Raw genomic sequence first — 57,671 nt, 5'->3', positions numbered from 1 at the left:
TGTCTATCGGGCCTTTTCAAGAGTTCTATATCGCAACCTTGTTTAATTGGGACGGTGGTTATGCCAAAGAGAGTGACTTCCCGCCAGTTAATAACTCATTCTGGGGGATCGGGTCTGATGTTCAGGTGCCATGGTTTGGCAAGGTCGGTCTCAATCTTTATGGCTTATATGATATTAACAACAAAGACTGGAATGGACTGCAGATCTCAACTAACTGGTTCAAACCCTTCTACACCTTCAGTAATGGCACCTTCATGGCTTATCAAGGCTATGTTGACTATCAATTTGCGGCCGACAGCACCTTTAAAGGCAACGAGCAAGCCAACCACGGCGGTGTCATGTTCAACGGCTTTTATTGGCACTCTGATCGCTATTCACTCGGCTATGGTTTTAAACTCTATAACGATGTTTATTTGATCGAAGATACTAATGACTTTGAATCAACAGGGATCAGTCACTACTTCTCTGCCATCTATAAATTTTAACGTTTACCCTTAGCCACAACTCTCTCACTGCTGTTCAAGGATGAACAGTAAGCAGGCTTCCTGACACCTAGGGCTTCGCTGCACCTAATGCTATGATAGATTGATTCAAGGTTCTGACACGGAAGAATAATCATGAGGATCACCATTGTCGGTGCAGGTGCGGTTGGCCGCCTATGGGGTAGCAAACTTTCTCAATCCCATCACGTTCACTTTTGGACTCGCCAGCAAGAATCAACGCTTTCCTTTGAGTTTGTGCCTCTTGAAGGCCAGCCGCAACCTCTTACCTTCGCGGCAAATGACCCACTCAGTCTCATCGGCAGCGAGTGCATTTTCGTCACCGTGAAAGCTTTTCACGTTGAGCAGGCACTGATAGCAGCCAAGCCGCACATTGCACCTTCAACACCCGTGATTATCATGCACAATGGCATGGGGACCCATCAACAGGTCCAAGCACTATTACCCGATAACCCCATACTCTATGCGACGACCGCGCAAGCTGCCTACCGACCAAATGACAACACCCTCGTGCATACAGGCCGCGGAGCAACATGGTTTGGTAGCATGACTCAGTCTGCTCAACACTTTGAATCACTCGCAGATCTTTGCGATCACGTTTTAGCACCGAGCCAGTGGCATAACGATATATTCCAACCACTATGGATTAAGTTGGCGATTAACTGCGCCATTAACCCTTTAACAGCTATCTACCAGTGCCGTAACGGCCAGTTAGCCGAAGCGCGTTTTCAACAACAACTAGAGGCAATATGTGATGAGGTTGCTTCGGTAATGAGTGCTGAAGGTTACCTCAGCAGCGGGCAACGGCTCAAACAGCAGGTTGATCAGGTGATATTAGCAACAGCCAATAACTTTTCCTCGATGAATCAAGATGTTTGCCAACAAAGGATCACCGAGATCGACTATATTACTGGCTACTTAATTACACGAGCGGATGCCCACGGTATCGCTGTACCTGAAAATCGTCAGCTCTGGCAAAGAGTCAAACAATTGGAGCAACACTACCATGACTAATGACACACCGACCCCAATTAAGGTGGCCGTATGTATCGCCCCTGGCACCGAAGAAATGGAAGCTATCAATACCATTGATATTTTGATCCGTGCAGGATTTGATGTCACCACAGCTAGCGCAGCCTCTGATGGTGCGCTTATTGTAGACGGGTCGCGTGGCATAAAATTGGTAGCTGATACTGCGTTAGTCAACATTGCTGATGACCCTTTTGATTGTGTGGTACTACCTGGCGGCTTAGCTGGTGCTGAATGCTTCCGTGACAGCCCCCTATTGATAGAGTTTGTTAATCAGCATAAATATGACGGTAAACTGATCGCCGCAATCTGCGCTGCACCTGCCGTGGTACTTGAGCATCACAAGATGTTTCCGCAGGCCATCATGACGTCACATCCAGCCTTTTGGGAGCAAATCCCAGAAGAACGTCTTCGTACCAAACGTGTTGTCTATGATACTAACGGCAACTTGCTAACTAGCCAAGGGCCTGGTACCTCACAAGAGTTTGCGCTAGAAATCGTTGTAAAACTGGCAGGCAAAGAGCTTGCCGCGGCTGTCGCAGAGCCAATGGTGGTATGGCCAAATATGCACTACGACGTTTTACCACGAAAGTAGCGCGCATTTTTCTAAGCATACAAAAAAGCGAGTACCCACAGGCACTCGCTTTTTTTGTTTTGTCACCACTCAGTTTTTAACTGAGGGAGGTTACGAACTTAATTGTCATTAAGGACGATATACCTTCACGTTATCAAAACCATTTTCTTTCAAGTACAGTGCCTGAAGACGACTCATAACACCGCGATCACAGTACAACAAGTACGTTTTGTCTTGCGGTAAATCGCCAAACTGTGTCGCCAGCTTGTAGAAAGGCAGGTGTTTCACTTCGACATCATTAATCTCAAGCGGGCTTTCATCTTCTTCGTCTGGGCTACGAATATCCAAGACAATCGCGTTGCTATCAATTTGGTCAACGAGCTCAATTTCCGGTGCTTGTTCCTGACTTTCTTTTTCAATGTCACGAATATCCATCACACGGGCCTCAGTCACCACTCGCTCAAGTACGGTGAAATCAAACTTGGCTTCTTCTATCTCAAGTTTGTTTTGCACGGCCTTAACGGTTGGATTCTTCGAAATCACGCCACAGAACTCAGGCATGGTTTTAGCGAATTCTTCCGTACCGATGTCACGAGCAACACTAATGATATCTTCTTTATCCCAGTTAATCAGTGGGCGAAGGATCAAAGTATCTGTTACGTTATCGATCATACGAAGGTTAGTCAGGGTCTGGCTTGATACCTGTCCCAGCGCTTCACCTGTTACCAACGCCTGAATACCAAAGCGTTCAGCAACTTGTCCTGCGGCACGCATAAACATGCGCTTCAGTACAACACCCATTTGACCGTTTTCGACTTTCTCGAGAATTTCAGCTACAACAGGTTCGAAATCAACCGAAATAAATTTCACTTTTGCTGAAGAACCATACTTATTCCACAGGAAATGTGAGACTTGTTTCACACCAATCTCGTGAGCAGGACCACCAAGATTAAAGAAACAGTAATGCACTTTACTACCGCGCTTAATGTGCAGGTAACTAGATACACCGGAATCAAAGCCGCCAGAAATCAAGCTCAATACGTCTTCCTGAGTACCTAGAGGGAATCCGCCTAATCCTTTATGGCGCGCTAAAACTTGATTCAAAATACCGTTTTCAATTTCGATGTTAACCGTTACATCGGGCTTTTTCAGTTTTACTTTAGCTGATTCAACAGCTTGGTTTAAACCGCCACCAACATAACGTTCAAGTTCAATCGAGGTAAAGTCATGCTTACCAACACGTTTGGCACGGACACAGAAGGTTTTACCTTCAATATCTTCACGAACGAGGTCTAGCGTTTTCTCATAGATATCATGCATATCCGTGAAGTCTGTTTGATTAACTTCAAGTACATGGTGAATACCTGATGTTTGCGTTAAAACAGCCAGTACCTGCTCACGAATAGTCTCGTCTCCCACCGTTACTTCGATATAAGTACGACGGTTAACGATTGACGCAGAATCAGTCAAACGCTGAAGAATAATGCGAATATTGCTGTCTAGAATTTTTGTAAAGCGTTTACGAATAGATTCACTCTTTACAAAAATCTCTGGATGGGGTTTTACAATAAATTTCATAAACACGCTTCGCTACACAGGGCCAAACAAAACCAAAAGGATCAGAGGCGCGGATTATACAGCAAGCAGGCTGTTGCTGAAACAAGGATATAGAAGGTTAACAGACGAATAACCCACTGCAATTAACTATAGTGTAGGCATAAAAAAGCAGCAGCCACAAAATGACCACTGCCTAAAGTCAGTTTCCCTCAACAATTATGCTGATGGATTACTCGATAACTCTTCTGAAAAGTGAGGTTCACCCTGCATAATAGAGATCTCAACCCGCCGATTCGCTTTACGCTCATCAGGTGTACGGTTTTTATTCAACGGTGCCGTATCAGCTAAACCGACAACACGTAATCGCTGGTGGTTAAACCCTTCAACCTGCTCCATTTCTTGTGCAACCGACACCGCTCGCTGCGCGGATAGATCCCAATTTGAACGGTACAGTTCAGAATCTAATTTTTTGTTGTCGGTATGACCTGTTACTCGAACAACACCCGGTACATCTTTTACCAAATCAGCGATCTGGCGAACAAGGGGACGGAATTTTGGTTGTAGAAAGGCAGAACCTTCAGGGAATGCACCTTTCTCTTTAATACGGATCACCACCTGTTGACCTAAGTTTTCGACCTCAATCGCACCTTCTTCAATCTCGCGATCCAAAGCCTTCTTAAGTACTTCCAATAATTGTTGTTGCTCCTCAGACATTTCCTGATCATTATTCTGATTTTGCTGAGTTGCATTATCGGCACTTTGTCCACCAGTTAGTTTACCGACTTCCCGCTTGGTACCACCAGCACGTGCCGAGTCACCCTCATGAAAATCCAACGTACGCTGTGTCATATCAATCGTTTGTTGCATGATCACATCAATCGGTGTTGGCTCAGGTCGTCCCGGACGAAACTCTTGCGCAATGACGCTGGTACCTTTCGGAATATCTTTTACTTCCAGCATATTTTGCACACCGAAAGCAAATTTCATCGAACCTGCAATCTGTTTAAATTTGAGTACGTCCATCTCAGAAAAAGACAACAGTAAAACAAAAAAGCACATCAGCAAGGTAGATAGATCGGCAAATGTTCCCATCCATTGTGGCAACCCCGGGGGGGGACACTTATGCTCTTCATCCATGTCTGAGTTCATTATTCATCACCGTTGAAGGAACGCTTTTTCTCATTGAGGTAGTTTTTCAAATAGCCATCAATCACTCTTGGGTTTTGACCATCTTGAATCGCCAATACCCCATCGAGGATCAAACGGCGGTTTAACTTTTCTTCATCTTTACGTAAACCCAATTTCGCCGCGATAGGTAACATCACCATGTTCGCCAAAATGGCGCCATACAAGGTGGTTAATAGTGCTACCGCCATGGCCGGACCAATCGATTTAGGATCATCCATGTTCGAAAGCATCGCAACCAAACCAATCAGAGTACCGATCATCCCCATTGCTGGTGCTACACCGCCCAACGCACTGAAAATACTTATGCCGAGTTCGTGACGTTCATTGGTTAATGCAATATCTTTTTGTAATGTTGAACGGACAACGTCGGCATCATGACCATCAACCAGTAAGTCGACACCTTTGCGAAGAAAGGAGTTTTCAACTTCCATTTCTTCCAGCGCCAAAAAACCACCTTTACGTGCGGCATCTGCCATTTCAACGATTTTGGCGATTAAGTCTTCAGGGTTATCGGTCTTAAACATAAAGGCTTTGGCCGCAATTTTAGTTGCGCCAAAGAACTGACCGATACTGTATTGCATTAATGCGACAAATAAAGAGCCACAGCATACAATCAGGATCGACTGAGTATCGATAAACATGCTGATGCTGCCACCTAGCACCATGGCCATGATAACAAAGACAAAAGCCCCGATTAATCCTATGAGGGTTGCCAAATCCACTTGATAGTCTCCAATTTGCTACAGATTGCGAATGATTTTTCCAGCTGTTCATTCTATCTAATTGCTTCTATATCGGCACCAATGAATTTTGATTTAGCTTTCTTGATTCAAAAGATGAAAATTACTGTCTGTGACACAGATTACTGTGCGATAATTTGACCCTGATTACGCTCTGCGTTATTTTTCCTGCACTTAAAAAGGAGCGGTATAGTTATGGCAGCCAAAAAACCAGAAAATATGGCCTTTGAAGCGGCACTAGAAGAACTCGATAGCATTGTTAACGAGCTGGAATCTGGTGATATTGCATTAGAAGATGCGCTGAAAAAATTTGAACGAGGCATCGCTCTTGCCCGCAGCAGTCAACAAAAGCTAACCCAAGCCGAGCAGCGAGTAGAAATATTACTTCAAGCAGACGACCAAGCTCCCCTGACCGAATTTGATGCAAGCAATGAATAACACACCTTCACTGTCACAATCACTGTGTTATTACCAGCAGCGTAATAATGAACAGCTAAGCTTATGGATTGACCAGCAACCATTTGCCGGTCAACCTCTGATCGAAGCCATGAAACACGGTACATTACTTGGTGGTAAGCGTGCTAGACCGTTTTTAACTTATATCACTGGTAAAATGCTCGGCGTGACTATCGAGAACCTCGATGCGCCAGCAGCAGCCGTTGAATGTATTCACGCCTACTCGTTGATCCACGATGATCTACCGGCGATGGATAACGACGACTTACGTCGAGGCCAGCCAACGTGCCATATTGCGTTTGATGAAGCGACAGCGATTCTAGCTGGGGATGCCTTACAAACACTCGCATTTGATATTCTAGCCTCTGGTTCTCTTAGCGAAGATGGAGAATCACACCGAGTTGCCATGATAAAAGAGCTGGCGCAGGCATCTGGCGCAAACGGCATGTGTGTAGGCCAATCTCTTGATATTGCAGCAGAAGGCAAGCAAGTCTGCTTAGAGCAATTGGAAACTATTCACAAGCACAAAACAGGTGCCCTAATCCGCTGTGCAATTCGCCTTGGGGCACTTGCTGCTGGTCACAAAGGCATCGCTGTTTTACCGCAATTAAATCAATATGCAGATGCAATTGGATTGGCCTTTCAAGTTCAAGACGATATCCTTGATGTTATAAGTGATACAGAGACGCTTGGAAAACCACAGGGCTCTGATATCAAGCTAGAAAAAAGTACCTATCCAGCACTACTCGGGTTGGATGGCGCGAAGGCAAAAGCACAAAATTTATATCAAGAAGCGCTACACGCGCTAGAAGCAATACCCTACAATACAGACCAATTAGAAGTTTTTGCCCGATACGTCATCGAGCGCAATAACTAAAAACAGTAAAAGCGCCGTGAATGTTATGACATTGGATATATCAAAATACCCTCATCTGGCTCTAGCCAACACGCCAGATGAACTACGATTACTACCTGTAGATAGCCTATCCGCTGTCTGCGATGAGCTACGTACCTACTTACTGAATTCAGTCAGTCAAAGTAGTGGGCACTTTGCTTCAGGTCTTGGTGCTGTTGAGCTAACAGTTGCCCTACACCATGTATACAATACCCCGTTTGATCACTTGATCTGGGATGTTGGCCATCAAGCATACCCACATAAAATTTTAACGGGTCGACGTGATCAAATGTCGACCATTCGCCAAAAAGGTGGTGTACACCCCTTCCCGTGGCGAGAAGAAAGTGAATACGACGTTCTTTCTGTTGGCCACTCCTCAACCTCAATCAGTGCTGGTTTAGGTATGGCTATTGCCGCAGAAAAAGAAGGACTAGGCCGTAAAGTGGTCAGTGTTATTGGCGATGGTGCGATCACCGCTGGTATGGCTTTTGAAGCAATGAACCATGCTGGTGACGTTCACTCCGACATGCTGGTTATTCTAAACGACAATGAAATGTCAATTTCAGAAAACGTTGGCGCATTGAATAATCACCTTGCACGTCTACTTTCTGGCAATCTTTATACGACGATCCGTGAGGGTGGCAAGAAAGTACTCGCTGGTGCTCCACCAATCAAAGAATTGGTCAAGCGCGCTGAAGAGCATATTAAAGGTATGGTTGTACCTGGTACGATGTTCGAAGAGCTTGGTTTTAACTACATTGGCCCTGTTGATGGCCATGACGTTGAAGAGCTCGTAAAAACATTGAAGAACATGCGTAACCTGAAAGGGCCGCAGTTCCTGCATATTATGACCAAAAAAGGTAAGGGTTATGCCCCTGCCGAAGCAGATCCAATTAACTACCATGCGGTACCGAAGTTCGATCTGACTCAAAACCCAATCCCTAAAGCCAAGAGCCAGCCAACCTTTTCACATGTGTTTGGTGACTGGTTGTGTGATATGGCAGAGCAAGATAACAAGCTAATGGCGATTACCCCAGCTATGCGTGAAGGCTCTGGTATGGTGAAGTTTTCTAAAGCTCATCCTGATAAGTACTTTGATGTGGCTATTGCAGAACAGCATGCCGTCACGCTAGCAACAGGAATGGCGATTGGCGGCTACCACCCTGTAGTTGCTATCTACTCGACGTTCTTACAGCGTGGTTACGATCAACTTATTCATGATATCGCAATCATGGACTTACCAGTGATGTTTGCGATTGACCGTGGTGGCTTGGTGGGTGCAGATGGCCAAACCCATCAAGGAGCTTTTGATCTCAGCTTCATGCGCTGTATCCCTAATATGGTGATCATGGCACCAAGCGATGAAAATGAATGTCGCCAAATGCTCTACACTGGCCACCAGCATCAGGGTCCAAGTGCGGTTCGCTACCCAAGGGGCAGTGGTACTGGTATTACACCTGAATATGAAATGACAGCATTACCACTAGGAAAAGGCATTGTTCGCCGTGAAGGTGAAAACGTTGCTATCCTCAACTTTGGTACGACATTGAGTTACGCCCTAGAAGCGGCTGAAGGCCTGAATGCAACCGTGGCAGATATGCGTTTCGTAAAACCACTGGATGAGGCGTTAATCCTAGAGTTGGCTGCAAGCCATGATGTGCTAGTTACGGTTGAAGAAAATGCCATCGCTGGTGGTGCTGGTAGCGGCGTAAATGAATTCTTGATGAAAAGCAAAACACTCAAGCCAGTACTTAACATTGGTTTGCCAGATCGCTTCATTGAGCAAGGCACACAAGCTGAGCTTCATGCTGCACTTGAGATTGACGGTGCGGGAATTGAAAAACAAATTCGTGCCTACCTTGCCGACTAATTCATTGTTCATTACCTAATAAAAAAACCGCGCTAAGGCGCGGTTTTTTTGTCTTGCTCAAGGCAGGGTTAGAACAAATTACCAACCGAACCAGTAGCCAACACCCCAAAGGGCGATCATTGCCATAAAGCCCGCTAATATGTCATCGATCATAATACCGAAACCACCGTGTACATGCTTATCAAGCCAGCTGATCGGCCACGGTTTTACCATATCGAAAAAACGAAATAGCACGAAGCCTGCAAGTACCCACTCCCAGCTCACAACAGGGGCAATCGCCATGGTGATCCAAAAACCGACAAATTCATCCCACACAATACTGCCGTGATCATGCACGCCCATATCGTCTGAGGTTTTTTGACAAATAGTCACGCCTATCACTGCCGCCACCAATGTGATCGCCAGATACACCGCAAACGGTAGCTGTACCATTAATAGGTATAATGGGATAGCCGCAACCGTACCCATAGTGCCAGGAATGATGGGTGACAAACCACTGCCAAATCCTGTCGCCAAAAAGTGCCATGGGTTTTTAAGGTTTATATAGTCTTTAGGGTTTCCCACTACTTACTCCGAAAAATGATCATAACCATGAAGCTGCCAATGAAGTGGCTTTGCATCTCGAATTAACGTGATCCCACTGCCTGGACGTAACTGACCGACACAGGTTGCTGTTACACCACTGTGTGCTAAAGCCGTTTCTACTGCGCCTCTATTCTGCTCGGGCACAGTAAAGCATAATTCGTACTCTTCGCCACTCGTTAACGCGAGTTGCAGTGCTTTATCACGTTGAGGTTCAAATTGTTCAAGCTCTGGCGATAGAGGTAATTTATCAACTTCAATCACCGCTGCAAGCCCAGAACGTTTCAAAATGTGTCCAAGATCAGAAACCAAGCCGTCAGAGATATCCAACGCTGCCGAGGCAAGCCTTCGCAATGCCTGACCTGCAAGGATCCGAGGCTGAGCCATAAAATGACGTTCAACCAAGGTATCAGCCAATACTTGATCTGCCAATGAAACTTGGCCAAGCAATACCGCCAAGCCAGCAGCACTATCGCCCAGGTTGCCAGTAACAAATACCCAGTCACCCGAACTTGCACCACTACGTGTTAACGCTTCGCCTTTAGGCACAAAACCATGAACGGTTAGTGTAATGCTCAGCGGGCCTTTCGTGGTATCGCCACCAACTAACTGCACATTATAATATTCCGCTAATGCAAAAAAACCTTGGCAAAACTGTGCTAGCCACTGCTCATCAGGTTCTGGCATGGTTAATGCCATCGATACCCATGCTGGTGTCGCTCCCATTGCAGCCAAATCACTCAAATTTGAAGCTAATGCTTTATGGGCAACCCTTGCAGGATCAGCGTCATGCAAAAAATGCGTTCCAGCCACTAATGAATCAGTACTGACGGCTAACTGGCTACCCATTGGTAGCTCTAGCAGCGCACAATCGTCACCAATCGCTAATGGCACATCTTTGCGATTCACAACCTGTCGTTCAAAGTATTGAGCAATTATATCAAATTCATTACGAGCCATAATCGTTGCTTATTTTATCCAGACAGAAAAAAGGCCAGCGATGCTGGCCTTTTAAAATCATATTTGATTACTTCTTACGAAGTGATGGTGCTGCTTTATCCAACACACCATTGATAAACTTGTGACTATCTTCAGCACCAAAGGCTTTCGCCAATTCGATAGCTTCGTTGATCACAACTTTGTATGGTACATCGTCACGCTTAATCATCTCGTACATCGCAAGACGAAGAAGTGCAAGTTCCATCTGATCAAGGTCTTGTAGAGGACGCGACAGGTATGGACGCATTTTGCTGTCCAATTCCTGATGGTTCAATACAACACCTGTTAGAAGATCGCGGAAGTAAGCAACGTCTGTATGCGGTGCTGCAAGCGTCGGCGCATCGGCCTGATGCTCTTCTTCTTCAAATTTATCGTCAGAAAGAAAATGTAGCTCGATATTAGCAACATTGTCTTTCGTGATTTGCCAAGAATAAATTGCTTGTACAGCAAACTGACGTGCATTACGACGTGCGGCTGGTTTCACATTAACCCCCATTAGGATTCAATTTGGGACAGGACATTAACCATTTCAAGCGCGCTTAGTGCAGCCTCTGCCCCTTTATTACCAGCCTTGGTACCGGCACGCTCGATGGCTTGTTCGATAGAATCTACAGTCAGAACACCAAATGCTACTGGAGTATTGAACTCAAGAGCAATTTGCGCCAGACCTTTATTACACTCACCGGCAACATAATCAAAATGCGGCGTACCGCCACGGATCACAGAGCCAAGCGCAACGATAGCGTCATAACGATCGCTTTTAGCAACTTGTTGAGCAACCAGCGGAAGCTCGTATGCACCTGGGCAACGAACAACAGTGATGTTGTCTTCGCTTACTTGACCCTGACGTTTCAGAGCGTCTAGCGCGCCTGAAAGCAGGCTTTCGTTGATAAAGCTGTTGAAGCGTGCAATTACGATAGCTACTTTTGCGTTTGGTGCCGCGATGGCGCCTTCAATTACCTTCATGGGCCTTCCTGTGACTATGTCTTTTCCGGTATGAGAAACCGCGGGAGTCTACCACACTTTATAGGTTATACCAATTGGCATATGTGATAGACCTTCGCTGTCGCAATATCTCATAAATTAATAATGAGTAAATGATAAATAGGCGGCATCCCGCCTACATAATTATTCGCAGATGTACTCTACGGCCTCTAAGCCAAAACCAGACAACGAATGGTAACGTTGCGTGCTTGACGAGAGTAAACGCATTTTTGAAATGCCTAAATCAGATAAAATTTGCGAGCCAACACCTACCTGACGAGACTGATCTTTCGGGTTCAGTTTCACCTTCGGTAGCCCCTCTGATTGTGCAGCCATCTGTTTCACTTTGGTGATCATTGATGCTGGGCATTCTTGCTTACTCAAGACAACCAGTACGCCATCCTCATCAGCAATGCGCTTCATTGCTGCGGGCAGGGTCCACTGAGATGCGCCTGAGTGAAGAATATCTTTAAATGTATCTTGCAGGTGTACACGCACCAGAGTCGGCTTACCCGCAACCACCTCACCTTTCTGTAAGGCATAATGAACTTGGTTATCGATAGTGTCACGATAAGTGATCATCTCAAAGTCACCAAACTCTGTCGGCAGTGTGCATTGAGCTACACGCTCAATGGTGGTTTCGTTGTTATTTCGGTACTCAATAAGATCTGCAATCGTACCTAATTTTAACCCATGCTGCTCCGCAAAGACTTCAAGGTCTGGACGGCGTGCCATCGTGCCATCTTCATTAAGAATTTCAACAATGACACTTGAAGGTTCATGGCCTGCTAAACGAGCAATATCACAACCCGCTTCAGTATGACCCGCACGCGCAAGTACGCCACCTTCTTGTGCCATCAACGGAAAAATATGGCCGGGCATGACAATATCAGAAGCCGAAGCATTCGCTGCAACAGCCGCTTGAACAGTACGCGAGCGATCAGCCGCAGATATTCCGGTTGTAACACCTTCTGCCGCTTCAATTGAAACTGTAAAGTTGGTGCTGAACTGCTCGGTGTTATCCTGAACCATTAAAGGTAGGTTCAACTGCTTACAGCGAGCTTGGGTCAATGTTAAACAAATAAGGCCACGACCAAACTTCGCCATAAAGTTAATGGCATCAGGGGTGATCTTGTCGGCTGCGATAATTAAATCGCCTTCATTCTCACGATCTTCATCGTCCATAAGGATCACCATCTTACCCAGACGGATATCTTCAATGATGTCCTTTGCACTGCTTAATGCCATAACAATACCTTTATTTAACCTTGTATCCAGCTCTAGTAACCAAGGAAGCCGCTTTTCGCCAGCAGATCCATAGTGACTTCTGATTTTTGTTCTGCCGCTTTATCACCGAGCATTAAACGCTCAAGGTAACGAGCAATCACATCCACTTCAAAATTGACCTTATGGCCAACCTTGAATGATTCCATGGTCGTTTCTGCCGCGGTATGCGGTACGATAGTTAACTTAAATTCATCGCCACGAATAGCGTTCACCGTCAGGCTAATGCCATCAATGGATACAGAGCCTTTTTCAGACACGTATTTAGCCAAGTGAGCCGGTGCTTTGACCCAAAACTCAATCGCACGGCCGGTATGATTACGCTCGATAATTTCTGCAACATCATCAATGTGGCCTGATACCATGTGGCCACCAAAGCGTGTGGTCGGCAACATCGCTTTCTCTAAATTGGCTTTCTGCCCAGCGCGATAACTTGCAAACGCAGTGCGCTTCAATGTTTCCAGAGATAGATCGGCCACATAACCCGAGCCTGTCAGCTCGACAACAGTCAAACACACGCCATTGGTTGCAATGCTATCGCCCAATTTTACATCGGATAAATCCAACGTGGCTGAATCAACCGTTACAGAAATATCTTCCCCTTTTGGGGTAAGGGCTGTAATCGTTCCTACAGCTTCGATAATGCCAGTAAACATGGAAACCTTTCTTTCTTATATGTCATTGAGTCGGGCTGTGATCCGAATATCGGGTCCAACCATACGCACATCAGTAATTGTCAGTTCAGGAACATCAGACATTGCTAACAATCCCTTGAGATCGACTAAACCTCGGCTATCACTCCCCATCAACTTAGGGGCTTGATATAAAATTAATTCATCAACCAAGCCAGCCGCTAATAGGCCACCAGCCAATTGGGCACCCGCTTCCACCCAGATATGATTAATGTCATTAGCAGCTAGTTCAACCATGAGTGCGTCAAGATCAATACCACCCTGAGCATTAACTGGGGCGCTCATCACAAATTGTTCAACATTTGTAGGCCAAAGTACATTGTCAGCCTGATGACGAACCAGCATGATCTCACCCGGTAAGCCGATTAAATGATGATTCGGTGTTACTCGGTTCTGGCTATCAATAACGACACGTTTAGGCTGGCGCAGATTCTCCTCGGGATAATGCCGATGGGTCTCATCACCCAGCTCTTTCCAGCGAATGTTCAACGATGGGTCGTCGGCCAATACCGTCGCGCTGGTTGATAGTATTGCCCCCGCTTTAGCACGGTAGCGCTGAACATCAGCCCGCGCGGCTGGGCCGGTTATCCACTTACTTTCGCCATTGGCCAAGGCCGTCCTACCATCAAGGCTAGCGGCTAATTTCAGCTGCACAAACGGTTTTCCGGTTTTCATTCGCTTGATAAACCCCGGATTCAGCGCTTTTGCATCTAGCTCTAACAGACCGGTTTGTACTTCAATGCCTGCGACCTGTAACATTTCAATGCCACGGCCAGCGACTTTCGGATTCGGATCAACCATGGCACATACCACGCGGCCAACACCAGCTTCAACCAAAGCTTTGGCGCACGGTGGCGTTCGGCCAAAGTGAGAACAAGGTTCAAGGGTGACATAGGCGGTAGCACCCCGAGCTTTCGCTCCCGCAGCTCTTAATGCAAAAACTTCAGCATGTGGTTGTCCGGCTTGATAATGATAGCCTTCACCCACGATTTCTTCTTCGTGAGCAATTACACAGCCAACATTCGGGTTCGGTGCCGTCGTAAATAGACCGCGTTTTGCCAATTCAATGGCTCGGCGCATCATAGCGTGGTCAATAGGTGAGAACATCTGACTTCGATATATCTAAGGCTAGCCGGAGCCGTAACTCCGGTAGCAATTTATTTTTCTAATTTGGCAATTTCTTCGCCAAACTCACGAATATCTTCAAAACTGCGATAAACAGAAGCAAAGCGGATATAAGCTACTTTATCCAGCTCTTTCAACGCCTCCATCACTAAGTTACCAATCATATCAGATGGTACTTCACGTTCACCTGTTGCTCGCAGGCGTGACTTAATAGTATTGATGGCACGTTCTATATCATCGGCGCTCACTGGTCGTTTTTCCAGTGCACGTTGAATACCGCCACGCAGTTTTTCTTCATTAAACGGGTCACGGTTGCCATTGGTTTTAATCACTCTTGGCATAACCAGTTCGGCTGTTTCAAACGTAGTATAACGTTCGCTACACGCCAAGCATTGACGTCGGCGACGAACTTGATGGCCATCAGCCACCAAGCGGGAATCAATTACCTTGGTGTCATTTGCACCACAAAAAGGACAATGCATCTTGCCTCCTAATTTTCGTCATCCCAGTGTAACTCATTTCATTACGTTATAGAGAGCTTTAGGCGGTTTTTCTATGGGTTTAATAAAATTTAGAAGTGAAATGGATATGGTTCTATAGATATTAAAAAGGCCCGCATGAATGCGGGCCCAAGAGATTTCAAGTTTTCATTACTGTTTAAGCAATAATCACCTTGTGATTAAGCGTAAACTGGCAGGCGCTTACAGATCTCAAGTACCTTCGCTTTTGTTGCTTCAAGAACTTCTGGCTTGTCCGTGTTGTCTAACACGTCACACATCCAGCCAGCAAGCTGCTTAGCATCTTCTGCAGTAAAACCACGGCGAGTAATTGCAGGTGTACCAACTCGGATGCCCGATGTTACAAACGGGCTACGCGGGTCATTCGGTACACTGTTTTTGTTTACCGTAATGTTCGCAGCACCCAGTGCAGCATCCGCTTCTTTACCAGTGATACCTTTATCGATAAGGTCAACAAGGAACAAGTGGTTTTCAGTGCTGCCAGATACAATCTTGTAACCGCGCTCAAGGAATTCGCCCACCATCACTTTGGCATTTTCAACAACGCGAGCCTGATACTCTTTGAACTCAGGCTCCATCGCTTCTTTGAAAGCAACCGCTTTAGCAGCAATCACGTGCATTAGTGGGCCACCTTGGCCACCAGGGAAAACAGCAGAGTTCAGTTTCTTATAAAGATCTTCACCTTCACAAGACAGAATTAGGCCGCCACGCGGACCTGCTAGGGTTTTATGCGTTGTGGTGGTCACAACGTGTGCGTGTGGGACAGGGTTCGGGTATACACCTGCTGCGATAAGGCCAGCAACGTGTGCCATATCAACGAAGAAGTACGCACCTACTTTATCGGCGATTTCACGCATACGCGCCCAATCACACACTTGTGAGTATGCAGAAAAGCCACCGATGATCATCTTCGGTTTGTGCTCAAGCGCCAATGCTTCCATCTCTTCGTAGTCAATTTGACCAGCTTCATCGATACCGTAAGGAATGATGTTGTAAAGTTTACCCGAGAAGTTCACAGGTGAACCGTGAGTCAAGTGGCCACCATGTGCTAGGCTCATACCCAAAACAGTATCACCAGCATTAAGCAGTGCCATGTAAACGGCATTATTTGCCTGAGAACCTGAGTGCGGCTGTACGTTCGCGTATTCTGCACCAAATAGCTCACATGCACGATCGATCGCCAGCTGTTCTGCTTTATCGACAAACTCACAGCCACCGTAGTAGCGCTTGCCTGGATAACCTTCAGCATATTTGTTCGTTAGCTGAGAGCCTTGTGCTTCCATTACACGTGGGCTGGTGTAGTTTTCAGAAGCAATCAGTTCAATGTGCTCTTCCTGACGCGCAGTTTCTTCCTGAATAGCTGCAAATAGTTCAGCGTCATAATTAGCAATGTTCATATCGCGCTTTAGCATCTGTATCTCCTGACTCAGATTATATCCGTACCTATTTGCTCAAAAGTGTCACTTTTTTGCATTTGATACAAATTGGTTGTAAACATACCATTTCGGGCAATTAACGAAAATTAGCAAAGCTAGGCGCCACGTGGACGCAAACGTTTTCGTTACCCCTTTGTATAAGGCTATATTTTACAGAATTTGATCTAAATCAGGTAGCCCTAAAGTAATTTTTTATTGGTATTTATTTCGATGATGGCATGAATTGTTTTCATCTTGGTGAATCAACCACCACACACCGACATAATTACGTTTCATTTTTTACAAGAAAACAGCAAATTTATTTTTTTACATTAGCGTATTTAATTATGTACACCACCAGCAACATTCTTTTCTTACTGACTCTCTGCTTTTTCCTGATAGGGCTTTATTATGGCCGCCTTCAAATATAAGGAGTATTGTTTTGAGCGGTTACCATCATTCATTAAAAGAAAACATCATTGCTATTCTTACAGGTACTTTCGTTGTTTCTCAGGGTGTTTTCTTTTTACAGCAAGCAGATTTGTTAACCGGTGGAACAACAGGTCTAGCCTTACTTGCAAGCCAGTTTGTTGACCTATCGTTTGGCCAGCTGTACTTTTTGATGAACTGCCCGTTCTATTTAATAGCATGGTTCCGTATGGGACGTAGTTTTGCTATTACCAGCATTATTTCCGGTGGTATGGTGTCAGTAATCACTGACAATTTGCATCATGTGCTTGAAATTAGCCGCCTTGAGCCCCTTTACTGTGCAATTATCGGTGGCTTATTAATGGGGCTAGGTATGCTGATCCTATTTCGCCACAAAACCAGTCTTGGCGGCTTCAATGTCTTAGTGCTGTTTTTACAGGAAAAATTTGGCTGGTCGGCAGGCAAGCTTCAGATGTGCATCGATATCAGCATTCTCGTGGCCTCGTTCTTCTTAGTTAGTCCAATGGTACTTTTATTCTCTATCATCGGTGCCTTCATGTTGAATTTAGTCCTGGCGATGAACCATAAGCCTGGCCGCTACAGCGGTGAACTCAAACCGCAAGCAAGTAGCTAAACTAATTTTGCGACAGACAAAACGAAAAAGGCTTGCCAACTTGGCAAGCCTTTTTTCATGTATTGCGTACGCCCAATCATTTCTGATCTCAGGCAAGCAGAAGAAGGTAATTTGTATGAGTGTGAAGGAATTTCGCTCAAGAACGCAGAGGAAGCACTTAGTTCACACCTAGCAAGTCAACTCTGGCTAAACTGTTTCATTCTCTGGCAAAGAGGAAGCGCGGAGTTTATAGGCATAAATGAGCACTTCCGATACCGCCAGAGGATGAAACAGCGACGACAGAGAGGACTTTAGATCGCGTCCTCGTCTTCCTCACCCGTCCTGATCCGCACCACACGCTCGACATCAAACATGAAAATTTTACCATCACCAATTTTGCCTGTTTGCGCGGTTTCGATGATCGTGTCGATACATTGCTCTGCAACTTCATCAGACACCACAATTTCAAGTTTTACTTTTGGCAAAAAATCGACCATGTACTCAGCCCCACGGTACAATTCCGTATGCCCTTTTTGACGACCAAAGCCTTTAACCTCAGAAACGGTCATACCTGTGATCCCGACATCGGCGAGGGCTTCGCGAACATCATCAAGCTTAAATGGCTTAATAATGGCTTCAATTTTTTTCATCTTCATCATCCTTTGCTGAGCAGAGGTCACTGGCGTGCATTTCGATAAGAGACGACATCATCGACGCCAACTGCCTGATTAATATTGATTACAGTATACCAAATGGAACGTTTGAGGTTCAGTGTTTTTCAATTGGTAATACAACATCGGTGTCCATCATTTTTAGCAGGACCACGACAGCAAAAATAAGCACAGAGCTATTTAAAATGACGACCGAAAACGGCCGAAGATCTGAGCTTACAAGCGAAGGCAGATAGGGGATCATGCTGTAACCGAAAAACATCGTTACGGCAGGAATAAAGAAATATAACGGGATAAATCCCCAGCGACGTCCTCGGGCGAGGCCGACGGAAGCAAGAATACCAGATAACAATACCAAAATAGCAATAATGCTTGGCACAATACCGACTTGCTTAAAGCTCATGACTGTTGCGAACGTATCCGCATACCGAAGTAAACAAATCATCACGAGCACTGCCAACCCTTTACCTGCGTTGGCTAAACCATTCCGTTGGTTGTCCATTTTAGTCTCTTCCATGAAAGCAGATAGGATAAATCTAAAAAATATAAGCACATCTCCTATGTGGCTATATTCAGTAGTACAATACAATATGACTCAAAATTTATGTTTTACATCACCCTCCTCACTAATTATTTAGACACGTATTTTAGTTATAGTTCCGATCATTACTTTGATCTATACATGCAATACATTGAATGGCTATAAATAGTTAGTACTGTGTTTTCACAAGATCAACAAAACCGCCTAACGTTCTGACGACCCGTGTCGTCACCTTCGTTTCGTACCGGTGGCGATTCAACCATACCGCTTTTAAGCCAACCTGCTTTGCTGCTTCTGCATCGTTCATCGGATGATTGCCAATAAACCAACACTCATGGGCATTTTCCTTCGCCAACCTGACAGCCTGTTGGAATATGTGAGGGTCAGGTTTTGCCACACCAGCCTGCTCGGAAGTTACAACAAAGCGGAAAAAGTCTTTGATATTGGTGTCTTGAAGCTTCGCTTCCTGCTGAAAGGTGAAACCATTGGTGATCACGGCCAGTGGCGAAATCGTTTGAAGTTGCGTTAAGGCCGGTAATACATCAGGAAATAGTCGCCAGTGTTGACGATAAATTTGGTAATACTCACCAATTAAATTATCTGCCTGCTCATTACTTAAGGGCTTTTTGAATAGCTCACTGATCCGGGCTCGGCGCAAACCTTCAAAATTTAATTCACCAGCTCGCCAGCGAACACGCTGCCGATCGGTTATGTCACGCCAAACCGTTTCAGGTGATTGCAAACAGCCTTCAATAAGATCATGGGGGTATCGTGCAATAAAAGTGCGAATTGCATCTTGCTCAGCACCATCGTGATCAAGCAACGTATTATCAAGATCGAAAAAAATCATGTCGCCTCTCCCCTATCTAACTGATATTCAGCTTAATCATACTCTTTCAATTTAGGCGAGGAATTTATTGAAAATTTGCTACTAAAAACAAAAAGCCGCTCATATGAGCGGCTTTTTTAATCAGTTAGCTTTCGCTTAGCCAATATTGACACGAGCATTACGGAACATGCGCATCCATGGGCTGTTCTCGTTCCAGTCATCTGGATGCCATGAATTAGCAACAGTACGGAATACACGCTCAGGGTGCGGCATCATAATAGTTACGCGACCGTCTTGCGTAGTTAAACCGGTAATACCATTTGGTGAACCATTCGGGTTTGCCGGGTAGTTCTGCGTTACATTACCGTAGTTATCAAGGTAACGTAGGGCTACCGTGCCAGATTGCTCAATCGCATTCAGGTGCTCGCCATTACGCACTTCAACTCGGCCTTCACCGTGAGAAACCGCGATAGGCATACGAGAGCCAGCCATACCATTGAAGAACAATGAATCACTTTGCTGAACCTCAACTAAGCTGAAGCGTGCTTCAAAGCGCTCTGATTCATTGCGCACAAAGCGTGGCCACAAATCGGCACCTGGAATTAATTCACGCAGGTTCGACATCATCTGACAACCGTTACAAACACCTAATGCAAAGGTATCGTTGCGATGGAAGAAGCGTTCAAACTGATCACGTGCCATGTTGTTGAACAGCACTGATTTCGCCCACCCTTCACCGGCACCAAGTACATCACCGTATGAGAAGCCACCACATGCAACCAAGCCATTAAAGCCTTCTAGCTGAACGTTGCCCGAAAGAATGTCACTCATGTGAACGTCTTTCGCTTCAAAGCCAGCACGGTCAAATGCCGCAGCCATCTCAACGTGTGAGTTAACACCCTGCTCACGCAAGATAGCCATTTGTGGCTTCGCGCCCAAGTTGATTGCAGGCGCAATAAACGGCGCAGCAACATCTTCATTGATGTCGAACGTTAGTTTGGTGTTCAAACCAGGATCTTGCGTGTCTTTTTTCGCTTCAAATTCTTGCAGTGCGCCGGCTGGGTTATCACGCATTGCCTGCATTTGATAAGTCGTCTCAGCCCAAACAGTACGTAACTCGGTACGGCTCTGCTCTAGGACGCGATCGTTGCCATTCCAAATACGAACGACATCTTCATCAATCACAGTACCAAGCACATGGCTACAAGCTTCTAGACCATTAGCAGCCAGTACCGCCTGTACGGACTCTAAGTCTTCAGTACGAACTTGAACAACCGCACCTAGCTCTTCATTAAATAGCATCGCTAGAACATCGTCACACTGATCGCCAGCAGTGATGTTCAAATCAACTTCAACACCCGTGTGACCGGCAAAGGCCATTTCAGCTAAGGTTACATACAAACCACCATCACCGCGGTCATGGTAAGCCAGTAGCTTCTCGTCGCGTACTAGTGCCTGAACAGCATTGAAGAAGCCTTTCAGTAATTCTGGGCTATCAACATCTGCCGGCTTATCACCAAGTTGCTTGTAAACCTGCGCCAATGCTGTTGCACCAAGGCGGTTCTGGCCACAACCTAAATCGATAAGTAATAAACTTGAGTCGCCTTTGTCTGTACGTAGCTGTGGTGTCACAGTCTTACGAACATCTTCAACGCGACCAAATGCAGTAATAACCAGTGACAGTGGTGAAGTCACTTCTTTTTCTTCACCGTTTTCTTCCCACTTGGTTTTCATTGACATGGAGTCTTTACCAACTGGGATAGTCAAGCCAAGTGCTGGACACAGTTCTTCACCAATTGCTTTAACTGCTTCATATAGACCCGCATCTTCACCAGGGTGACCCGCTGGCGACATCCAGTTAGCCGACAGGTTAATGCGTTTCATATCACCAATGTCTGCACTTGCAATATTGGTAATTGCTTCACCAACTGCAAGGCGAGCTGATGCGCCAAAATCAAGCAGAGCAACAGGCGTACGCTCACCCATCGACATCGCTTCGCCGTGGTAAGTATCGTAGCTCGCAGCCGTTACTGCACAGTTAGCCACTGGTACCTGCCAAGGGCCTACCATTTGGTCACGAGCAACAAGGCCAGTTACCGTACGGTCACCAATGGTGATCAGGAAGGTTTTTTCAGCGACTGCTGGTAGGCGAAGTACACGCTGAGTCGCCTCTTCTAGCTCGATACCAGAGCGGTCAATTGCCTGACCTTCAACTTTCAGTGTTTTCGCGTCACGGTGCATCTTCGGCGCTTTACCCAATAGAATATCCATTGGCATATCGATTGGTGTATCGTCGAAGTGGCTATCTTCAAGTGTTAGATGACGCTCTTCAGTCGCTTCACCCACTACCGCATACGGTGCACGTTCACGCTGACAAATTGCGTCGAATGCCGCCATGTTTTCTGGCGCAATGGCCATTACATAGCGTTCTTGTGATTCGTTACACCAGATCTCTAGCGGGCTCATGCCTGGTTCATCGTTTGGTACATCACGTAGCTGGAATTTACCGCCACGCTCACCATCATCAACAAGCTCAGGTAATGCATTTGAGATACCGCCCGCGCCCACATCGTGGATAAAGGCGATTGGGTTATCGTCACCCATCTGCCAACAACGGTCGATAACTTCCTGACAACGACGTTCCATTTCTGGGTTTTCACGCTGTACTGAAGCAAAATCAAGATCTTCAGCCGATTGACCAGAAGCCATTGATGATGCTGCACCTCCACCAAGGCCGATGTTCATCGCAGGACCACCCAGTACGATCAGTTTCGCACCAACAGGGATCTCTTTCTTCTGAACGTGATCTGCACGGATATTACCCATACCACCAGCAATCATGATTGGCTTGTGGTAACCACGTACTTCTTCGCCATTGTGTGACGTGACTTTCTCTTCGTAAGTACGGAAGTAACCAAGTAGGTTTGGACGACCAAATTCGTTATTAAATGCTGCGCCACCCAGAGGGCCTTCAAGCATAATGTCTAATGCATTAACGATACGGCCTGGCTTACCAAAATCCGTTTCCCAAGGCTGTTCAAAACCAGGAACACGCAGGTTAGAAACCGTAAAGCCAACCAGACCCGCTTTTGGCTTACCACCAATACCCGTTGCGCCTTCATCACGGATTTCACCGCCTGAACCTGTTGATGCGCCCGGCCATGGTGAAATTGCCGTTGGGTGGTTATGCGTTTCTACTTTCATCAAGATATGTGCAGCTTCTTGATGGTAGTTATATTGACGAGATTCTGGGTTCGGGAAGAAACGACCCACTTCAGAGCCTTCCATTACTGCGGCATTATCTTTGTATGCCGACAGAACGTGCTCGTTATTCTTCTCGTAGGTGTTTTTGATCATCTTGAACAGTGACTTTTCTTGATCAACACCGTCGATCGTCCAGTCAGCATTAAAGATTTTATGACGACAGTGCTCTGAGTTAGCTTGAGCAAACATCATCAGTTCGATGTCATTCGGATTGCGACCAAGTTTAGTGAAGTTTTCCACTAAGTAGTCAATTTCGTCTTCTGCTAACGCCAAACCCAGTGTTACGTTTGCTTCTTCTAGGGCTTTGCGGCCACCAGCAAGAATATCAACCGATTTCACAGGTGCAGGTTCAGCTTGAACGAATAAGGCTTGTGCTGCTTCAAACTCACCGAAAACCACTTCCATCATACGGTCGTGGATCAGGCCTTTCAGCACTTCAATGTGTTCATTCGTTAGTGTTGCCGTAGTTTCTACGTAATACGCTGTGCCGCGCTCTAAGCGTTTAACATTGCTTAAACCACAGTTGCGGGCGATATCAGTTGATTTAGAAGACCATGGCGAGATAGTTCCCGGACGAGGCGTAACCAGTAACAGCAAGCCAGTCGGCTCGTGCTCTGCAATCGTTGGACCGTAGGTAAGCAGGCTTGCAAGCTTACTTTGCTCGTCAGCATTCAGCGGTGCAGATACATCAGCAAAGTGCATAAACTCAGCATAAATGCCTGACACAGGCAGATCTAATTCGCGGCAACGCTCTAGTAGCTTATTAACGCGAAACTCAGACAGTGCGGGTGAACCACGCAAAATTTCCATGTGCGAACGTCTCTCGATTAGCAGTTGAATGAAGGTGATATTGGCCTAACCCCCAGCATTATTCTGGGATAATTACGTCAATTTCACCTCGCTTTACAAAATATTCAAAGGCGATGTGCTCATGATGTGGCGTAGTATAAGGGAAAAAAATTTGTGACGTAACACCTGACGCAACCGTTTGCGTGTTTTTTTTTCAATTGTTCGAAAAAAACTGATAATTTGCCGATAACTTTGCGGATCCGCTGAGCTTTGGTATAAAGAACATCCTACTATTACGTGAGCATAGTTTGTTGAGCATTAACCGACCGATTATTCAGCTACAGCGTTTTACCGCTGTACTCTTTAGCCTGCTGTTATTGAGTGGCTGTCTCTGGCAAGAAGAACCTCGCACCGATCTTGAGCGTATTCGAGAAGATGGTGTGCTTCGTGTCGGAACACTCAATAATCAACTCTCTTATTATATTGGCAGTGAAGGTCCAACCGGCCTTGACTACGAAATTGCTCGCCTTTTTGCCGAGAAGCTCGGCGTAAAGCTTGAAATGAAGCCAATGTTCACCTTATCTCGGCTTTTTCCTGCCCTTGAGCGTAATGAGGTCGATCTGCTTGCCGCTGGCTTAACCATGACCGATGAGCGCTTAGCAAACTTTCGAGCTGCACCGGCTTATTATTATGCCAGTCAAAAAGTCGTTTATAAAAAAGGCCAGTGGCGCCCTAGAAGCCTGAGTGATCTTGCGCAGAATAAAGGCAGCTTTACCATTGTCAAAGGCTCAAGTTACGAACTCACACTGCAAGCACTTAAACAGCAATACCCAACATTAGAATGGAATGCTGTTGAAGAAACCGATAATGATGAATTACTACGTCAAGTTGCAGCGGGCGAATTAGACTATACGATGGCTGATTCTGTTGAAGTCGCACTCAACCAACGAATTAATCCCGATGTTACGACAGCCCTTGAACTCACCGAAGATGAACCCATTGCTTGGTTTATCAATCAAACCAGCGATGACAGCTTATATGGCTTACTCATTGAATTTTTTGGTGATATCCAGCAAAGCGGTGAACTCGCTAAGCTTGAAGAGAAATATTTAGGCCATGTCGACACGTTTGATTACGTTGATACCCGTGCTTTCTTACGCGCACTTGAGAGTACGCTTCCCAAGTGGCAAGGGCTCTTTAAACAATATGCTAACGAATTTGACTGGCGCTTAATCGCGGCGCTGTCGTATCAAGAATCACACTGGAACCCTCGAGCTGTTTCGCCAACAGGAGTGCGCGGCATGATGATGTTGACCCTACCGACAGCGAAATCAGTAGGAGTACAAAATCGTCTTGACCCAGAGCAAAGTATTCGTGGCGGTGCGCTATACCTACGCAAGATGATCAACCGTATTCCTGACAGCGTAGAAGAGCATGAAAAAGTCTGGTTTGCCCTTGCTTCATACAACGTTGGCTTTGGCCACCTGATGGATGCTAGACGCTTAACCAAAACACAAGGCGGCAACCCTGACGCATGGAGTGATGTTAAGCAACGTTTACCATTACTACGACAGCGCCAATATTACCAGCACACTCGCTATGGCTATGCACGCGGTGATGAGGCACTCAATTATGTTGAGAATATCCGTCGCTATTACCAAAGCATTGTGGGCTATGAACAAACACATAGCCAAAGCCCTCAGCAAGACGAAATTGCGCTCATAGATGGCCTGCACACCATTACGCCGCCCGCAACATCAACGGCACAAAGTACGCTCGCAGAAGGTGATAGCACCATAGAGCAGAATAGCGCACCAGTAAAAACCGCCAGCCAGTAATACGCGGGGATATACCGAAAAAATGATATACAGAAACAAATGATATCCAGATACAGAAAAAGGGCCTAAGGCCCTTTTTTTGTATCTACTTTTATATACAACGGGTATATAGCCCACTTTAACGTCGCTACCCTTTCTCCGCCGCTTGTCGTGCTTTTTTCTCGGCTTTCTTTTCCGCTCGTCGACGCTTAAAAAACGCTTGAAGCTGTGCTCGGCACTCATCAGCCAATAGACCAGATTCAATGGCGACATGGTGGTTCACTTGCTCATAGTCGAGTAAGTTCATGATGCTGCCTGCCGCCCCTGTTTTCAAATCAGGCGCACCAAAGATCACTTTACCAATTCGACTATGTACCATAGCACCTGCACACATTGGGCATGGCTCTAGCGTGACATACAGTACTGCATCTAACAGACGGTAATTCTGTAGTACTTGCCCAGCCTGGCGTAAAGCCATGATCTCGGCATGAGCCGTCGCATCGTGTTGGGTTATCGAACGGTTCCAACCTTCACCAATCACTTGACCATTGTGTACAATGACAGCACCAACAGGCACCTCGCCTTCAGCCTCGGCTTTTGCAGCCAAAACCATTGCGCGACGCATGAAATCTTCATCGCTGTACTCATGTTGATGATGTTGGTTTAACTCTGTCATCTGTATGCTCTAAACGGATCATTGTTTCGTTGGGGCGACGATTATACCCAAACCACTATAAGAAGCGAGGCTATCACCATTGACTTACCCTCGACTCGATAATGAACTCGCCAGAAAATCAACCAACAGCCGGACTTTCGGCGATAGGTGGCGGTTATGTGGGTACAGCGCCCAGATCCCCTCATCAGCCTCTTGAAAATTATCCAATACCGGAACTAACTCTCCTGACGCCAAATCGTCAGCAATATAATAATCAGGTAGCTGAACTAAGCCGATGCCTTTTAAGGCTGCATCTCGTAGTGCAAAGCCACTATTACAACGTAAATTACCAGAAACCCTCACACTGCGCTCTTTATCTGCTTCTTGAAAACGCCAGTGATCATGGTTACCCACCAAGCAATTATGGTGGCGCAACTCTGATAACGAATGAGGAATGCCGTACTTTTCGAGATACGCCGGTGCTGCGCACGTATATTGAGTTCGAGCAGTCAGCTTCTTCGCCATCATTGAGGAACTGCTTAATTTACCAAGCCGGATCGCCAAATCAAAACCACCCTCGACTAAATCAATCTGACGATTTGTTAGATCCATCATGACTTCGATTTCGGGATACTGCAGCATAAAATCGGCGACCAATGGCATCACATATTGCTCACCATACGTTACTGGTGCAGTTAACTTCACACTGCCTTGAGGTGCACCTCGTCGATCGCTGATCGCCCGCTCGGCTTCTTCTAAACCATCTTGCAGCTGGCGGCAATGACGATAATAAATCCCCCCTTCTTCAGTTAGAGAGACTTTGCGTGTTGTTCGGTAAAACAGTTTGGTATTAAGCCGATTCTCTAACGCACTAACCTGACGGCTAACCTGAGCAGTAGAAATACCTAACTGCTTAGATGCCATAGTAAAACTCTCAGATTCAGCGACAGCAACAAACTCTGATACCCCTTCCCATAAAAACATAGCAGCCAATTATTACCATTTAGTAAAAGTCATTTGCATTATAGTGTTATTATCATTCAGTTAGAAATAAATATAATACTCAACATAAAATAATAACCCAGTAACGCATTTACCAATTCGTGGTTATACAAAATCTCACCTACTTTTTACTTTTATAGCTAGGCTAACTGTAGGAATTAAGCTGGGTATCGATCGAATGTACGAAGGCAAGAGTATCCGCTCTGTCATCCACTACGACAAATAATTAATCAAATACAGTAGGGTGCAGAATGTACCCTTCGCAGTTTCGAGAACAGATATGACCATAGAAAACATTAGTTGTAATAAACAGTTTGGCGGTTGGCATAAGCAATATACCCACCGATCTGAGGTGCTAGGCTGTGACATGCGCTTCGCAATTTACTTGCCACCACAAATTGCATTGGGTGAAAAAGTGCCCGTTTTATATTGGCTATCAGGCCTAACCTGTACCGATGAAAACTTCATGCAAAAAGCGGGCGCTCAACGTTTAGCGGCTGAACTAGGTATCGCGATTGTTGCTCCTGATACCAGTCCTCGCGGTGAAGGCGTTGCTGATGATCCTGAAGGTGCATATGACTTCGGTTTGGGTGCTGGTTTTTATGTGAATGCAACCGAAGCACCATGGAGCCGTCATTACCATATGTATGATTATGTGGTAAATGAATTGCCATCATTGGTTGAAGCACATTTCCCTGTTAGCCAACAACGTGCCATTAGCGGCCATTCAATGGGTGGACACGGTGCTCTAATGATTGCTCTACGTAATCCATCGCGCTATAGCTCTGTATCGGCCTTTAGCCCAATCAGCAATCCAATCAATTGCCCATGGGGTCAAAAAGCATTGGCTGGCTATTTAGGTAAAGATACCGCTAACTGGAAACAATACGACAGTACAGAGTTACTCAAACAAAGTAAAAAGGTGATCCCTGCATTAGTTGACCAAGGCGATCAAGATGGCTTTTTAGAAGAGCAACTAAAACCTGAAACGCTAGTCGCTGCTGCCGAATCGGTTGATTACCCATTAGAGCTGAGAATGCAAGAAGGCTATGATCATAGCTACTACTTTATCTCCAGCTTTATTGATGATCACCTGCGCTTCCACGCACAGTACCTGAAATAACAGGTTACTTAGATATAGCAAAAAGCCCGCAGCACTCACTAGCGATAAACTAGGGGCTGCGGGCTTTTTTATTTCATTTCGCTAAAGCATCAATTAGAAGCCTAGCGGGATATTAAATGCGAAGAAAGCAACCAACAGTGACGTCCACACCGTGAGGAACGCAATGGAGTAAGGCACCATCATCGCAATAACATCACCAAATGATAACTCTGGCTTGTACTTACGCATGAAGGCCAGAATAACACCTGCATAGCTCATCATTGGTGTGATGATGTTGGTTGATGAATCAGCAACACGGTACGCCGCTGTCACCAGATCAGGTGTCATATTTGGATTTACTTGATACAGCATCGGTACAAAGATAGGACCAAGTAGCATCCACTTCGACGTTAGCCCTCCGACAAACAAGTTAATAACCGCTGTCGTAAGAATAAAACCGATGATCAGCAGAATTGGAAATTCCTGCAGACCTAATGCACCTAAGAATGATGCACCAAGGTACGTTACATAGGTACCGAGGCCAGAGAAGCCCAATAGTGCCAGAAAGTTATAACAGAAGAATGTTAGCACCAAGATATAACCCATGGTATTCATCTGACTAACCATGGCCTTCACGACATCTTGCAGTGACTTAAATTTACCCGTCGCCCCACCAAAGAAAACACCCACAACAGCAAAAACCATCGCGATAAGCAGAATAACATTATCAAGGTATGGCGTTACTTCACGGCCAGCCTCATTAGTGTAAGTCGCCAATGGCCCCATCGCTAAACCCACGACAGCAGCTAACGCAAGAACAAGACCTAGACCCGCCGCTTTCAACCCTTTGTTTTCAGCATCTGTTACTTGAAAGTCATCCAAGTTCAGATCTTCTGGTAGTTGGTAAGACATCTTCTCAAGACGTGGGGCAACAAAGCGGGTCGTTACCCAAGCACCAAGGCCAGCAAGTAAGAAAGTCGACGTAAATATGAAGAAATAATGCATCGTCGCAGGGTTGAGTGCTTCGCCTGCTGCATTTTCAAATGGGATCCCTTGAGACTCAGCAAAAATACGTGCATTGGCCCCCAAGATAACATCAACAGGTGTTGCTGGAATTAAGTTAGCGCTAAAGCCCGCAGACACACCAGCAAAGCCAGCTGCCATACCTATCAAAGGGTTTTTCCCCAATCCGGCATATAGCAAACCAGCCAGTGGGATCAAGATCAGGTAACCAGCATCTGTTGCAATAGAGCTCATGATACCTAGGAAAACAACCAACAACGGCAGGTAGCGGTCATTAATTCGCAGGCCAACCTTCTTGATCACCGCCGATAGCAAGCCTGAATTTTCCGCAATACCCACACCCAGCATCACGATCAAGATAACGCCAAGCACACCGCCACCAAATGAAAGCCAGTTGGTCAGTAGTGCATTATCAAACATCCAACGGACATTCTCAGTTGCCATCATATTTTTGACGCTGTGGGTCACCGCACCGCCATCAGCACCTGTAATGTCAAACTGCAAGCCTCCAATAACAGCAGTCAGCACCAAACAGAATACAAATAGCGACATGAAAATAATGACAGGATCAGGGATTTTTTTACCAGCACGTTCAATGAACGCGATGATGCCTTTCTGCGAAGGCGGGTTTGAAATGGTCTCACTCATAATCGTACTTCCTTAATACACCGATTGAGTTTTAATATCGTGTTTTAATAAAAAAGTAACAAATCATTTCACCTGAGTAAAACCACTAAACCAGCGAGTATTCAAATAAATAAACCAGTATTTAATAAAAAACTAGAATATAAACTTATTCAGGTTCAGTTAAGCAACAAATCACCCCACACTAACTAACTAGTACAGCATTAAAATTTTGCAAAATTAAATTTCAAAGATTGAAGTAAAATCAGAATTAACAATCAAACAACACAAAATCATTAACACTGACAATATCAGACTACTTTTCACCAACATAACACTCAGCAAAAATAGTTAGGTAACGCTTACTGGCATAAAAAAAGCCCCGCATTGCGGGGCTTTTCATTCAGCAAATAAATTACATGCCGTATGTATATGGTGCTTGGATACCTAGTGGAATACCGATTGCCCAGTAAATCAGTAGGAAGATAGTCCAACCAATTAGCATTGCAATTGAGTAAGGCATCATCATTGATGCTAGTGACCCAATACCTGAACTCTTCACGTAGCGCTGCATGTACACAACAACTAGTGGGAAGAACACCATCATAGGAGAAATGATATTAGATACAGAATCACCAACACGGTAAGCGGCCTGAGTCAGCTCAGGAGAAATACCAACAGCCATCAGCATTGGAACCATGATAGGACCAATCAATGCCCACTTAGCAGATGCCGAACCAACCAGTAAGTTAACAAACGCTGTTAGTAGAATCATACCAACGATAGTTACCTGACCAGGTAAGTTCATCGCTTGTAGAAGCTGAGCACCTGATAGCGCAAGTAGCGTACCAAGGTTAGATTGAGTAAATGCAACAAGGAACTGAGCAATAAAGAATGCCATTACCATGAAGCTACCCATGCTGCTCATGGTTGCTGACATTGATTTAATGATATCGTCGCTTGCTTTAAACGTACCAGCCACCTTACCGTAAACCACACCTGGAATAACAAACAGGATAAAGATAAGCGGTACGATAGATTGCATTACTGGCGCATTAAAGGCTGTAATTTCACCAGCAGGTGAACGTAGCGGTGATGTTTCAGGGATCAACGATACAACCAGCACCGCAATACCTGCCATCATCGCCCAACCAGCACGAGAGAAAGCTTTACTTTCTAGCTCAGAGAAAGAACCCATATCTGGTGCTTCTTCTGCATCATCATCGATAGCCGTCTGAGACAGGCGTGGTTCGATAACGCGATCAGTAATATACCAACCGATGCTAACAATCAGAATAGAAGATAAACCAGTAAAGAACAGGTTAGATAGCGGGTTTACGATATATTCAGGATCAAGAATTTGTGCAGCTTCTTGTGTGAAGCCAGCCAATAGTGGGTCGATACCAGAAGGGATAAAGTTAGCGGCAAAACCACCAGATACACCAGCAAACGCTGCCGCAATACCTGCTAGAGGGTGACGGCCTGCTGCATGGAAGATAATACCACCAAGCGGGATAACCAATACATAACCTGCATCAGCCGCTGTGTGCGAAACAATCGCAACCAAAATCAGCACAGGTGTGATGAATTTTGCTGGTGTAACGTTAAGCATTTTTTTCAGGCCAGTATTAATGAAGCCTGAAGCTTCAGCAACACCAACACCTAGCATTGCAACTAGTACGATACCTAGTGGTGCGAAGCCAGTGAAGTTCGTCACCATTGTCGCTAAGAAATTAGCGAAAGACTCACCGGTCAGCAAGTTGTTAACTTCAACTGCTTGGCCTGAGACTGGGTGGATTAAACCAAATTCAAACTGTGAAAATACGGCGGATAAAACCCAAACAAGGATCAACCCCCAAAAGAAGAGCAAGGCCGGATCTGGGATCTTGTTACCTGTACGCTCAATGAAGTTAAGAAACTTATTCATCGCGCTTTGCGAATCATTCGGTGTCTTGTTTACTGCTTGATTGCTCATGGGAACTCCATGGTCATTAGTGATGTTGTAAATTTGCGGCGCTGCATGTTGTCATTTTATCGCCGTCTATGTGACTTTTCTAAAGAAGAAAAGTGTTGAGGCGGATTGTAATGAAAAGTTCACTTAAAAACGCACGATCCACCAACCTTTCACAAATAATCACGACCACATTTTGTAATGAAATATTAATGCAACACATTACACTAACAAGCACGCTACAACCCCGAGAACAAAGCGCAACAACGCTTTCATTTTTGTAAAGAGTATCCCTGTAATACCCAAAAAAACGATTACGAAGGTACTTACTGCTCAAACATGCAAGTAATTATTCGTCACTACAGTTTAGCCAAAAACAAAAGAAGCACCCTAAGGTGCTTCTCAAAAAATACGTGCTACAGTCACGCTGACCTAATCATTAATAATTAAGCCGTATTATTCCCATTCGATAGTTGCTGGTGGCTTACCAGAAATATCGTAAACAACACGGGAGATACCATCAACCTCGTTAATGATACGGTTAGAAACCTTACCCAAGAAATCGTATGGAAGGTGTGCCCAGTGCGCCGTCATGAAATCAATAGTTTCAACAGCACGCAGTGATACAACCCAATCGTATTTACGGCCATCGCCCATCACGCCAACTGAGCGTACAGGTAGGAATACCGTAAATGCTTGAGAGACTTTGTTGTAAAGATCTGCACTGTGTAGCTCTTCAATGAAAATAGCATCTGCACGACGTAGTAGGTCACAGTATTCTTTCTTCACTTCACCTAGTACACGCACACCTAGACCAGGTCCAGGGAACGGGTGGCGATAAAGCATGTTGTACGGAAGACCTAGCTCTAGACCAACCTTACGCACTTCATCTTTAAATAATTCACGTAGAGGCTCAACTAATCCCATTTCCATATCGTCTGGCAGGCCGCCAACGTTATGGTGAGATTTAATCACGTGCGCTTTACCATTTTTAGATGCTGCAGATTCGATTACATCAGGGTAGATAGTACCTTGCGCCAACCATTTAGCATTTTTCAGCTTCTTCGACTCTTCATCAAAAACATCAATGAAGACATGACCGATAATCTTGCGCTTCGCTTCTGGATCGTTCTCACCAGCCAATGCGCTTAAGAAACGATCTTCAGCTTTAACATGGACAATGTTCAAGCCAAAATGCTCACCGAACATCTCCATTACTTGCTCACCTTCGTTTAAACGAAGCAAGCCGTTATCAACGAAGACACATGTTAGTTTGTCGCCGATAGCACGGTGAAGCAGCATCGCCACAACAGATGAATCAACACCGCCAGATAAGCCAAGGATAACTTCATCGTCACCCACTTGCTTTTTAATGTTAGCGACAGCGTCTTCAATGATGTTCGCAGAAGTCCATAGTTTTTCACAACCACAAATATTCAATACGAAGTTTTCGATGATACGCATACCCTGGCGAGTGTGCGTTACTTCTGGGTGGAACTGAACACCGTAGAAGTTTTTCTCTTCGTTTGCCATTGCAGCAAACGGACATGTCTCTGTTTCAGCAATTTTCACGAAGTCAGATGGAATTTCAACCACTTTGTCGCCGTGGCTCATCCAAACATCAAGCATTGCTGTTCCGTCTTCAGCAATTGCATCTTCAATATTTTTAAAGAAAGCTGTTGGCTCAACAACTTTAACTTGTGCGTAGCCGAATTCACGCTCCGTAGAGCCTGCAACTTTACCGCCTAACTGCTCTGCCATTGTTTGCATGCCGTAACATACGCCAAAAACAGGAACACCAGCTTCAAATACATACTGCGGTGCACGAGGCGAACCAGCTTCAGTTACACTTTCCGGACCACCTGAAAGAATGATGCCGTTTGGATTGAAGTCACGGATATCGGCTTCATCAACGTCCCAGCTCCATAGCTCACAATAAACACCAATTTCACGAATACGGCGTGCAATAAGCTGAGTGTACTGAGAACCAAAGTCCAGAATAAGGATACGTTGTTCATGGATATTTGCGGTAGTGGTCATTATCGAGCAGTCTCAAAATAATTGAAATTTGGGGGCTTAAAAACGCCCCCGATTTTATACAAGTTTTCCATTTAGGCAAACGTTTTCGTCAGGCGTATCTACACCTGATTAAAATTAGCCCATACGGTAGTTTGGTGCTTCTTTTGTAATGGTCACATCATGGACGTGTGACTCTTTCATACCAGCGCCTGAAATACGTACAAACTCCGCTTTTGTACGAAGCGCTTCAATCGTTGGAGAACCTGTTAGGCCCATACTTGAACGTAAACCACCCATCTGCTGATGAACAATTTCTTTCATTAGGCCTTTGTATGCAACACGACCTTCGATACCTTCAGGTACCAATTTGTCAGCGGCATTATCAGTCTGGAAATAACGGTCTGAAGAACCTTTAGACATCGCACCTAGCGAGCCCATACCACGGTATGATTTATAAGAACGGCCTTGGTACAGCTCAACTTCACCCGGTGCTTCTTCCGTACCGGCAAACATAGAGCCAACCATCACACAAGATGCACCAGCAGCAATAGCTTTACACATATCACCAGAGTAACGAATACCACCGTCGGCAATAACTGGAATGCCATGTTGATCAGCAACCGATACCGCTTCTGCAATAGCTGTCACCTGAGGAACACCAACACCAGTAACAATGCGGGTCGTACAGATAGAACCAGGGCCAATACCAACTTTAACCGTGCTAACACCCGCATCGATAAGTGCACGAGCACCTTCAGCTGTAGCAACGTTACCACCAACAATTGGCAACTCAGGAAAGGCTTCACGTGTTTCACGGATACGTTGAAGAACGCCTTCAGAGTGACCGTGAGATGAATCGATAAGCAGAACATCAACGCCCGCTTCAACCAATGCTTTCACGCGCTCTTCGTTACCAGCACCAGCACCAACAGCTGCACCAACGCGTAAACGACCACGGTCATCTTTACATGCGTTAGGTTTACGCTCTGCTTTTTGGAAATCTTTCGCGGTGATCATGCCTTTCAGTTGGAAGTCATCATTAACTAACAGTACTTTTTCAACACGGTACTGTTGCATGATAGCTTCAACGTCTTCGCGTGATGCGCCTTCTTTAGCTGCAGCGAGCTTGTCTTTTGAGGTCATCACCTCTTCTACTTTCATAGAAAGATCAGTAACGAAACGAACATCGCGGCCAGTAATGATACCGACGAGTTCATGGTTGTCTGAAACGACAGGATAGCCAGCAAAACCATTTTCAAGTGTCAGGCGCTTCACATCTTCAATTGTGTTATATGGCTTAACCGTTACAGGCTCAGATACAACACCGGCTTCAAACTTTTTCACCATACGTACTTCATTGGCTTGCTGCTCAATAGACATATTTTTGTGAATGAAACCGATACCGCCTTCTTGAGCAAGGGCGATAGCCAAGCGACCTTCTGTCACTGTATCCATTGACGCTGAAACCATAGGAATGTTTAGCGTAATATCTTTCGTCAGGCGGGTGCGCAGATCGGCAGTGTTAGGCAACACAGTTGAGTGGGCTGGAACCAGTAGTACATCATCGAAAGTCAAAGCTTCTTGTTTGATTCGTAACATTGCAATATCTCACACCAAGTAGAGGTTTAAAGAAGGATAAAATATTGCGAACAAAGTATACGCACGATGCAAACGATTGGCCAGTTATTTTTTAATTTTATTTATTGACTATTTTTACTTCGTGTGTAGTATATGTCGGTTAAGTTTCCGGTGCTGCGGTCGGCATTTTACGACCAAGATCTGTCCAGCGATCTGCCTAGGCTTTGGCAACGTACGTCTGCTTTTTGCCTCCGCTCACTTCTTGGCCTTTCGATAACAGGTGTCTCGCCTCGTGACTCTATTCGCTCAACAGACCCAAACCAACGATCGTATCTACACTGTTTCTAGTCTTAATGCTCAAGTACGTTTAATTCTTGAAAATGAAATGGGGGTTGTGTGGTTAATTGGTGAACTTTCAAACCTTTCAATGCCTGTGTCAGGTCATTGGTACTTCACGCTTAAAGATTCCCGAGCACAAGTTAAATGTGCCATGTTTAAGGGCAACAACCGTCGGGTTACCTTTAAACCAGCCAACGGTACTCAAGTGCTGGTAAAAGCTCGATTATCGCTTTATGAGCCTCGCGGTGATTACCAGCTGATCATCGAAAGTATGCAGCCAGAAGGTGATGGCCGTCTTCAACAGCAATTTGAACACCTTAAAATGTCACTCGCGGCTGAAGGTCTGTTTGCTCAATCGGTCAAAAAGCCATTACCCCAACAACCTAAGCGCGTCGGTATTGTTACCTCGAAAACCGGGGCTGCCCTGCATGATATTTTAAATGTTCTGCAGCGCCGTGATCCAAGCCTGCCCGTAGTAATCTACCCAACGATGGTGCAAGGGGAAGGATCTGCAATTTCCATCGCACAAGCCATTGGCCGTGCCAACGCCCGTGAGGAGTGTGATGTACTGATTGTTGGTCGCGGCGGCGGTTCATTGGAAGATCTATGGGCTTTCAATGAAGAGATTGTTGCTCGCACTATCGCGGCGAGCCATATACCCATAGTGAGCGCTGTAGGCCATGAAGTTGACGTCACTATTGCAGATTTTGTTGCTGATGTTCGTGCAGCCACTCCATCGGCAGCGGCTGAATTGATAAGCCGTGACATGACTCAGCAAACTCAATCTATTAAGCAGAAAACGCAACAACTGCAGCATGTTATGCGCCATTATCTAGCGACAAGGCAATCGCAAACGGTGGGGTTACAACATCGCCTTGATCGCCAACACCCGCAGGTAAGATTAAATCAGCAACAACAGCAATTAGATGAACTATCAAGTCGCTTAGAAAATACAATGGCTCGATTAATCACAACTCACCACCAGCACATTGAGCGAAATAATTACAAGCTGTCTTTACACTCGCCAGCACAAACAATCAAAGTGCAGCAATCTCGTGTTGAGCAAACCGAGCGTCGCCTACTCGATGCCATGGATCGCCGCCTACTTAACGTGAGGCATAAACTGGCGATGGCAGCCGAAAAGTTGGAAACCGTCAGCCCATTAGCCACTTTGGGACGCGGTTACTCCATTACACGTGATGCAAAAGGAAAAGTGGTACGCCATGCCAACCAAGTAAAACCAGGCGATACCCTAATCACAAAACTGGCCAATGATGAAATTCAGTCAATTGTATCTGAATAAACGACAGAGCAAATCTGAGCCGATAAGCTGAAAAGAAAAACGCCGCTATGATAGCGGCGTTTTTTTTGATGCATTACGCGTTAATACTTTTCAAATACAATTTTAACGCGAGATTTTGACTTCAACTCGTTGCAACTATTACAAAAGTAGCTGGCAGAACCACATGCCTGAAGCTTTTCCATTTCAGCTGCACAATCAGGGCAAAATGCTTTTTTCTTTACGACGGTCTGGCAATAGTCGCAATAGTATTGACCATCCTTCCAGGCTAATTCACTGTGACATTCTGGGCAGGTATTCTGGCTCACTTTATATTCCTTCATCAATGCGTCTTTCTGACAGTAATCTTATAACAATTTTAAGCCATAGCCTTTTGATCCAACTCAGGATCTTTCATCTCTGATCGACTCTAATTCCTGCCAAATCAAATATATTACTATCACAGTAATAACGGCAATGAACCAATGGCTTACTCAGCATTTTGTAATATGCCCCTACCACGTTGATCGTTCGCCAAAAGCTTGATCTAATTCAAAAGCCAAAGTGATCAGCGATCTGGTTCCAAAAGAATATTTATCAATACACTTCCCGAAAGCATAAGTTACATGTTCTGCATATGGATTTTAAACGATATTTTAACCTGCGATCGGTATGATTATACCGATAGATCAAGCGTAATCTATATTAGAAAAACACCGATCCAACCATTATGGCTTACATACTGCAGTTCGTGTGACCATTTTTATTTCTTGCTCATTTATCACCACAAACTCAACCTGAATTGAAGCGTATTCAGCTAACGATTGCACATGTGTGCCACCACATGGGATTTCAACCAAGCCTTCTTCAGCAAGATCACATTGCCAATAGCGGGAGTCTGTTAGGGCGACGCCATCACGGCGCATAACCACTGGATATTTCGCCTGACACCAACGTGTCAGGTGCCCATTGATTAAGTCAGCTATTTGAGGCAACGCCGCAAGCATATCGGCAGAATTTAATCCTCGCTTACGTAAGGTTTTACCTAAGCGGTAAGTATCAGTGCTGCAATCTTCCGTTACTCGACTCTCTGTTTGGGCATAACTATGGAAGTCGTAATGGCCGAGTTCATCTTTTCGGGATGCGTCTTTACGCCAGTAATCGTGGTGTAGCACCTTATTCAAGGCCAGTGATGACAGGTGACCGGCACTGTGGCCACGACTCAAAGCCAGCTGATAGGCTTGATCGACATCGAGCACGACAGGGCTACCTATCAAGGTAATGTCTAATGTTTGCTCAATGTAGTGAGCGACAACAAATACCCACCCTGCCTCATTACGCTTAACTGGGATATCTGCGCCAACATAAAGTTGATGGCTAGCCAATTCGACCGCGCCATGAGAGCACGTTGCAACGGAATAATCTGCGCCAGCAATTGTCACCGAACCACGGTCAGCAGGATGATCTGGCCAAATATGACTCACAGGGTGGAACGGGGTTATATCAGTTACGAGCCAGCAACCACCTTGCGGTGATGGCACAATCATTTGTACCACAGCTTGAGCTGAGAATTGGCGCTCGGTAAAAACAACTTCTGTCGGGGTTATTGCTGACATGGAATTCCTTTAGTACATCCCAAAAATATTTAAAGGGGATTATAAACAAAAAAACCCAGCATAATGCTGGGTTTTTAATAGGACTGTTGTCACGATAAATTACTTACCGCGGTTCTTCAGTGCACTGGTTAGACGCTTGCGTTGACGTTCTTGAGAAATCGTCAGTTTCTGCGTTTTACCTTCAAACGGGTTCTCGCTATTCTGGAACTGAATACGAATTGGTGTACCCATCATTTCCAGAGACTTACGGTAATAGTTCATCAAATAGCGCTTGTATGAACCTGGCAATTCTTTCACCTGATTACCGTGAACAACGATAATTGGTGGGTTGTAACCACCTGCGTGGGCATATTTTAGCTTCACACGGCGGCCACGGATCATTGGTGGCTGGTGATCGTCTTGCGCCATTTGCATGATACGCGTCAGTAGCGACGTACTAATACGCTTCGTCGCTGACTGGTAAGCTTCTTGTACTGACTCATACAAGTGACCAACACCTGTACCATGTAAAGCCGAGATGAAGTGAATACGAGCAAAGTCAACAAAACCAAGACGGCGATCAAGTTCTGATTTCACGCGATCTTTCACTTCGTTGTCTAAACCGTCCCACTTATTCACCGCAATAACCAGTGAACGACCAGCGTTTAGGGCAAAGCCTAATAAGCTCAAGTCTTGGTCTGAAATGTTCTCACGCGCATCAATAATAAGTAATACGACGTTTGCATCTTCAACCGCTTTCAAGGTTTGGATAACTGAGAACTTCTCAACAGCTTGGTGCATGTTTTTACGGCGACGGATACCTGCTGTATCAATCAGCACATAATCCTGACCATCACGCTCCATTGGAATATAAATAGAGTCACGTGTCGTGCCAGGCATATCGTAAACAACAACACGCTCTTCGCCCAGAATACGGTTAGTCAGGGTCGACTTGCCCACATTTGGACGACCAATAATCGCTAACTTGATCGGTTGCTCTTGCAGGCGCTTGTATGCCGCTTCTGCATCTTCTTCAGACAGGTTTGCTTTCTCGATATCTTCAACTGATGTTAAATCTTCGATACTTGGCTCTTCACCCTCTTCTGCCGCATTCAAGCTATCAGAGAAAGGTGCAAGCGCACGTTCCATCAGTGCAGTAACACCACGGTTCTGCGCAGCAGCAATTTGGTACATGGCATCCACGCCCAATTGCCAGAAATCTGCACAAGCGCTATCTGCATCGATGCCATCAATCTTGTTAACAACCAAGAATGTTGGCTTCTCACGGCTACGCAAGTGCTTTGCAATCGCTTCATCAGATGGTGTTAGGCCAGCGCGACCATCAACCAAAAATAAAACTACATCTGCCTCTTCAATGGCTGCCAGCGACTGCTCAGCCATTTTCGTTTCAACACCTTCTTCGGTGCCGTCAATACCGCCCGTATCGATAACAATAAATTCGTGCTCTTCGAGCTCTGCTTTACCGTATTTACGATCCCTTGTTAGGCCAGGAAAATCAGCTACCAGCGCATCCCTTGTACGGGTAAGACGGTTGAATAACGTCGATTTACCCACATTTGGGCGCCCGACTAGGGCAACAACAGGAATCATAACTACCTCTTACTTTTCATTGTCTTAATGACATAATGTCCATTCATTCTTATCTCCAGCCACAAAATTGTGACCTTCATCCGACAATAATATCGCGAATGGATATAACAATAACGGCTCCTGACTGTATTTACAGCAGGAGCCGACAAATTCGATGGCGCGTATTATACCGACTATTTACGGCATTTGCATTTTGTTAATGCGGCCATCCCGAGTGATAACTAAATATCCATCACTCATACGCAGCGGTGGTACAGCAATACCACTGCCGTCTGTTTCTTGTTGAGCGACAAAATCACCAGTGTATGGGTCTAGCCAATGTAGGAACCCTTCACTATCACCCACGACAACATAGCCGCCAACAATAGTCGGAGCGCTTAATAAGCGGTATTCCAAATCATTGTTAGCCCAAAGCTCCGTTCCACTGCGAGTATCAACTGCCACAATATGGTCTTGATCTGTGATTAAATATAGTTGATTACCATCAATCACGAAATCTGTTGCAGAAGAATAAGCACGTTTCCATGCCGCCTGGCCACTACGCAGGTCAATCGACACTAAGTTACCATTGTAACCCACAACATAAAGTCGTTCGCCATCAATAATAGGTGTCGCGTCCACATCGACAAGGCGATCAATTTCCGTAGATCCTCTTGGAGAACCAATCGGCTGCTGCCATAACATTTGGCCATTAGCCATTAATGCTCCAGCAAGGCGACCGTTAGCTTGTCCCCAGAAAACACCACCTGAAATAGCAACTGGCGCGCTGTCACCACGAAGTGTTAACGTTGGTACTTCACTACCAAGTTGCCACTTGTTTTCACCGGTATCCGCATCAAGTGCCTGTAAGATACCACGGCTAGTATTAACAACGACTAAGCCTTCATCGATCAATGGTTTTGAAAGTACTTCACCTTCAACGGTCGAACGCCAAAGCTCTTCACCCGTCGCTTCATCAAGCGCGATAACCTCAGCGTTTTCGCTGCCGATAAAGACCTTGCCATAAGACAGAGCAATACCACCAGCCAACCTTGCGCTGATGTCACCTTCAAGGTCAACTTCCCAAATTAGTTGACCATTTTCCGGATCAAGTGCTTGCACTATACCGTTGCGATCTGCAACGAATAGTTTGCCATAGCCAAGTGCTGGAGATAGTTTAGAGAAGTAATGGCCAACGCCATCACCCACACTCTGACTCCAGCTTTGTATCGGAGAAAAACTACTTTCGACAACGGGCAATGGTGCCATCTGGATCGTATCTTCTTCCCCAGCACATCCCGCAAGGATCCCTACGGCAAGAGCAACAGAGATAGCTTGCTTTAACACCTTCTGCATACACTTCAACCTTACTGTGCTAGATCATCAAGCTTAATTTGAAGTGCTGGTGAAGCGCCAAGTTGTTGCGCAGCAACATAAGCTTCACGTGCAGCAACACTATCGCCTTTTTGCAATAGAACATCACCACGCAATTCAGCAACTTTCGCCTTCCAGCTTTCGCCTGTTACTTTATCTAGCTCAGCAAGTGCTTGGTCAAACGACTGCTGTTCTGCGTAAATACGCGCTAAACGGGTTTGAGCAACAGGAAGAATAGCGTCATCCTTCGTATTACCAATTGCCCAATTTAACTGTTCAGCCGCAGCATCAAGATCACCATTTGTAACCTGTGCTTTCGCCAACTGAAGCGCAGCCAATACCGAGTACTGGCTACTGTCATGAGCTGCAATAAACGCCTGAACATCAGCAACAGCGCTGTCGCTGCCTGCTTCTAGACGATTAATTACCTGCGTATACGCATCTGATGCCTGTTCCTTAGCTGACTGAACTTCGGCTTGATAATAACGCCAACCAGTCAAACCACCCAGACCAATCACAGCACCGAGAACAATGGCTTTACCATTTTCTTTCCACCAAGCCTTAATCTGTTCAACTTGTTGTTCTTCTGTGATATTGCCGTCCACTTCCTGTCCTCTCTTAAATCAATTCGGCCAGCTTAGCTGCCACTTCGTCTTGCGCCATTGTGGTTTGTTCACCGCCGCGAAGATCCTTAACTACTACGGTATTTTCAGCGATTTCATTTTCGCCCAGTACCAATGCAACTGCAGCGCCAACATTATCAGCACGCTTAAACTGTTTCTTGAAATTACCACCACCGAAGTGGCTCATCACACGTAGACCCGGTACATCTTCACGAAGTTTTTCGGCAAGTTGCATACCTGCCAGCATGGTGCCCTCACCAGCCGTTACCATGTACACGTCAACCGAACGGCGTACATCAGTTAGCTCTAGGGTTTCCATCATCAGTACAAGACGCTCTAGACCCATAGCAAAACCTACTGCAGGTGTTGCTTTACCGCCTAGCTGCTCGACAAGGCCATCATAACGGCCACCGGCACATACTGTACCTTGAGCACCTAGACTCTCAGTGATCCATTCAAAAACAGTGCGGTTATAATAATCTAAACCACGAACAAGACGTTCATTTACTTGATATTCGATGCCCGCAGCGTCTAATAGTTCACATAAACCAGCAAAATGTTGAGTTGATTCTTCGTCTAAGTACTCAGAAAGTTTCGGTGCATCGACCAAAATTGCCTGTACTGCTGCATTTTTACTATCAAGAACGCGCAGTGGGTTGGTGTGCATGCGACGTTTACAGTCTTCATCCAACACATCTAAATGCTGCTCAAGGAATGCAACAAGTGCTGTACGATAATTCGCACGCGCTTCTAAAGAACCGATTGAGTTCAACTCTAAACGGACATGCTTGCTAATACCCAGCTCACGCCAAAAACGCGCCATCATCATGATAAGTTCAGCATCAACATCTGGACCATTTAGGCCAAAGACTTCAACACCAAACTGGTGGAACTGGCGGTAACGGCCTTTCTGTGGACGCTCATGACGAAACATTGGGCCGGTATACCATAAGCGCTGCTCTTGGTTATACAGCAGACCATTTTGGATCCCTGCACGTACACAACCCGCAGTACCTTCTGGGCGCAGTGTTAAACTATCGCCGTTACGGTCATCGAATGTGTACATTTCCTTTTCAACGACATCAGTTACTTCACCGATAGCACGCTTAAACAAATGCGTAGATTCAACGATTGGCATACGGATTTCATTGTAACCGTATGCACTCACTACTTGCTTAATGGTACCTTCCACTTTGTGCCAAAGAGGAGATTGCGTTGGTAGGCAGTCGTTCATGCCTCGAATTGCTTGAATTTGTTTCGCCACGTTTGTTCTCGTTAACCGATGGGGAGTTGAATCGAATATATAAGTTCTAGCCAAAATAGTGAACCACACCCTGAAAATCAGGGGGTAGTTCCACGGTATTTTGCTATTTTTCCGTCACATCAATGCGATTGTTGATATCGAGTATTGATGCTTTCGCACGGATTTTAGTTTCTAGCTGATCGATAACATTATCGTTATCAAAGCGCTCTTTCTGACGAATTCCATCTTCGTAGAAGGCACTCTTACGGTTACCACCAGCAATCCCAAGGTGTGATACTTCTGCTTCGCCAGGGCCATTAACCACACAGCCGATCACAGACACATCCATAGGAATAGTAATATCTTCTAAACGCTGCTCCAGCTCGTTTACCGTGCTGATCACGTCAAATTCCTGACGTGAACAGGTTGGACAGGCGATAAAGTTAATACCGCGAGCACGAATACGCAGAGATTTCAGAATATCAAAGCCAACTTTAATTTCTTCAACAGGATCGGCAGCCAGCGAAACACGCAATGTATCACCGATACCTTCAGCAAGAAGCATACCTAGGCCAACAGCCGACTTTACTGAACCTGCACGCGCACCACCGGCCTCGGTGATACCAAGGTGAAGTGGTTGTTTAATTTGTTGAGCAAGCTTACGGTACGACTCGACGGCAAGGAAAACATCAGACGCTTTAACACTGACTTTAAATTGATCAAAGTTAAGGCGATCAAGGATATCCACATGACGCATTGCCGATTCAACCAAAGCATCAGGTGTTGGTTCACCGTACTTCTGCTGAATTTCTTTCTCTAATGAGCCACCATTTACCCCAATGCGAATTGGAATATTATTATCGCGAGCACAATCAACGACCGCGCGAATACGGTCTTCACGACCAATATTGCCCGGATTAATGCGTAAACAGTCAACCCCGTACTCTGCCACTTTTAAGGCTATACGGTAATCAAAATGAATATCCGCAATTAGCGGAATATCAACCTGTTGCTTGATTTGTTTAAACGCCTCGGCGGCGTCCATTGTTGGTACAGAGACACGAACTAGGTCTGCACCAACATTTTCCAACGCTTTGATCTGAGCGACCGTCGCAGCAACATCTGTTGTGCGGGTATTGGTCATCGATTGAACTGCGATAGGTGCGCCATCACCAATAGGCACATTCCCAACATAAATACGGGTAGATTGGCGACGGATAATTGGAGATTCGTTATGCATTACATTCACTCTATTTACTGCGGCAGTTTCAATCGCGCTACTTTTCCAGCTGGGTAGCCGCTTAAATCAACCGACTCCCCTTTATAACTCATTGTAACAACACCAGGCGCACCCAGCACAACCCTAAATGGCTCATCGCCTTCTAGCTTCAATACATCACCGGCTTTCTTAATTCCCGTGTCTAAACGTTTACCGTTCACATCACGAATATCAATCCAGCAATCACCACTGAAGCTCAGTTCGAGGGTTGACTCAACAACGACTGCACTATCTTCATTTTCACTGACGATACCGGTAAGCTGCTCTGCCGCTAAACTGTCGGCGCTATCAACATCATCGTTTTGAAGCATGTCATCATTTGAGGCTGTTTCAGTAAAACTATCTTCAAAGCTCGCTTGAGGCTCTTCGATTTGTTCAGCAACCATAGGCGTCATATCTTCAACCGACGGTGATGAGACCACACTCGCTTCATCTGAAGGGTTGGCATTTAATACTGTTACCGTATCAACGTCTGCTTCACCGTTACCCGTAGCAAGGGATTCATCTAAAGGCTGCGTCTGCTGACTGTTCGATGCCGATAAGTCAGCTTCTGATGACATTTGCAGGCTCTGCCACCACCAAACGCCCGTTAAACCTATAAATAATACTGCTAAAGCCCAAGTTAATCGCATGATACGGTTATCATGAGCTTCTCGCTTGGTTCGGCGAGAAAAACTCTGCATTTCTTGTTCTTGAGGTTGAGCATGACCAAAATGGTCAAGCTTTGCCAAAACGTCTGCTTCATCTAAACCGACAAATTTGGCGTAAGAACGCACATAACCTCGCGTAAACGTGGCAAGTTGCGCTTTTTCAAAATTATTTAGCTCGATATCATTCACTACCGAGAGACGAAGCCTCAATCGGCTGGCAACATCTGCCTGCGTATAGCCTAATTGTTCACGAGCCTGACGCAGCATATCCCCTGGAAGAATAACGTCTTCTGTTGATCGTTCTTCGTTCTGTTCAGTATTCATTGGCTAGGTATTTTTGATATTGCTTTGAGTTAGGGAACTGTTCCTTTAGGAGACTGGCATATTTATCAACCTGGCTCTGCTGATCAGCTTGTTGTTCCAGCTGAATCAGAAGCCAAAGGCTGTCTGCCTTGTACCCATACCTCTTATTAAATTTAAACAGCATGACGCGCGCATCTTTCAGATTACTATCATTAATGTCTAACTGCGCCAACTGCAACATAGATTTCGGTCGATACGGATCATAAGACAAGGCTTTTTCAAAATAAACCTTCGCTTCCGGCTTACTGCCTTTTTTCAGGCTACATAATGCCGCATTCTCGTAACTGGCCGAAGTCAGGTAATAATAAGGTTGTTTTATGGCCTTTTCAAAAGCACTAATGGCTTCATCGTAACGTGCTTGACCACACAAGAATACACCATAGTTATTTTGTACATCACCATTTTTAGGTGAATCGCGAAGCGCCTGACGGTAAATAGCTTCGGCTGCTTCTGGCTCATCAACCCGTTGATAATAATAGGCCATCGCATTCTGAGCACGATAGTATTTAGGCGCATAATTTAATGCTAGTTCCAAATTATCCCGCGCCCGTTGCCACTGGCCATTCTCAAGGTAACTAAGCCCTAAAGAAATTCGAGCTTCAGCAGCTTCGACTTTATCAACAGTTTGCTTTTTATTGCCCGTTTCATCGACGGTAACACAACCGACCATTAAACTACACAATAATGGGTACATCGTCCATCGCACCATTTCCACCCCACATCAATATCCATATCAATGCCCAGCTGATTCACTCTAAAATCAGCTGGGAAACCAATTTGTTAGACTGATTTTACAGGGATTTGTTCAGCGTTTTGCTGTTTTACTTGAGTACGTTTCGTGCGGTCAATCACATCACCAACTAATTGTCCGCAAGCCGCATCGATATCATCACCGCGGGTCTTACGTATAGTCACGGTATAATCATACTCCATTAACGTTTTCATGAAGCGATCAATCCGTGAGTTACTTGGCTTCTTGTATGGTGACCCCGGGTATGGGTTGAACGGGATAAGATTAATCTTCGCTGGCGTATCTTTCAATAGCTTAGCTAACTGGCGAGCATGTTCCATGTCATCATTCACATGGTCTAACAGTACATATTCTACCGTTACGCGGCCTCGGTTCGCATTGGAAGAGGCAATATAGCGCTGAACCGACTCAAGGAAGTCATTGATGTTCCAGCGATCATTGATCGGCATAATTTCTGAGCGTAATTCATCCGTTGGTGCATGTAATGAAATCGCCAATGCTACATCAATATTATCCGTCATTTGATCGAGGCCAGAAACAACACCAGAAGTTGAAACCGTAACACGACGCTTTGATAGACCAAAACCAAGATCATCCAGCATGATTTCCAGTGCTGGGATCAAGTTTTTCATGTTAAGCAGCGGCTCACCCATCCCCATCATAACAACGTTGGTGATTGGACGACGGCCGGTCTCTTTTTCAATGCCGATTTCTTTCGCAGCACGCCAAACCTGACCGATAATTTCAGATACACGTAGATTACGGTTGAATCCTTGTTGAGCTGTTGAACAGAACTTACACTCCAGAGCACAACCAACCTGCGAAGACACACATAGCGTTGCACGATCTTCATCAGGAATATAAACAGTTTCGACATCTTGGTCGCCAACACGCATAGCCCATTTAATGGTGCCATCTGTTGAGTGTTGCGCTTCAGAAACATATGGCGCACGAATTTCAGCGACACTTTTTAGCTTTTCACGTAACTTCTTATTGATGTTGGTCATCTGATCGAAGTCATCACAACCGAAATGATACATCCACTTCATGATCTGATCTGCGCGGAACGCTTTTTCGCCCAGCTCTTCAGCAAAATATTTACGCAAGCCTTTGCGATCAAAATCCAGTAGATTAGTTTTAACAGTTGTCATCGGGTGTTGCCTCTTTAAAATTACGTGACGGTATCTGTGCCTTAGACGTCTCGTTTACTTACGATCCGCGACAGGACCTTGCACTGAAATCGGTTTATTATTAACACCTGATTTTCAGTTTGGTTTTAAGGCGCGAAATTGTACAGGCTTTACCTGTGACTTTCCACTCGTTAAACCACTCACCCACTGCCGTCGTGCGCTCAGAAAAGCGAAACGGGAAGCCATCGCTTCCCGTTTGAAATCTGTATGCCAGTATCTCCCCCCACTTAATCGCGTGGGCAAAGCTCATCATCAGCAAAGAAATAAGCAATCTCACGAGCTGCAGATTCTGGACTATCAGCACCGTGTACCGAGTTATGGCGCAAGCTTAAGGCATGATCAGCACGGATAGTGCCACATGCCGCGTCTTCTGGGTTCGTTTTACCCATTAATTCGCGGTAACGAACAACGGCATTTTCGCCTTCTAGCACTTGAACCATTACTGGGCCAGATGTCATGAATGCAACCAAATCATCAAAGAAAGGTTTACCTTCATGCTCGGCATAAAAACCTTTCGCTTTATCTGCGTCCATTCGGATCATTTTCGCAGCAACCACTTTAAAACCCGCATTTTCAATACGCTGATAGATTGCACCAATCAAATTACGCTTAACCGCGTCTGGTTTTACGATTGAGAATGTTTTTTCAACTGTCATTATTATAGTTCCCTTTTGAATCAGTTTTATGCAGTGGTAGAACACAACAATGATGCCTACCACTTCCCTCAGACTAAAATTTACAGCAATAACGCTGCAATATTGGCAACACCGAGCCCCGTAGCCCCTGCGGACCAACGACTATCTGCGCTATCGCGGAAACAGGATGCCAAGTCAAAATGTATCCAGCGGCTAGTATCGGTATCAACAAAGCGTGACAGGAATGCCGCAGCATTCGATGCTCCGCCCATACCGCCACCCTTTTGCGATCGGCTATTTGCCGTATCCGCATAATATGACGGGCAGTTTGATTGATGCCACTTCTCAAGCGGCAACGGCCAAGCAGGCTCATTGACAAGATCTGACAGTTCTTGTGCCTTTAGCAATAGCGCCTTATCAAGGCCAAACAATGCATTGTAATCAGTACCAACAGCCATCATGGCTGCGCCTGTTAACGTTGCAGCATCAATGATCAATGGCGCTTTGGTTTCCGAAGCAGCAATCAAGCCATCTGCTAACACTAAACGGCCTTCAGCGTCGGTATTAACAATTTCAACTGTCTGGCCATTTTTATACGTTAACACATCGCCGAGCTTATAAGCATTTCCAGCAATCATGTTTTCCGCGCAACACAAGATCAACTTCACACGTTGGCGTAAACCCTGCTCGATGGCGTATCCCAATGCAGCAGTAACCGTGGCAGCGCCCCCCATGTCACACTTCATTGTGACCATGCCCGCGCTCGACTTGATGCTGTAGCCGCCTGAATCAAAAGTAATGCCTTTACCAACCAGACATGCTGCAACAGGGGCGTTTTCATCGCCTGTTGGGTTGTAATCAAGCGTTAACATCACTGGTGGACGGCTGCTTGCCCGCCCGACATTATAAGTGCCGACCCAACCTGCTTGAGCTAGCTCATCACCAACAACGAGTTCGTGAGTGATGTGTTCAGCCGCAATGCTATTTAAAAATGAAATGGCATCGTCAGCCAATCGTTGTGGGTACATGTCTTCTGGGGTCGCATTCACAACTTGGCGCACCCAATCAGCACTTCGGCGACGTGCATTTAGCAGTTCAAGTTCATCTTCATCAATCGAAGCCCACTTGATCTCAACACGTGCTTTAGTTGTGGCAAAACCACAGTAAAATGCCCATTGACGTTCATAGCTCCAGCCTTCACCCTCAAGGCTGGCAGCAATCACACCTTGTGACTGAAGCTGTCTTGCAGCTTGCTGAATGCGGCGTAGCGAGTAATCACCACTGTAATGAATCACAGCGCCTTCGGTTTCAAATGCTACTAACGCATTGTCACCCCAGACACCTTCATATGGTTGAGCGGATAATGAAATCCTTAGCATAATATCTCTTCCTTCAAAGCTGCCAGCGACAAAGCCGATAGCAGCAACTGACTTTTCTAATTTATTTATTCTTCATCATCGCACAGGATGTTTGCTAGGGTACGTACACCCATGCCCGTTGCGCCAGCAGACCACTTGTCATTGGCTGATTTTCGGAAGGTACCGCTTGCATCAATGTGCATCCAACCAGAATGGTAATCATCAACAAAGTAAGACAAGAATGCAGCCGCAGTACTTGCCCCAGGTAAGAAATCACCCATAGAAACGTTCGACAAATCAGCGTAGTTGGATGGCATCATCGCACGGTGATGCTCAGCCAAAGGTAGTGGCCATAAGCCCTCAAACTCTTCGCTTGCTGCCATCAGTGCTTGCTGGGCAAGTTCATGATCGAAGCTAAACAATGCATGATAATCGTTGCCTAACGCATTTTTTGCCGCACCTGTTAAGGTCGCACAATCAATAATTATTTCTGGGTTTTGTGCGCTGGCGTAAATCAAGCCATCTGCAAGCACTAAGCGACCTTCAGCATCTGTATTTAAGATCTCAACGGTTTTGCCATTCTTGTAGGTGATCACATCACCCAGCTTAAAGGCTCGGCCTGAAATCATATTTTCAGCACAGCATAAAATCAGCTTAATGCGCTTATTGGTTCCACGTGCAATGGCTAGAGCCAAGCCCCCAGTTGCCAATGCTGAGCCGCCCATGTCCGCTTTCATTGCGGTCATGCCAGCTGAAGATTTCATGCTATAGCCGCCTGAATCGAAGGTAATACCTTTACCGACTAAGCAAGTATGAACAGGGGCATTCGCATCACCCGTCGGGTTGTAATCCAAGCGAAGCATTGCCGGCGAACGCTCAGAGCCTCGGCCAACAGTGTGGATACCATTCCAGCCTTCATCGAGTAAATCATTACCCTTGATGATTTTGTATGTCACATGCTCAGGCGCCAATGACTTTATAAACTCAGCCGCACGTGTCGCGAGTTGCGACGGACGCACCACCTCTGCTGATTGGTTAATGATCTCGCGCACCCAATTGGTGGCGGTAATACGTGCTTGTAATTCTGCTTGTTCGGCATCGGCAAGGGCTTGCCAAATTACCTCATTTCCCGGTTTGCTATTACGGTGACCTTGAACAAAGGCCCAGATAGTTTCCAGTTCCCAACCGTCTCCAGCCAGCTCTACTTGCTTGATACCTTGATTATCAAGCTTACGTCCTGCACGTTGGATCGACGCGAGTACATCGTCGGCATTAACGTGGATCACGGCACCGTCTGCTTCAAACGTAATAAGGGCATTTTTACCCCACTTTTCATCAGCAGTTTCGGTGGATAGCAGAACGTTCATTTTGGCGGACATGAATAACTCCTTGATATCTGACAATCACCCAAAAGGAAGACATGGGGTGACTGAGTTGGCTTCAGCGTGAAAACCACCCTGTACCATCACAATGCATTTAGGTAACAAGTGAATGACAATAACGTTACCACATATAGCTATTTGTATGGGGGTAGAATCAAAGAACACAAGGGGGCAATCGGCTGATAACACACATTATGGGCAAATAGCCCTGAAAGAACCGTAAAAACAAAGTTAATTATATTGTTATTAGCTTTGTTTTCAGAATTATCCATACTGTGCCTTGCCTAACTGTAATAAACAAGTTGTTTACAACAAGATTAAGAGCAAGATCAGATCACGAGGAGGGTTTACGGTAAGATAGTTAGTCTGCTTCTTCAATCCAACACATTTGAACGGCTTCAAGTACACGTTCACTGCAGTGGTTGGGATCATCATCAAACGCGTCAAGGTCGAGAATCCAATCGCGTAAGTCGGTAAAGCGAATCGTGTTTGGGTCGACATCTGGATGCCGCTCAGACAATTCTATCGCCAGCTCTCTTGAATCAATCCATTTCAAGTTCATTCGACTCTCCTTTAATCAGGGAAACATCCATTCGATTCTTTTCTTATAACCGATGTATGACGCTAAGTCGTAATTAAAAAAGAATAGAATAGCTATTAGTGTAGCGTAGCTGACCGACTTCAACCTTTGGTAAAAGCCGGCCATTTTACTGACTAGTGGTTTTCAGATGCAAGGTTAAGGGTATACTTGGGAATTTCTACCACTAAATCTTCATCAGCCACTTTTGCCTGGCAACCTAAACGGGATTCAGGCTCAAGCCCCCATGCCTTGTCCAGCATATCGTCTTCCAGCTCGTCACTTTCTTCAAGTGAATCAAAACCTTCACGCACAATGCAGTGACATGTGGTACACGCACAGGATTTTTCACAGGCATGTTCAATGCCAATACCGTTACGCAATGCCACGTCAAGAATGGTTTCACCTTCTTGCGCTTCCAGTACAGCACCTTCAGGGCAAAGTTCTTCATGGGGTAGTACAACAATTTTAGGCATGCCTAAACCTCATCAATCGACTGGCCAGATAGCGCTTGACGAATAGACTGATCCATTCGACGAGACGCAAATTCTTGACTAGCTTTATCTGTTTTTTTAATACTAGCTTCAATTGCGTGCGGGTCTGTACCCTGACGTAATTGAACCAGTTCCATCATGACGGCTTCCAGCTCGTCGCGCTCTTGTTTCGTCAGTAACGTATCACCGTCAGCTGCAAGCGCTGTAATTAATCCTTCCAGAACACGATCCGCTTCCACTTGTTGCTCTGCAAGGGCGCGGGCGTCTTTATCATTCTGGGCGAATGTCATTGAATCGCGGATCATTGTCGCGATTTCATTATCAGTCAAACCGTATGACGGTTTAACTTGAATAGAGGATTGTACTTCGCTGCTCTTTTCCATTGCAGTAACGGATAGCAGGCCATCCGCATCAACCTGATACGTTACACGGATATGAGCCGCACCAGCGGCCATGGCGGGAATACCACGCAGTGTAAAGCGAGCTAACGAACGGCAATCACTCACCATTTCACGCTCACCTTGTACTACATGCACTGACATTGCCGTTTGGCCATCTTTAAACGTGGTAAACTCTTGTGCTCGTGCAACAGGAATCGTGGTATTACGCGGAATGATTTTTTCAATCATGCCACCCATGGTCTCGATGCCTAAAGATAACGGGATCACATCCAGCAGTAGCATTTCAGAATCTGGCTTGTTACCGACTAAGATATCGGCCTGAATCGCGGCACCAATCGCAACCACCTGATCGGGGTCGATTGAAGTCAGTGGCGTTTTACCAAGATAGTTGCCAACCATTTCGCGTACTAAAGGTACACGGGTTGAGCCACCCACCATGACGGTTTCAATCACATCTTCTGCCGTGACGTCGGCATCTTTCAATGCACGGCGACATGCCATCAACGTTTTTTTAACCAATGGCTGTATTAATGACTCAAACTGAGTTCGAGTTACAGTACCTTGCCAATCAAGTACATTGACTGTCGTTTCATCAGTAGAAGAAAGGGCTTCTTTCGCAGCTTGCGCAGCATCTTGTAGAATACGATGTTGCTGTGCAGTACGCTCACCATTAAAACCAGCTTGCTCGGCAATCCAGTCTGCTAATAAGTGGTCAAAATCGTCACCGCCAAGGGCTGAATCCCCCCCCGTTGCCATCACCTCAAATACACCTTTTGATAGGCGTAAAATTGAAATATCAAAGGTACCGCCACCCAAGTCGTAAACCGCAATAACGCCCTCTTGACCAGAATCTAAACCGTAAGCGATCGCGGCAGCCGTTGGCTCGTTTAATAAACGCAACACATTGAGGTTAGCTAGTTTGGCGGCATCTTTAGTACCCGCTCGCTGAGCATCATCAAAATATGCAGGAACGGTAATAACCACACCTTCCAGCTCACCACCTAACGTATCTTGAGCGCGTTGGCTTAGATCCTTAAGGATTTCAGCAGAAACCTGGATCGGATTAACCTCGCCCGAACGAGTGATCAATTGTGGCAAACCATTGTCTGTCGCCGTAAATTGATATGGCATCTGAGGGTAACGCTGCTGAATATCAGCCAGAGAGCGGCCCATCATCCGTTTTACAGAGATAATGGTATTCAGCGGGTCTTGCTGAGCAATATCTCGAGCTTCTTGACCAACAACAATGCCAGCCTCGCCATAATGAACTGCCGACGGCAAAATACCGTTGTTTTGTTCATTTTTTAGCGTTTCAGGGACGCCGCTGCGTACCGCAGCCACGAGCGAGTTAGTGGTACCCAGATCAATACCCACCGCTAACTTATGTTGGTGCGGTGCTGCACTTTGACCGGGTTCAGCAATCTGTAACAGTGCCATTATCATTCCTGTGGAAAGTTAATACCGGGATCGTAAAAATTGTTAGTCGAACAAGCTATCTTCTAGTCGCTCAACTTCATTACGCAGCTTAACAATAAACTTAAGCTTACGCACGGCATCAGCCGCAGTCTCCCAGCTTTCTTGAAGTAGAAGTTGTTCAAGTGCCGTTAACTGTGTTTTGTATAGCGCATTCGCCTGCTGCTCAAAATCAGATAAGGCAGCTTCGGGGTCGTTTGCATCAGGGATATCTTCAAGGGCTTCTCGAAGCTCCATCTGCTGCATTAAGAAAGCCGGATCCTGAAGCGTTTTTTGCTCGCCACGAATATCGCACCCTTTTTCAGACAGCATATATTCAGCGCGAGAAATCGGATTTTTCAGCGTTTGGAAGGCATCGTTGATTTGCGCAGCTTTTTGCACTGACATCAAACGATCACGCTCTGAAGCCGTGGCAAAATTGTCAGGATGAAAACGGCGCTGTAGTTCACGGAACTGAGTTGCAAGAAGGCTACCGTCCAGCTGAAACTGAAATGGTAGCCCAAATAATTCGAAATGATTCATAGCATCTGTATCTATAAAGACTGAACCTGATGACTACAGGTCGTAGTGATCAGGTTCAGAAAACACAGCGATTAAACGTTGAAGCTTTCACCACAACCACATTCGCTGGATACGTTAGGGTTATTGAACTTGAAACCCTCGTTCAGGCCTTCTTTGGCAAAATCCAATTCAGTGCCTTCAAGGTAAACTAAGCTTTTGGCATCAATAATAATTTTGACACCATTTTCTTCGAATACCTGATCACCTTCATCAAGCTGATCGACGAATTCAATGATATAGGCCATACCAGAACACCCTGAAGTACGGACACCTAACCGGAGACCAAGGCCTTTACCACGGTTTTCAAGGAAAGCAGCTACGCGACTTGCTGCCGCTTCAGTAATAGATATGGCCATACAACAACCTTTAGGAATTAGTTTTCTTCGTGTTTCTTCTTGTAATCGCTAACTGCCGCTTTAATTGCATCTTCTGCAAGAATTGAGCAGTGAACTTTTACCGGCGGTAACTCAAGTTCTTCAGCAATTGCTGAGTTCTTGATAGATGCTGCTTCATCAAGACTCTTACCTTTCACCCATTCGGTGATCAGCGAACTTGATGCGATAGCAGAACCACAACCGTACGTTTTGAATTTAGCATCTTCAATGATGCCATCTTCAGTTACTTTGATTTGAAGTTTCATTACGTCGCCGCAGGCTGGTGCACCCACCATACCGCTACCAACGTTTTGATCGTCTTTATCAAATGAGCCCACGTTACGCGGGTTCTCATAATGATCGATAACTTTTTCACTATATGCCATGACAGTTTCCTCGAATGCGTTATGACCGCAAGATTAGTGGTGTGCCCACTCGACAGTATTGAGGTCAATACCTTCTTTGTACATATCCCATAATGGAGACATGTCTCGTAGTTTCTCTACCGCGCCACGGATTTGTGAAACTGCGTAGTCTATTTCTTCTTCCGTCGTAAATCGACCGAAAGAGAAACGAATTGAGCTATGTGCAAGTTCATCATTTAGACCTAGAGCTCGTAAAACATACGATGGCTCAAGGCTTGCTGATGTACATGCAGAACCTGACGATACCGCCAGATCTTTCAGTGCCATTAGCAGAGATTCACCTTCAACAAAAGCAAAGCTAATGTTTAGGTTATTCGGTAAACGCTGCTCCATATCACCGTTGATAGTCATCGCTTCGATGCCTTCAAGGCCAGTTAACAGGCGATTACGCAATGCTAATGCATGCTGGTAATCTTTATCCATGTCTTCTTTAGCAACACGGAATGCTTCACCCATACCCACAATCTGATGCGTTGCCAATGTGCCAGAACGGAATCCACGCTCATGACCACCACCGTGCATCTGCGCTTCTAGGCGGATACGAGGTTTACGACGCACATAAAGTGCACCGATGCCCTTAGGGCCGTAAATCTTGTGTGCAGATAATGAAATTAAATCGACTTTCATTTCCTGAACATCAATCGGTAGTTTACCCGCAGATTGCGCGGCATCCACGTGGAAGATCACTTTCTTCTCACGACACATCTCGCCAATGGCTGCAATGTCTTGGATAACACCGATTTCGTTGTTTACATGCATGATAGAAACCAACACGGTATCTTCACGCATTGCATCACGCAACTTAGCTAAATCGACCAAACCATTTGATTCAGGCTCTAGGTAAGTCACTTCAAAACCTTCACGCTCAAGCTGACGACAAGGGTCAAGAACAGCTTTATGCTCAGTTTTCAGGGTAATTACATGCTTACCTTTCTTTCCATAAAAGTGCGCAGCACCTTTAATCGCAAGGTTATCTGATTCTGTTGCACCAGATGTGAAAACAATTTCACGTGGGTCAGCATTCAGCAAGTTAGCAATATTCTCACGAGCAGTATCAACTGCTTCCTCGGCCTGCCAACCGTAACGGTGAGAACGAGAAGCCGGATTACCGAAATTTCCATCCATCGTTAGGCATTGCATAATTGCTTCAGCAACACGTGGATCTACTGGGCAAGTCGCGGAATAATCAAAATATATTGGCAGTTTCATTTTCATCTCCGAAAACACGGACGTCTAGTCTCTAGGAGCGAACATCGACACCAATTGTGGTGCTGTCGTGTGTATTATTATGTCCAAATGACGTTTTATTTAGAACTTGATCTTGTCGACCAGAGATTTCTTGTACGTCATTATCTCGCATCAACTCACCAAGAGTGATGTTGTTCAAAAAGCCGCTGATACGGGAACTTAAATCGTGCCATAGCGTATGTGTCAGACAACGTACACCACCTTGGCAGTCACCCTTACCATGACACTTAGTCGCGTCAACCGACTCATCAACGGCGGCAATAACCATGCCTACCGCAATGTCATTTGCATCTTCACCTAGGCGGTAACCACCACCTGGACCACGCACACTGGCAACTAAACCAGCCTTACGTAGGCGAGAAAAAAGCTGTTCCAGATAAGACAGTGAAATACCTTGGCGTTCTGAAATATCAGCCAGAGGTACAGGACCATCCTGAGAGTGCAAAGCCACATCTAGCATAGCTGTGACTGCGTATCTTCCTTTTGATGTCAATCTCATAACACACCGCTACCCACGTTTGTATATGGAGGGAGTGTCCCATACCTGACTAAAATGGTCAAGTATTTACCTGACCATTTTAGTCAGGCTTTTAACCATAAGGAAGATGTGGCTATTTATCTTTATGTTCGAGTGATTTTTCAACCGAAGATAAGATGCCGCGCAGAATATTCAACTCTTGGGCTTCTGGACGAGCACGGGTAAATAGACGACGAAGTTTCGTCATTACCATGCCCGGATGATTCTTATTTATAAACTGGGTCTGAGTCGTGACTTTTTCAAGATGCTCATAGAACATTTCGAGTTCTTTCACTTGAGGGTACTCATCTACATGCTCATGCTTACCGTGCTTTTGCTGCTCAAGAAACGCCATGCGAATCTCATAGCTTACGGTTTGTACCGCCATAGCAAGATTCAAAGAGCTGTAATCAGGGTTAGCCGGAATATAAACATGACAATGGCAACGCTGAAGCTCTTCGTTTGTCAGACCTGTACGCTCTCGCCCGAATAAAATAGCAACATTGTGATGAGTCGCTTCGGCTATCGATTTAATGCCACATTCACGAGGATCCAGCTGTGGCCATTCGAGGGTGCGAGAACGTGCGCTTGAGCCCACGACTAAACCACAATCGGAAATAGCTTCATCAAGTGTT

54 protein-coding genes (2 of these 54 cut by a window edge) are annotated in these 57,671 nt (G+C 45.5%); 10 read left to right on the top strand and 44 right to left on the bottom strand.

The features are described 5' to 3' along the window. The 3 genes from L4D09_RS02975 to L4D09_RS02965 all read left to right on the top strand — a co-directional run. Positions 1-485 carry the 3' portion of a nucleoside-specific channel-forming Tsx family protein gene (locus L4D09_RS02975; protein WP_428456003.1) on the top strand. The gene continues 343 nt to the left of window position 1, outside the view, so the window shows 485 of its 828 coding nt (coding positions 344-828); the start codon falls outside the window, past its left edge; its stop codon occupies positions 483-485. Positions 486-617: 132 nt separating this feature from the next. Further along, positions 618-1,514, top strand: a complete 897-nt coding sequence (gene panE / locus L4D09_RS02970) for a 2-dehydropantoate 2-reductase (RefSeq protein WP_428456002.1) — start codon at positions 618-620, stop codon at positions 1,512-1,514. Beyond that, positions 1,507-2,124 carry a DJ-1 family glyoxalase III gene (locus L4D09_RS02965; RefSeq protein WP_428456001.1) on the top strand — a complete coding sequence of 206 codons (618 nt, stop codon included), beginning with the start codon at positions 1,507-1,509 and terminating at the stop codon, positions 2,122-2,124. Before panE ends, L4D09_RS02965 begins: the two co-directional genes overlap by 8 nt. 108 nt (positions 2,125-2,232) lie before the next feature. On the opposite strand, the gene thiI is transcribed toward L4D09_RS02965, so the two are convergent. The 3 genes from thiI to pomA all read right to left on the bottom strand — a co-directional run bounded on the left by thiI (position 2,233) and on the right by pomA (position 5,570). Then, a complete protein-coding gene (gene thiI, locus L4D09_RS02960) occupies positions 2,233-3,681 on the bottom strand; it encodes a tRNA uracil 4-sulfurtransferase ThiI (RefSeq protein WP_428456000.1) in 1,449 nt (482 codons plus the stop codon). 195 nt (positions 3,682-3,876) lie between these two features. Beyond that, a complete protein-coding gene (locus L4D09_RS02955) occupies positions 3,877-4,797 on the bottom strand; it encodes a flagellar motor protein MotB (protein ID WP_428456137.1) in 921 nt (306 codons plus the stop codon). 11 nt (positions 4,798-4,808) lie between these two features. Then, a complete protein-coding gene (gene pomA / locus L4D09_RS02950; protein ID WP_428455999.1) occupies positions 4,809-5,570 on the bottom strand; it encodes a flagellar motor protein PomA in 762 nt (253 codons plus the stop codon). 213 nt (positions 5,571-5,783) lie between these two features. On the opposite strand from pomA, the gene xseB reads away from it, so the two are divergent. The 3 genes from xseB to dxs are packed head-to-tail and all read left to right on the top strand — an operon-like array spanning position 5,784 to position 8,809. Next, positions 5,784-6,026 (top strand): exodeoxyribonuclease VII small subunit, encoded by a 243-nt coding sequence (xseB, locus tag L4D09_RS02945; RefSeq protein ID WP_428455998.1) that lies wholly within the window; start codon positions 5,784-5,786, stop codon positions 6,024-6,026. After that, complete coding sequence (gene ispA / locus L4D09_RS02940) at positions 6,019-6,921, top strand: (2E,6E)-farnesyl diphosphate synthase (protein ID WP_428455997.1); 903 nt, start codon at positions 6,019-6,021, stop codon at positions 6,919-6,921. Before xseB ends, ispA begins: the two co-directional genes overlap by 8 nt. A gap of 25 nt (positions 6,922-6,946) precedes the next feature. Then, positions 6,947-8,809 carry a 1-deoxy-D-xylulose-5-phosphate synthase gene (gene dxs, locus L4D09_RS02935; RefSeq protein ID WP_428455996.1) on the top strand — a complete coding sequence of 621 codons (1,863 nt, stop codon included), beginning with the start codon at positions 6,947-6,949 and terminating at the stop codon, positions 8,807-8,809. Between the two features lie 78 nt (positions 8,810-8,887). Here the strand turns inward: dxs and pgpA are convergent, their stop codons facing one another. The 9 genes from pgpA to glyA form a co-directional block, all read right to left on the bottom strand. Further along, positions 8,888-9,373, bottom strand: coding sequence for a phosphatidylglycerophosphatase A (gene pgpA / locus L4D09_RS02930; RefSeq protein ID WP_428455995.1), 486 nt, complete (start codon positions 9,371-9,373; stop codon positions 8,888-8,890). 3 nt (positions 9,374-9,376) lie between these two features. Next, positions 9,377-10,351 (bottom strand): thiamine-phosphate kinase, encoded by a 975-nt coding sequence (thiL, locus tag L4D09_RS02925; protein WP_428455994.1) that lies wholly within the window; start codon positions 10,349-10,351, stop codon positions 9,377-9,379. 67 nt (positions 10,352-10,418) lie between these two features. Next, a complete protein-coding gene (gene nusB / locus L4D09_RS02920) occupies positions 10,419-10,886 on the bottom strand; it encodes a transcription antitermination factor NusB (protein ID WP_428455993.1) in 468 nt (155 codons plus the stop codon). After that, positions 10,886-11,356, bottom strand: coding sequence for a 6,7-dimethyl-8-ribityllumazine synthase (gene ribH, locus L4D09_RS02915; RefSeq protein ID WP_428455992.1), 471 nt, complete (start codon positions 11,354-11,356; stop codon positions 10,886-10,888). The genes nusB and ribH overlap by 1 nt, the downstream gene beginning before the upstream one ends. 162 nt (positions 11,357-11,518) lie before the next feature. Beyond that, positions 11,519-12,622 (bottom strand): bifunctional 3,4-dihydroxy-2-butanone-4-phosphate synthase/GTP cyclohydrolase II, encoded by a 1,104-nt coding sequence (gene ribBA, locus L4D09_RS02910; protein WP_428455991.1) that lies wholly within the window; start codon positions 12,620-12,622, stop codon positions 11,519-11,521. Positions 12,623-12,654: 32 nt separating this feature from the next. Further along, positions 12,655-13,314, bottom strand: coding sequence for a riboflavin synthase (locus tag L4D09_RS02905; RefSeq protein ID WP_428455990.1), 660 nt, complete (start codon positions 13,312-13,314; stop codon positions 12,655-12,657). A 15-nt stretch (positions 13,315-13,329) separates the two neighbouring features. After that, on the bottom strand, positions 13,330-14,457 hold the full coding sequence (gene ribD, locus L4D09_RS02900; protein WP_428455989.1) for a bifunctional diaminohydroxyphosphoribosylaminopyrimidine deaminase/5-amino-6-(5-phosphoribosylamino)uracil reductase RibD: 1,128 nt from the start codon (positions 14,455-14,457) through the stop codon (positions 13,330-13,332). 50 nt (positions 14,458-14,507) lie between these two features. Next, positions 14,508-14,957 (bottom strand): transcriptional regulator NrdR, encoded by a 450-nt coding sequence (gene nrdR, locus L4D09_RS02895; protein ID WP_428455988.1) that lies wholly within the window; start codon positions 14,955-14,957, stop codon positions 14,508-14,510. A 197-nt stretch (positions 14,958-15,154) separates the two neighbouring features. Continuing rightward, positions 15,155-16,405: a serine hydroxymethyltransferase gene (gene glyA / locus L4D09_RS02890; protein ID WP_428455987.1), complete on the bottom strand. Its 1,251-nt coding sequence runs from the start codon at positions 16,403-16,405 to the stop codon at positions 15,155-15,157. 445 nt (positions 16,406-16,850) lie between these two features. Here glyA and L4D09_RS02885 point away from each other — a divergent pair, with 445 nt between their 5' ends. Beyond that, a complete protein-coding gene (locus tag L4D09_RS02885) occupies positions 16,851-17,471 on the top strand; it encodes a YitT family protein (RefSeq protein WP_428455986.1) in 621 nt (206 codons plus the stop codon). A 290-nt stretch (positions 17,472-17,761) separates the two neighbouring features. Here L4D09_RS02885 and glnB read toward each other — a convergent pair whose 3' ends face one another. The 4 genes from glnB to purL all read right to left on the bottom strand — a co-directional run bounded on the left by glnB (position 17,762) and on the right by purL (position 23,565). After that, a complete protein-coding gene (gene glnB, locus L4D09_RS02880) occupies positions 17,762-18,100 on the bottom strand; it encodes a nitrogen regulatory protein P-II (protein WP_428455985.1) in 339 nt (112 codons plus the stop codon). Positions 18,101-18,218: 118 nt separating this feature from the next. Then, complete coding sequence (locus L4D09_RS02875) at positions 18,219-18,623, bottom strand: hypothetical protein (RefSeq protein WP_428455984.1); 405 nt, start codon at positions 18,621-18,623, stop codon at positions 18,219-18,221. Between the two features lie 208 nt (positions 18,624-18,831). Then, positions 18,832-19,512 carry an HAD family hydrolase gene (locus L4D09_RS02870; RefSeq protein ID WP_428455983.1) on the bottom strand — a complete coding sequence of 227 codons (681 nt, stop codon included), beginning with the start codon at positions 19,510-19,512 and terminating at the stop codon, positions 18,832-18,834. Positions 19,513-19,647: 135 nt separating this feature from the next. Further along, positions 19,648-23,565 (bottom strand): phosphoribosylformylglycinamidine synthase, encoded by a 3,918-nt coding sequence (purL, locus tag L4D09_RS02865; protein ID WP_428455982.1) that lies wholly within the window; start codon positions 23,563-23,565, stop codon positions 19,648-19,650. A 290-nt stretch (positions 23,566-23,855) separates the two neighbouring features. Between purL and mltF the strand changes: the two genes are divergently transcribed. Then, a complete protein-coding gene (mltF, locus tag L4D09_RS02860; RefSeq protein ID WP_428455981.1) occupies positions 23,856-25,382 on the top strand; it encodes a membrane-bound lytic murein transglycosylase MltF in 1,527 nt (508 codons plus the stop codon). Between the two features lie 127 nt (positions 25,383-25,509). Here mltF and tadA read toward each other — a convergent pair whose 3' ends face one another. Together tadA and L4D09_RS02850 are read right to left on the bottom strand one after the other, a co-directional pair. After that, positions 25,510-26,037 carry a tRNA adenosine(34) deaminase TadA gene (gene tadA / locus L4D09_RS02855; RefSeq protein ID WP_428455980.1) on the bottom strand — a complete coding sequence of 176 codons (528 nt, stop codon included), beginning with the start codon at positions 26,035-26,037 and terminating at the stop codon, positions 25,510-25,512. A gap of 84 nt (positions 26,038-26,121) precedes the next feature. Further along, a complete protein-coding gene (locus tag L4D09_RS02850; protein ID WP_428456136.1) occupies positions 26,122-27,000 on the bottom strand; it encodes a LysR family transcriptional regulator in 879 nt (292 codons plus the stop codon). A gap of 298 nt (positions 27,001-27,298) precedes the next feature. On the opposite strand from L4D09_RS02850, the gene fghA reads away from it, so the two are divergent. After that, positions 27,299-28,141, top strand: coding sequence for an S-formylglutathione hydrolase (fghA, locus tag L4D09_RS02845; RefSeq protein ID WP_428455979.1), 843 nt, complete (start codon positions 27,299-27,301; stop codon positions 28,139-28,141). A gap of 93 nt (positions 28,142-28,234) precedes the next feature. On the opposite strand, the gene L4D09_RS02840 is transcribed toward fghA, so the two are convergent. From L4D09_RS02840 to guaB, 4 genes are all read right to left on the bottom strand, one after another. Next, positions 28,235-29,791, bottom strand: a complete 1,557-nt coding sequence (locus tag L4D09_RS02840; protein ID WP_428455978.1) for an AbgT family transporter — start codon at positions 29,789-29,791, stop codon at positions 28,235-28,237. A 391-nt stretch (positions 29,792-30,182) separates the two neighbouring features. Continuing rightward, positions 30,183-31,742 (bottom strand): AbgT family transporter, encoded by a 1,560-nt coding sequence (locus tag L4D09_RS02835; RefSeq protein WP_428455977.1) that lies wholly within the window; start codon positions 31,740-31,742, stop codon positions 30,183-30,185. Positions 31,743-32,174: 432 nt separating this feature from the next. Beyond that, positions 32,175-33,758, bottom strand: a complete 1,584-nt coding sequence (guaA, locus tag L4D09_RS02830; RefSeq protein ID WP_428455976.1) for a glutamine-hydrolyzing GMP synthase — start codon at positions 33,756-33,758, stop codon at positions 32,175-32,177. A 114-nt stretch (positions 33,759-33,872) separates the two neighbouring features. Beyond that, positions 33,873-35,336, bottom strand: a complete 1,464-nt coding sequence (guaB, locus tag L4D09_RS02825; RefSeq protein ID WP_428455975.1) for an IMP dehydrogenase — start codon at positions 35,334-35,336, stop codon at positions 33,873-33,875. A 271-nt stretch (positions 35,337-35,607) separates the two neighbouring features. Here guaB and xseA point away from each other — a divergent pair, with 271 nt between their 5' ends. Beyond that, on the top strand, positions 35,608-36,957 hold the full coding sequence (xseA, locus tag L4D09_RS02820; RefSeq protein WP_428455974.1) for an exodeoxyribonuclease VII large subunit: 1,350 nt from the start codon (positions 35,608-35,610) through the stop codon (positions 36,955-36,957). A gap of 80 nt (positions 36,958-37,037) precedes the next feature. Here the strand turns inward: xseA and L4D09_RS02815 are convergent, their stop codons facing one another. The 22 genes from L4D09_RS02815 to trmJ form a co-directional block, all read right to left on the bottom strand. Continuing rightward, positions 37,038-37,262 carry a zinc ribbon domain-containing protein gene (locus L4D09_RS02815; RefSeq protein WP_428455973.1) on the bottom strand — a complete coding sequence of 75 codons (225 nt, stop codon included), beginning with the start codon at positions 37,260-37,262 and terminating at the stop codon, positions 37,038-37,040. A 399-nt stretch (positions 37,263-37,661) separates the two neighbouring features. After that, positions 37,662-38,549, bottom strand: a complete 888-nt coding sequence (locus L4D09_RS02810; protein ID WP_428455972.1) for an alanyl-tRNA editing protein — start codon at positions 38,547-38,549, stop codon at positions 37,662-37,664. 99 nt (positions 38,550-38,648) lie between these two features. Next, positions 38,649-40,139, bottom strand: coding sequence for a ribosome biogenesis GTPase Der (gene der / locus L4D09_RS02805; protein WP_428455971.1), 1,491 nt, complete (start codon positions 40,137-40,139; stop codon positions 38,649-38,651). 177 nt (positions 40,140-40,316) lie between these two features. Beyond that, positions 40,317-41,474, bottom strand: a complete 1,158-nt coding sequence (bamB, locus tag L4D09_RS02800) for an outer membrane protein assembly factor BamB (protein WP_428455970.1) — start codon at positions 41,472-41,474, stop codon at positions 40,317-40,319. Between the two features lie 11 nt (positions 41,475-41,485). After that, positions 41,486-42,097 carry a YfgM family protein gene (locus L4D09_RS02795; protein WP_428455969.1) on the bottom strand — a complete coding sequence of 204 codons (612 nt, stop codon included), beginning with the start codon at positions 42,095-42,097 and terminating at the stop codon, positions 41,486-41,488. 13 nt (positions 42,098-42,110) lie between these two features. Next, positions 42,111-43,379, bottom strand: a complete 1,269-nt coding sequence (gene hisS / locus L4D09_RS02790) for a histidine--tRNA ligase (RefSeq protein WP_428455968.1) — start codon at positions 43,377-43,379, stop codon at positions 42,111-42,113. 103 nt (positions 43,380-43,482) lie between these two features. Continuing rightward, positions 43,483-44,598: a flavodoxin-dependent (E)-4-hydroxy-3-methylbut-2-enyl-diphosphate synthase gene (gene ispG / locus L4D09_RS02785; protein WP_428455967.1), complete on the bottom strand. Its 1,116-nt coding sequence runs from the start codon at positions 44,596-44,598 to the stop codon at positions 43,483-43,485. 14 nt (positions 44,599-44,612) lie between these two features. After that, the gene (gene rodZ, locus L4D09_RS02780) at positions 44,613-45,611 is read right to left on the bottom strand and encodes a cytoskeleton protein RodZ (protein WP_428455966.1); all 999 of its coding nucleotides are present in this window, start codon (positions 45,609-45,611) and stop codon (positions 44,613-44,615) included. Beyond that, positions 45,601-46,359, bottom strand: a complete 759-nt coding sequence (gene pilW / locus L4D09_RS02775; protein ID WP_428455965.1) for a type IV pilus biogenesis/stability protein PilW — start codon at positions 46,357-46,359, stop codon at positions 45,601-45,603. The genes rodZ and pilW overlap by 11 nt, the downstream gene beginning before the upstream one ends. Positions 46,360-46,430: 71 nt before the next feature. After that, positions 46,431-47,552, bottom strand: coding sequence for a dual-specificity RNA methyltransferase RlmN (gene rlmN / locus L4D09_RS02770; protein ID WP_428455964.1), 1,122 nt, complete (start codon positions 47,550-47,552; stop codon positions 46,431-46,433). Positions 47,553-47,818: 266 nt separating this feature from the next. Then, positions 47,819-48,247: a nucleoside-diphosphate kinase gene (gene ndk / locus L4D09_RS02765; RefSeq protein WP_428455963.1), complete on the bottom strand. Its 429-nt coding sequence runs from the start codon at positions 48,245-48,247 to the stop codon at positions 47,819-47,821. An 80-nt stretch (positions 48,248-48,327) separates the two neighbouring features. After that, positions 48,328-49,605: an aminopeptidase PepB gene (pepB, locus tag L4D09_RS02760; RefSeq protein WP_428455962.1), complete on the bottom strand. Its 1,278-nt coding sequence runs from the start codon at positions 49,603-49,605 to the stop codon at positions 48,328-48,330. A 65-nt stretch (positions 49,606-49,670) separates the two neighbouring features. Beyond that, entirely contained in the window at positions 49,671-50,963 is a 1,293-nt protein-coding gene (gene pepB / locus L4D09_RS02755) for an aminopeptidase PepB (protein ID WP_428455961.1), read from the bottom strand. A gap of 364 nt (positions 50,964-51,327) precedes the next feature. Beyond that, complete coding sequence (gene iscX, locus L4D09_RS02750; protein ID WP_428455960.1) at positions 51,328-51,528, bottom strand: Fe-S cluster assembly protein IscX; 201 nt, start codon at positions 51,526-51,528, stop codon at positions 51,328-51,330. A gap of 152 nt (positions 51,529-51,680) precedes the next feature. Continuing rightward, a complete protein-coding gene (gene fdx / locus L4D09_RS02745; protein ID WP_428455959.1) occupies positions 51,681-52,019 on the bottom strand; it encodes an ISC system 2Fe-2S type ferredoxin in 339 nt (112 codons plus the stop codon). Positions 52,020-52,021: 2 nt separating this feature from the next. Next, positions 52,022-53,875, bottom strand: a complete 1,854-nt coding sequence (gene hscA, locus L4D09_RS02740) for a Fe-S protein assembly chaperone HscA (RefSeq protein WP_428455958.1) — start codon at positions 53,873-53,875, stop codon at positions 52,022-52,024. 42 nt (positions 53,876-53,917) lie between these two features. After that, a complete protein-coding gene (gene hscB, locus L4D09_RS02735; RefSeq protein WP_428455957.1) occupies positions 53,918-54,433 on the bottom strand; it encodes a co-chaperone HscB in 516 nt (171 codons plus the stop codon). A gap of 71 nt (positions 54,434-54,504) precedes the next feature. After that, positions 54,505-54,828 (bottom strand): iron-sulfur cluster assembly protein IscA, encoded by a 324-nt coding sequence (gene iscA / locus L4D09_RS02730; RefSeq protein WP_428455956.1) that lies wholly within the window; start codon positions 54,826-54,828, stop codon positions 54,505-54,507. Between the two features lie 17 nt (positions 54,829-54,845). Then, positions 54,846-55,232 carry a Fe-S cluster assembly scaffold IscU gene (gene iscU / locus L4D09_RS02725; RefSeq protein WP_428455955.1) on the bottom strand — a complete coding sequence of 129 codons (387 nt, stop codon included), beginning with the start codon at positions 55,230-55,232 and terminating at the stop codon, positions 54,846-54,848. A gap of 33 nt (positions 55,233-55,265) precedes the next feature. Next, the gene (locus tag L4D09_RS02720; protein ID WP_428455954.1) at positions 55,266-56,480 is read right to left on the bottom strand and encodes an IscS subfamily cysteine desulfurase; all 1,215 of its coding nucleotides are present in this window, start codon (positions 56,478-56,480) and stop codon (positions 55,266-55,268) included. 31 nt (positions 56,481-56,511) lie between these two features. Then, positions 56,512-57,018, bottom strand: a complete 507-nt coding sequence (gene iscR / locus L4D09_RS02715) for a Fe-S cluster assembly transcriptional regulator IscR (protein ID WP_428455953.1) — start codon at positions 57,016-57,018, stop codon at positions 56,512-56,514. Between the two features lie 112 nt (positions 57,019-57,130). Further along, positions 57,131-57,671, bottom strand: the 3' portion of a protein-coding gene (trmJ, locus tag L4D09_RS02710) for a tRNA (cytosine(32)/uridine(32)-2'-O)-methyltransferase TrmJ (protein ID WP_428456135.1). It continues 191 nt past the right edge of the window; the window shows 541 of its 732 coding nt (coding positions 192-732); the start codon falls outside the window, past its right edge; its stop codon occupies positions 57,131-57,133.

This window comes from Photobacterium makurazakiensis (assembly GCF_050336715.1).
In the GTDB taxonomy this organism is placed as follows: Bacteria; Pseudomonadota; Gammaproteobacteria; order Enterobacterales; family Vibrionaceae; genus Photobacterium; species Photobacterium makurazakiensis.
The sequence above is the reverse complement of the archived record's forward strand: the minus strand, read 5'-3'. Positions and strand labels throughout refer to the sequence as shown.

Coding starts and splice junctions, on each gene's coding strand:
- panE (WP_428456002.1), top strand. CDS start 618: ATGAGGATCACCATTGTCGGTGCAGGTGCGGTTGGCCGCCTATGGGGT.
- L4D09_RS02965 (WP_428456001.1), top strand. CDS start 1,507: ATGACTAATGACACACCGACCCCAATTAAGGTGGCCGTATGTATCGCC.
- thiI (WP_428456000.1), bottom strand. CDS start 3,681: ATGAAATTTATTGTAAAACCCCATCCAGAGATTTTTGTAAAGAGTGAA.
- L4D09_RS02955 (WP_428456137.1), bottom strand. CDS start 4,797: ATGGATGAAGAGCATAAGTGTCCCCCCCCGGGGTTGCCACAATGGATG.
- xseB (WP_428455998.1), top strand. CDS start 5,784: ATGGCAGCCAAAAAACCAGAAAATATGGCCTTTGAAGCGGCACTAGAA.
- ispA (WP_428455997.1), top strand. CDS start 6,019: ATGAATAACACACCTTCACTGTCACAATCACTGTGTTATTACCAGCAG.
- dxs (WP_428455996.1), top strand. CDS start 6,947: ATGACATTGGATATATCAAAATACCCTCATCTGGCTCTAGCCAACACG.
- thiL (WP_428455994.1), bottom strand. CDS start 10,351: ATGGCTCGTAATGAATTTGATATAATTGCTCAATACTTTGAACGACAG.
- nusB (WP_428455993.1), bottom strand. CDS start 10,886: ATGGGGGTTAATGTGAAACCAGCCGCACGTCGTAATGCACGTCAGTTT.
- ribH (WP_428455992.1), bottom strand. CDS start 11,356: ATGAAGGTAATTGAAGGCGCCATCGCGGCACCAAACGCAAAAGTAGCT.
- ribBA (WP_428455991.1), bottom strand. CDS start 12,622: ATGGCATTAAGCAGTGCAAAGGACATCATTGAAGATATCCGTCTGGGT.
- L4D09_RS02905 (WP_428455990.1), bottom strand. CDS start 13,314: ATGTTTACTGGCATTATCGAAGCTGTAGGAACGATTACAGCCCTTACC.
- ribD (WP_428455989.1), bottom strand. CDS start 14,457: ATGTTCTCACCTATTGACCACGCTATGATGCGCCGAGCCATTGAATTG.
- nrdR (WP_428455988.1), bottom strand. CDS start 14,957: ATGCATTGTCCTTTTTGTGGTGCAAATGACACCAAGGTAATTGATTCC.
- glyA (WP_428455987.1), bottom strand. CDS start 16,405: ATGCTAAAGCGCGATATGAACATTGCTAATTATGACGCTGAACTATTT.
- glnB (WP_428455985.1), bottom strand. CDS start 18,100: ATGAAAAAAATTGAAGCCATTATTAAGCCATTTAAGCTTGATGATGTT.
- L4D09_RS02875 (WP_428455984.1), bottom strand. CDS start 18,623: ATGGACAACCAACGGAATGGTTTAGCCAACGCAGGTAAAGGGTTGGCA.
- L4D09_RS02870 (WP_428455983.1), bottom strand. CDS start 19,512: ATGATTTTTTTCGATCTTGATAATACGTTGCTTGATCACGATGGTGCT.
- purL (WP_428455982.1), bottom strand. CDS start 23,565: ATGGAAATTTTGCGTGGTTCACCCGCACTGTCTGAGTTTCGCGTTAAT.
- tadA (WP_428455980.1), bottom strand. CDS start 26,037: ATGACAGAGTTAAACCAACATCATCAACATGAGTACAGCGATGAAGAT.
- L4D09_RS02850 (WP_428456136.1), bottom strand. CDS start 27,000: ATGTTTTTATGGGAAGGGGTATCAGAGTTTGTTGCTGTCGCTGAATCT.
- fghA (WP_428455979.1), top strand. CDS start 27,299: ATGACCATAGAAAACATTAGTTGTAATAAACAGTTTGGCGGTTGGCAT.
- L4D09_RS02840 (WP_428455978.1), bottom strand. CDS start 29,791: ATGAGTGAGACCATTTCAAACCCGCCTTCGCAGAAAGGCATCATCGCG.
- L4D09_RS02835 (WP_428455977.1), bottom strand. CDS start 31,742: ATGAGCAATCAAGCAGTAAACAAGACACCGAATGATTCGCAAAGCGCG.
- guaA (WP_428455976.1), bottom strand. CDS start 33,758: ATGACCACTACCGCAAATATCCATGAACAACGTATCCTTATTCTGGAC.
- guaB (WP_428455975.1), bottom strand. CDS start 35,336: ATGTTACGAATCAAACAAGAAGCTTTGACTTTCGATGATGTACTACTG.
- L4D09_RS02810 (WP_428455972.1), bottom strand. CDS start 38,549: ATGTCAGCAATAACCCCGACAGAAGTTGTTTTTACCGAGCGCCAATTC.
- der (WP_428455971.1), bottom strand. CDS start 40,139: ATGATTCCTGTTGTTGCCCTAGTCGGGCGCCCAAATGTGGGTAAATCG.
- bamB (WP_428455970.1), bottom strand. CDS start 41,474: ATGCAGAAGGTGTTAAAGCAAGCTATCTCTGTTGCTCTTGCCGTAGGG.
- ispG (WP_428455967.1), bottom strand. CDS start 44,598: ATGCATAACGAATCTCCAATTATCCGTCGCCAATCTACCCGTATTTAT.
- rodZ (WP_428455966.1), bottom strand. CDS start 45,611: ATGAATACTGAACAGAACGAAGAACGATCAACAGAAGACGTTATTCTT.
- pilW (WP_428455965.1), bottom strand. CDS start 46,359: ATGGTGCGATGGACGATGTACCCATTATTGTGTAGTTTAATGGTCGGT.
- rlmN (WP_428455964.1), bottom strand. CDS start 47,552: ATGACAACTGTTAAAACTAATCTACTGGATTTTGATCGCAAAGGCTTG.
- ndk (WP_428455963.1), bottom strand. CDS start 48,247: ATGACAGTTGAAAAAACATTCTCAATCGTAAAACCAGACGCGGTTAAG.
- pepB (WP_428455962.1), bottom strand. CDS start 49,605: ATGCTAAGGATTTCATTATCCGCTCAACCATATGAAGGTGTCTGGGGT.
- pepB (WP_428455961.1), bottom strand. CDS start 50,963: ATGTCCGCCAAAATGAACGTTCTGCTATCCACCGAAACTGCTGATGAA.
- iscX (WP_428455960.1), bottom strand. CDS start 51,528: ATGAACTTGAAATGGATTGATTCAAGAGAGCTGGCGATAGAATTGTCT.
- fdx (WP_428455959.1), bottom strand. CDS start 52,019: ATGCCTAAAATTGTTGTACTACCCCATGAAGAACTTTGCCCTGAAGGT.
- hscA (WP_428455958.1), bottom strand. CDS start 53,875: ATGGCACTGTTACAGATTGCTGAACCCGGTCAAAGTGCAGCACCGCAC.
- hscB (WP_428455957.1), bottom strand. CDS start 54,433: ATGAATCATTTCGAATTATTTGGGCTACCATTTCAGTTTCAGCTGGAC.
- iscA (WP_428455956.1), bottom strand. CDS start 54,828: ATGGCCATATCTATTACTGAAGCGGCAGCAAGTCGCGTAGCTGCTTTC.
- iscU (WP_428455955.1), bottom strand. CDS start 55,232: ATGGCATATAGTGAAAAAGTTATCGATCATTATGAGAACCCGCGTAAC.
- L4D09_RS02720 (WP_428455954.1), bottom strand. CDS start 56,480: ATGAAACTGCCAATATATTTTGATTATTCCGCGACTTGCCCAGTAGAT.
- iscR (WP_428455953.1), bottom strand. CDS start 57,018: ATGAGATTGACATCAAAAGGAAGATACGCAGTCACAGCTATGCTAGAT.